We start from the raw sequence: 57,671 nt of genomic DNA, 5'->3' as shown, positions 1-57,671 counted from the left end.
AGTTCGACGAAAACTTCTTCCAGTCCGATGCACGGGTCCTCGGCATTGTCAGCCTGAACGACCTGGTCATGAACGCTGTGGCCGATTCGCGGGTGCCGCCGTTGCTGAAGGATACTTTCGAGGTCGCATGTGAGGCGGTACAAATCGGTGCCGGAGCTGCGAGTAGAGAGCTGATCCGCATCAAAACGAAGATCGAAGAATTACCCGCGCCATTCGCGGATGCTTACTCAGGGCTCCGCAAGTCTCTACAGCAGGAGATCGATGCGTTAGCTCCAATATCCAACGCGTGTAGCCCATCAGATATTGCGCGGGCGGTAGCAACCACGCGCAATCTTATCGGCGAAGTGGACCGTCTGTCCGCCGCTCCTTTGGCGCCTTTGACAAGTATTGTGGACGGGACCCTGAGACGCACCGAGCAAGACCTGTGGGCGGGGATATCCGGGTCAATCGAGGGCCCACTGCAGCAAATCGCCGGCAGCATTCGGCTTGACACCATCTCGGACCTGTTGCTGCCGATCGGCAGGGCGATGGCAGCCGTGGACCGGCTGGAAAAGCTCGTGGCCATTCAGCCGGATATTGCCGCTATCTTTGACAGGGCAACGGCGGCGGCGTTCGCATCAACTCCGCCGCCTACACTACAGGGGTTCCGGAAACTCTGGGTCGCTCAAGCGGCTCTCGAGTTGAATGTCCTGCGCAGTCAACAATCGCCGGAAATCGTTGCCGAGATCGTCCTACTTGATGGTGTTCTTGCCACCTTCAGCAATACCGACCCTCCCGACGTCTTGGTGCGGCTCTATGCTAGCGCCGTGGCCGTCATCTCTGCGCCCCAGGCGGCGTGGATCGATATCCTGGCAACGCAGCTGCTGGGGCAACCCTTCAAGGACGAGTTGTTGTTTTGGTGGGGCCGAACTTTCCTGCCAAAATGTACCGAGCTCGTAGACGGCGCCAAAGCGCTGCGTCTAGCACTGGTAGCAAAAGAATTCGACCCCAGCGCTTGTAAGAACGTTGACCTTTGCGTTGCCGGAAAGAACCCGCCGGGCGGCGGAACGGATGGTCTCTGCCTATTGTTGTGGCGGCTTTGTCAAGATCTGCCGACATTATCGCAGCAGTCGACCGAACTCGCCAAGGCTTATGCGGCGCTTGCCGTAGCCACTGTTGGGCTCGTAGACGTGGAGGATGTTGCGCGGTCCAAATGCAGCAACCCAGCGGATTTGGATCAAATCAGGCGTGACCTCACGCGCGGCTTGCATCGTCTGGTTGCTGCACGAGATGAATTCGTCGCGAGATTGTTGACATGGGCAGAGGCCCTGGGCGGTGCGGCTTTCGACCGTCTTGCTCAAGACGCGGTGGAGCGCGTAGGTGCTGCTGCTGCTAAGGCACTTGGCATTCTGGCGCCGAACGCGGGAGATCTGCTAGGCCTCGTTGACCAGCTAAAGCCATTGGTGGGTGAGGCGACCGCGAAGGAGATCCAGCAAAAAATCGATGCCACGGTCGACCGCTGGCGTGCTCAGGTCAGCGCGTTCACAGGTGTTGCGAACAGGGACGATCTGCGAAACGCGGCAGACCAACTCAAGACTGCGATTGCAGGTCTTGCCGCCCAGGCGGTGTTGGATGCGGAAAACGCGCTGACGGTAGCCATGCTTCGTTCATCACTTCCCGCGGTTGCAGCCGGCGAGGATGTGATTACGCGGGTGCTCGCGGCACTCGACAGCGGATACCCGATCCTACTGGCAAGCCGGGATGCGCTGAGGACCACGGTCGATGACTTGCAGCAGCAGCTTGAAAATACCCTGGGAATAAAGCTCACCGGCGGACGGCTGAGAGATGCCGTCAATGTGGATGTCGACCCGGCGTTGCGAACCGTCTGTACGGGCGGCGACGTCGAGACGGAAGGACTGAAGCAGGAAGCTGCGACAGTTCACTGTCTGAAGCAACTCGGAGCGGGCGCAAGCCGGCTGGATACTGTGCTGAACCTGTTGCGAGTTTGGAGCGAGAAGGATCCTGCATTTGTCCGTCTCATCTCCGGACTGTCTTCCCGCGCCAAGCAGGTTCTTTCGTTGCCACCCCAGTTGCAGATCGTCGACGTGGACGAACTGCGCCAGAATCTGCATGAGCTGCTGGACGACGTTATTCCAACCAAGCGTCATCTCGCCTACAGTTGGGACCTGCCCCTGAACGTGGGCAGGAGTATCCCCATTGGGGCCGGTGGGTTTGCAAAGTTCATTCTTCCGGACAAGTTGACGCTCTCCGCAGCAACCGACATCGACCTTCGGCAACTCGATAAGGCGCCTACTTTTGATGTCTCAGGGCGTTTGGGTAGCTTCGCCATCGATATCATTTCCGGAGCCGTGAAACTTCATTTCAAGCCGTTTGAGTTCCATAGTGGCAGCGGTCGTAGTTCGCATTTCTCGGCGGACCTTGACCACGTAGAAATCGGGGCGATGCTGGCGTTTCTCACCATTCTTGCTGCCTATTTTCAGGCGCAGAGCGGGGAAACGCCCACCGATGACGGTGGCGTGGCGCTTTTGAACGGCCCTTATGTGATTCCGCGCGCTGAGGGGCCCGGTATCAAGGCCGGTTACCGATTGGCGCTCGGTGCCGCCCAAATCGGAACGCTCTCCATCCTTGGCATGAACTTCGACGCACATTGCGAGATGCCGTTCGACGGTGCCAAGGGTGCAGTGAGGATCAGCCTTGCGTCGCCGGAGGCGCCATTTCTGATTACGTGTGCGCCGTATGGCGGCCGTGGCCACTTTCTGTTGGAGAGCGGCCCTAGCGATAAGGGCGTGAGATTCGATATCGGTTTCCAATGGGGGGGCGCAGCGGCCATCTCGTTTGGACCGCTTCAAGGCCAAGCCTTCATAATGATCGGCTTCCGAATGGCGAACCAGCCAACCGGATTTGAATTCAGCGGGTTCTTCATCGCTGCTTTCGAAGGCCATGTTGCCTGCTTCGGCGTAGCCGGCAGCTTCGTCGTTTCCCTGCGTTATGTAAGCAACCGTATGAAAGGCGAAGCGACCCTCAGCTTCGAGTTTTCGTGTGGTCCCACAAAGATCGAGTATCGCGTGAGCGTCGGCCACAATGCCGGTGGGAGCATAGGTGACCAAGCCTGGCTTGACGCGGCACCGGGGGAACCGCGCGTCATGTTCGCCGGGGGCCATGTGCCCTCAGCTGTTGCCGCGTCGTGCGTCCCCGCGTTGCTGGAAGACTGGCACGGCTACAGGAAACGTTACGATTTTAGCATTCGCGCAGCGGGTAGGAGACAACGCCGATGACGGGACCGGTTCTTCGGCTGATAGCTAATGGACTGGAAACGTCGCGCAGGGCCCGGGCGGTGCTGCTACTCTTTCCGGATAAGAATTCGTCGCAGGATTGGGGCTTTTACGACTGGCCGGAGAAGGCTCATGAACTGATCAAAAATCTTCTCCGTCACGGCGATAACGAGAGAGGCGACTCGAAGTGCGCGACAGTCAGCCTCGAATGGAAGAACGGTTCCAAAATAACAGGACATCTGCGCGATCCCTTCGAGTATCCCGTGCCTGTGAACAAGGTCAACGACTTCTGGCACCGCGCACTGGGAGGTTCGACAAAGGCAGCGGAGGACATGCTCAACGCCTGGGCTTACCGAGGCGTAAGTGGGGCCGTGCGGCCGCGCCGTGCGGCCCTGCCGCTTCCGATTGCCGAGGCAGGACTGCTATTGCCGCTCGAACGCGCCCGCACCGCTTTGGGGGGAATAGCTCCGGAAAACAGCCTACTGCGCACGCGGAATGCCATGCGGCCGTCCGCTAGTTCGCTGAGCGCAATAGGACGGCCTTGGCTCGGACAGCCAGATGCCTTAGTTCGATTCGCTTCCGCCGACCCAACCGTTCTTGACGACGGTCCACGGCAGATTCTGTTTGGTCCCCCTGACGTTGGCGAATGGCTTCACGATCGGGAAATGGGTTTGGATCTGAAAAATCATCCCTATTCCGCCGATTTGCGGCCAGATGACATTGCGCGCAGCGCACTTGGCCATGACGGCGAGGATCTGCTTTGGTTATTTGATCGCATGCATGCGTTTCACTACGCGGCGTTGAACGGAATCAGGCGTGCGGCTGATACGCCGGCGCGGGCAGACGACAAGGACTCGCCGGCGGCAGATCGGCGATTGCAGCAATTGTGGTCCTCACCCGGGCTGATGCGGCTGTTCGGCTTTGCGCGGGATGTCTATATCGATTTGGAACAACCTTTCGGAGATGGCCTCGGTCGCTTTACTCAGATCGACTTCCCGGACCACCGCGAAAGTGAAAAATATCGTATCCAGAAAACGGCCTTTGACCTCAACAAGTCGAGTGGCCTGTTCTACCCGCCGTCAAAGGCTGCCTACAAACATGGGAACGACCCATTATTCCGATATGGCGTTCGCCGATTGGGAGGAAAGAAAGACGATGGCAGCTTCCGCTATTCAATGATCTCAATCGAGCCGGTCGCCTCCGCTGACGAGGACATACAGGCCAGTGCCAATGGCAGAAAAGCCCGAGCCACGACTGGACCTCTTGCGCTGGTCCGTTGCAATCCTGAATCCGAAAATCATGTGCGCGATGAGGATACGGAATATGCCGAGGACCTTTCGGCTCCCGCTCCGGACCGGCTCGATATCGGCATCGACACCGAGGACGGCGGGATTCACTGGCACAGCGCCTCACCCCGCACCATCCGGCACGGCGATCCCAAACAAAGGGGCAAAGCTGATGAGAGTTGGCCACAGAAGGTCATCGACGCGTTGACGCCGAACTGGTTGCCAGCGTGGGAGCGGGATTCGCATGGCCTCGTCTCTGCGACGTTTCGTCAGAAGAATGAAAGCGCAGGTCTTCAGTCTGTCGAGTGTTTCGACCCGCGAGTGGCAACATATAGCGGCGAGGCAATCGGTGCACGATCGAACTCGATTGACGTGGCGGGCAGGATGCCGCGTTGGGGTGCACGACCAGTAGTCTTGGACTCGGATCAGGATCTGATCATCGACCAACATATCGGAGTATCCACGGAGCCGCGTGCGGCCCTCGCGTTGCGCCGACTCGGCTGGCGTTATCATTTTGGGATTAGACGAGCTTATCTGGGTGGTGCCGGACCAACGCTCGAACGTGCTCGAATTGTCTATGAAGAGGACCCTGAAGCCCCGTACCCGCCAGCCGCCACGGGTGGTGGAGGCTTTCGTTACCTGCGCCACGACGCGATAGCAAAACCGATTGTTATGCTGGCACCGGACGTGCCTCGCCCGCCTGCCGCGCATGCACAGTTGCAGACTGGTTCGCAGATGGTGTTGATCAGCCGTAAGTCTTCCGCAGGCGGCGCTGCGATCAGCCGCACCACGCGCATACTAGTCGCGCCGTCGGTCGAGCCCGAATTCGCTGCAATGCATGAAGTATTCGACGAACTAGCGGAACCATCGGCTGCTGACGGTGAAGTCCTTGTTGCTATGCCGGACCCGGATAGAAAACAGAGGATGCAGCCGCTGGCGATCCATGCACCTCGACAGGGGCTGCCTAACGCCTGGTTGAACTATGAGGATCCGCCGCCCGGACACGATGTACGCGGGCAGCACCGCTTTCGACTCGGTGCGGGCGAGAAGCGGCCGACGCCCTATTATCCTGACCCGGCTGCCTGCTACATGGTGCTGCGGCTGTTGCATCCGGAGCGTCCGGATACATGGTTGAGCCCGCCCTTGGTGGTTAGGATTCGGGGCGATGCTGCCGGCGAGAAGAGTTTCCGCTGGCCCGATCTGCTGCCGGTTCGCGTCGATTTGCGCGCCGCGAATGGAGCGAAAGACGAAGGTCTCCAGCTTTCCGGAGGAAAAATCATCAGCGAGGGCGGACTGTTGTTTAGACGCGTGACCGTTTCACTGCGGCCTGGGGAAAGCGCGGTCTTGAAGACCTGGCTGGCTCCCAGCGCGGACGATTTGCTCGCCTGGTTCGACGTGGTTGAGCGATCGGCGCAACTCTGCGAGTCGGAAGGACAGGCTTGCGAATGCCCGCCTGGCCTCGCATGTGCAACCGGTCGTCAATCACTACTTGGCGATACCAGCGGGCCGCTGGGCAGTGATGAAGATGAACATCGGCGGCTGGCGACCCTTTACCACCAGCGCTTGCTCGAAGAACCCAATTACCTGTTTGCAGACGTCGCCGACATCAACATCGTTCATGTTACTGACGTGCCATGGGCCGCGGCGAAGTTTATCAGCACGCCCATTGTTGCGCGGCCACTCACGCTCGAGAAGGATGCGTTGACGGCTTACCTCGCGACGGCAGGTTCCGCAGCTGATTGGGGAGCATCCAAGGCGGAAGACGGAGCAACAGCCGTGATTCTCGGTGGGACCATCGAGTTCGACCAAGCGACCACATCGGGACTGGTTGTCGAAGCCTCGATGGTGCGACCCGGCGACCAGGTGCTTGAACCTGCGCCGCTGGCGGTACCGCCACAATTCGTGCCGAACGAGGTCAAGAAAATAGATGCGCCCAATGGCGTGCTGAACTTTGGCCATAAGGTGTGGAGCGAAGTCCTTCGCATTCAAAGTATTCCGCTTCCCGCAGACGGTCGCTCCGGGCCTCGCCGATACCAGCTCGAAGAGTTGCTGTTGGGCCGGATTGCAGATATGCAGCAAGCGGCCATCCAGTATGGTGCTCCGTTGCAGCACGGTCAGGCTCGGCAAGCGACCTTCCGCGTTGTGCCGGTGGCGCGCCACACCTCCATGATTTCAAGAAAGCCGATTCCGATTCCTGAGCAGTTTCTGAACGAGGCGTCGGCTCCGGTCTGGATCCCCGCCACGATCCGACCGGCGGCACCCGATGTAAAGGAGCTGGTTCCTGTTTTCCATTGGGACGACTCTTCCACAGTACATCAAGCTGCGGGCAGGTTCTCACGGACGCGTAAAACCGGATTGCGTTTGGTCCTGCGACGCCCATGGTTCAGCACTGGGGAGGGCGAGCGCGTCGGCGTTGTTTTTTGGCCGCCCCCAGTCCTCAATTTGCCATTGATAAAGAATCAGCCGCCTTTCAATGAAATCGAGGTGCCGCAAGCCGCCGCCCTCAGCCTTTTGACGGAAGAGGACCTCGATCCATTCGGCCGTTTCGTTTCGGTGTGGGGCAGCGATCCAATAAAGCGCGAACCGCAGCAAACGATTGACCGCCATCGCTTCCTATCGTGGAACGATCTGAGGCTTCCAGAGGAGGCGATGATGCATCCGCGGGTGCTCATGCCAATTCCTGGGGCTATCCCGGGGCAGAACAAGGAAATATTCGTTGAGGTTTCGGTCGTGAGTTTTCCGCTCACTTTCATCGACCATGAGCGGGATGCCTATGTCGATATCGATCTTACTCCGGTGAAAGGAGTGGCGGAAGCCGTTGTGAGGTTAGGTGTCGTTCGCATGCAACTTAACGCGCGTCAGGATACCCCACCATCACAACGCATCGATCGTTCAGGAATTCGCTGCTCGCCACCAATTCCAGTTCAGTCACAGCTTCTCCCTGAGCGCAAATTGTCAGTGAGTGTAACGGAGGTCAACAGCAAGCAAGGAGCCGATGGCGATCAGATGTCCGTTTCGGTGGTGCTTTCCGGTCCAGCGTCTCCAATTGTCGCGGAGGTGCCCGACACGAGGGTTTGCATCGAGCTCTCGGAACGTATCTCCGGTGAAGAGATTGCTGTCAGGACTGTTGGCGGCGGCCAAGCCCGAGCGGAAGGCAGCGGAAATTCCAATGACTTGTATCTCAAATACGATGGCGGAGAAGCAAATTGGGTTGCGAACTTCCTTCTGCCAGGCAAACTTGGAACACGAAACTTGGTCGCCTCGGCGCGCGAGGAAGCTCTCATGGAATTCGCCAATGAAGATGAGAAATCAGTCGATCTCCCGCGTTACTTCGGCAAGATTGAATTAAATAATCCGAAAATCGGCCAGAGGTTGACGGCTTTGGATACCGAATTGGCCGAGCGCTCATGAGGCGGTCTCACAAAGTTAACTGGAAAAGCAGAAGGCTTTGGTGAAGAAGGTGAATCGAATGCCGTTGTACCAATATGCTTGTGCCTTCGTGGCTGCTTGTGTCCTATAATCCTCGTAGTGATGTTGCTTCTCCCGGCAACGCCAGTTCGCGTTGGATTGACATCTCCCAGATTCTCGTCGTGAGAAATCCAGTCTGCCCTCCAAACCCGTGAGTCGATGACCGCACTCTTCCGCCAGCAGCGCCATCAAAGCAAGCGCCGCGGCGATATCCACTTAAGGCACAAGCGCAACCCGCATCGGTGCGCACGCCGCTCGACCGAACGTCCAAAGCGGCAGCTCAAGCCCACGCGATGCAGCATTGCCCGAGACCTTATGAACGACCGTCGACATGGACAATGCACCCGGCTCACGGATTGCCACAAATAGAAACCGGAGCGCTCTTTGGTCCTGTAGGCGTTCCGTCGCCGGATTATACGACGAGCTACGACTACATAGTGCGATCGGGAGCAGCCCTCGATATCGCGTCAATCGGAAACCGGCAAGCAGCCTGCAGTGACCAATTTCTCCTTGGAAGTGGCCATTAGGCCGGACCAGTATCGGGAACAGGCTCAAAAGGCTCGAAAGCCTATTTTAGGAGGACTTCTTTTCAGAGAGCAGACCACTTTCCGATCGCTAACAGATCGGACCGGGAATGAGGATCAACATCGCTTTTGCTATAAGTTTTCCGCGGCACACCCCCGCCTGGAGCTTGTTCATCGAGGAAACGTTTAGACGCGGTTGGCTCATAAAAGACTTGAACAGATCTTTTTGTCAGAGCCCAATTGTGCTATATACTTCCAGAACGTTTCTGTTGCCTCATCGGAGGACTTCATGCCGAAACGCCAGCCTAGCACTCTGACGATTGCAGTTGTCGCCGCGTTTCTTACATCACCCGCGCTTGCGGGGCTTACATGTAATTATAATGGCAAAGATTCGACGGCTATCGTCAAGAATGAAAAGAAATTTCAGAAGACATGCACGTTTGAGTGTGAATTCAATACAGAAACTGCAAGTACTCATATTAATAGAGGCAGTTCAGGACTTAACCCCGGTGAAAGCCATTCCCAGAAGGGAATATCAAGCGCAAATATAACGGGCTTAAAAGCGAAGAGTAACGACTGTGATCCATGACGTCAGGTCCCCTCAGGGCGCGGGGCTGGAATGCTTTATTGGGACAACTGCTCTGCTCATTTCTGAAATCGGCGCCTAGGTGACCGGACCCTAGCAGGATCGGCTGGCGCCGGGAGGCAGCGAGATATGGTCAATTGACAGCGCCTATCTGGCGGGCGCGATTGAAGCCGCACGACGCGTCGTCGCCGAAACGCTGCAGAGGTGAGGGTTCTCGCGGGTTAACACAGGAAGAACGGTTCAGCGGGGGCAGAAGCCGTTTATTCACTGTCGATACTCCTTGGAACGGGAAGGTTTCGCCTACGCATTGTATAGGGCGGATCAAATTCGCCCGACCATCGGAATGTCTCCTGTGGGTCAGGCAGCGACGATCTTCTACCGTTCTGGAGCGTCCGATTTTCAGATCCTAAGCCGACCTTCGACACGCTCATGTCTCCTATCGGCCACGCGACTTCCGTTAGTAGATTGGTTGAGGCAAGGTCCGCCGCTGTCCAATGATTCAGCTTGCCCAAGCCAGACTCAGAATTGACCGGGGGTACTGGATCGCACCTGCTATACTGCCACGAGTACGGGCATGAAGTGCAGGCAACCTCCACCGTTCAAGTACGGGAAGCGCGGAAGAATGAGATTTCTGCGCGCTTCTTCGCGATCTGATCAGACTTCGGGTCGTTGACGTAGAGGGCGCTACTGGATACCGCCGGGATTACCTGGATCGCCAGACCGTTGCACGCCATCACTCATGCTCGCCTCCCCATGACGAACCGACACAGCAGATCGCGCTGACCTTGCCTTCAGCAATACCCTGCTTGGCCACGCCGCAGTCCTCTCAGATGCTCATATGCAAATTCCAGCGATGGCTGGTCACGCCGACTCTCCCCCGATCGTTGGCGGTTGCGACGGCAGACGCGGGCCTACCTCCACTGTCGATGCGCCCTGTAGCGCCTGCAGTTGGGCCAGCTTGCTGCCGAAGGTGCGGATCGAGTCGATCAGCTCGCTGCGGCGGCGCAGCTCGCTCTCGTTGACCGCGTTGCCGTCCTGCTGCAATTTATAATCGAAGCCCCAGGCGCGGCGCTCTCCTTCCTGGGCGGTCATCATCGAGCGGGCGTCGGCCTCGAAGATCGCCATCAGCTTGTGTGCCAGCGCGATGCGCTTGGTCAGGGACAGCGTCTCGGCCTTCTCGACGATGACGCCGTTCTCGTCCAGGACGTCCCGGTTGGAGACGAGCCGCATCGGCTCGCCGCGCAGCATGCGGAAGGCGTCCTGGCGCAGCTCGTAGATGTCGCTCCACTGCCCCTGGTGCTGCAGGATCAGGGTCGCACGGTCGCATGCGACATGCACCACTCTCGCGTTTTCGGTCCCAGTGCGAGGATCGTCCTCGGTCTTCTCGCGTCGTACGACAGTCAACGCTTGGTTGACGATTGGATTTTTGATCCATCCATTGCGCTTGGCGGCATTGTCGATGGCCTTGCGGGAAACATTGTATTTCAGGGACAGCGAAGAGACGGAAGAGCCCGCAGACCATTCCTCGCCGAGCTTCTGCCATTGCTCCACTGCGAGTTTAGCCTTTGCCATTGGGTGTACCTCTCAACCTTTGCGATCGACCTTCCCAGGTCGCAGGTGCGCATATCTACTGCGACGTGCGACTGGAGCGGAAGCGGCAGATTCGGCCATGACGCGCATGAATCAGCCAACGCTGCGGGAAATGGGCGAGGCGGTAGAGCATATGATCGCCTGATCTTGAGGCAGCGGTTGTCCGTTCATGCCTTCGCCGATACCTTCGATCTTCTTCGCCACCGCGCCGGCGTCCTTTGCTCCGAGCCCATTCGCCGGACGATAGAAGAGTCTGAAGTAGATTTTTTTCTCTGCATCCCCGATTTTTTCCCTCCGATGCGGTCCCCGCTCCCCGCGTGGTTGATCCTTAATCCGACCCCCCATCCCCTTTGGCAACTTGAATATTGCTTGAGTGAGAGCATCCAAGTGGCGAGTGGGCATTCTCAGCGGAATTGACGGTTCTAAGCACCCTCTATCACTTCAATGATCTCCTCTCGGATCGTAAGCTGACCGGGACACAAATACGTTTGTGCACTCGCTCCTGACTCGATACGAACCTTCGCTTCAATGCCGCATCTGGATGGCGGCTGGCACGCTGGCTGAGCCAGATGCTGCCGATGACGAGAATGCCGCCGGCGATCTGAAGCACGGTCAGCGTCTGGTTCAGAAACAGCCAACCCAGCAGCACGGCGGTCACCGGGCTGAGCAACAACAGCGGTGAAGCCACCGACGGGTCCAGGCGCGTGACGCCCCGCAGCCAGAGAAGATAGGTCAGGGCCATGCCGATCAGGCCGAGCCACGTCAGCGCGAGCAGGTTGGCCATGGTCGGGACAGGAATGGCCGGCTCGAACATGAGAACGACCGGAACCAGAAGCAGGCCACCGGCGGTCAGTTGCCATGCCGTGAATGTCAGCAGGGGGACCGGCGGCTGCCACTTGCGGCTCAGCACCATCCCGCACGCCATGGAAGCGGCTCCGGCCAGTCCCGCCATGACGCCGATCGGGTCGAGGGCGGCACGCGGGGTCAACACCAGCAGCGCGACACCTCCGGCTCCGACCAGAGCGGCAACGATCGAGACCAGGCGGATCGGGCTGGCGAGCACGAAGTAGGCCAGGAACACCACGAGCAGCGGCTGTACGGCCCCGACCGTGGCGGCGACGCCGCCAGGAAGCCGGTAGGCCGCGATGAACAGCATGCTCAGGAAGACCGAGAAGTTCAGGGCGCCGAGCGCGAAGATCCGTGCCCACCAGATCCCGGTCGGCAGTTGCCGCACCAGCAGAAGCAGCAGCAGCCCGGCCGGCAGGGCGCGCAGCATCGCGACCGTCAGCGGCGAGTAGTTCGGCAGGAACTCGGTCGTGACGATGTAGGTGCTGCCCCAGATCGCGGGCGCGAAGGCCGTCAGCAGCAGGTCGGACGCGTGCGGTCTCATGCGAGCACCAGGACCTCGGCCAGCGGGCGGCGGGGCTTCTGCGGCCAGTTTCCGGGGGCGGCGCGGCCGACCGCGACCAGCATGACAGGCACCTCGTTCGGCCGGAGGCCGAATTCGCGCATCAGGCCTTCGGCATCGAACCCGACCATCGGCCCCGAAGCGAGGCCGAGGGCCTCGGCGGCATGGATCAGCGTCGCGGCTCCAAGCGAGGCCGATCGCACGGCCTCGTCGCGGGCCGTCCGGGGATCGGCATACTGCGCGCGGGCGCCTTCCTGCCAGCCTGCGGCCATGTCCGCCGGCATGTACCCGGCCTTCACGAAAGGCAGCAGCCGGGCCGGGATGCTTGCGTGGTCCGGCAGCACCCCGCAGACAATGAAGGTGACGGCGGCGTCCGCCACCTTGGCCTGGCCGTAGGCGAGATCGCGCAGGCGTGTCTTGGCCTCGGGGGTCCGCACGGCGACGAAGCGCCAGTTCTGGAGGTTGTAGGCGGTCGGCGCCCGGGTCGCGAGGCGGGTCAGTTGCTCGATCTCGGCGTCCGTCAGCGCATGGCCGGCGTCGAACCGGTTGGCTGACACGCGCCGCTCGATGAGGGCAATGGCAGGGTTGATCATCATTCCATCTCCGAAGGGAAGGGCGTTCGGAGATGATGATAGAAACTTGGCTGGTGGTTGATAATCCGGTATGCCGGAAAGATATTGTTCACCAGCAGATGATAATCCGATGGACCGCTTCACCGCCTTGCAGGTCTTCCGCCACGTGGCCGAGCTGAATGGGTTCGCCGAGGCCGGACGGCGGCTCGGCCTGTCGCCGGCGGCGGTCAGCAAGAACATCGCCGAGCTGGAGGCGCATGTGGGCGCCCGGCTTATCAACCGGACAACGCGGCGCATGGCGCTCACCGAGGAGGGCCGGATCTACCTGGAGCACATCGTGCGCGGGTTGGACGCATTCTCGGAGGCCGACGAGGCCCTGTCCCCGCTCAGGACGGGGCCGAGCGGCACACTGCGGGTCAGCGCACCGATGACCGTCACCCTGACACGGCTCTCCGCGGCGATCCCCCGCTTCCTGTCGCGCCATCCGGCGATCAGCCTCGATCTCCATCTCGACGACCGGCGGGTCGACCTCATCCGGGAAGGCTTCGACCTTGCCATCCGCGGCAGCGACAGCCTGGAGGATTCCAGCCTGATTGCCCGGAAGCTCGCTGTCATGCCGCACGTGCTCTGCGCGGCGCCGGCTTATTTCGAGGCACACGGCAGGCCGAAGACGCCATCCGATCTGAGATCGCACGCGTACGTCCGTTTCAGCCTCTCGGGGCATGCGGACGTGTGGGAGTTCAAGAAGAATGGGCGCATCGAGCGGATTCCGGTGAACGCCCGGTACTCGGTGACGTCGAGCCTCGCGGTGCGCGATGCGCTGCGCGAAGGCTTCGGTCTCAGCCTGATCCCGAAGCCCTATGTCGAGGACGACCTGAGGGAAGGGCGCCTCCAATGCGCCTTAGAGGACTGGAGCACAGTAGTGACCACACTTTACGCGATCTATCCGTCGCGGCAGCACCTCGCTCCGAAGATCCAGACGTTCCTCGCCTTCCTCGCAGAGGAGTTCAGCCGTCCATGAGGGCGATCACGCCGTCTTGGATACCGGCTTCCATGGTCCGCCGCGAGCGAGAAATGCCGACCAACCGGCCGGAGGAAATCCCGCAGAACCGTCATCGCCACCCCAGCCCGGGAGCAACATGCTTTAGGATTGCCTCGATGACATGGGTGTTGTACTCGACGCCGAGCTGGTTCGGCACGGTCAGAAGCAGCGTGTCGGCCTCTGCAATCGCCTCGTCGGCCTTGAGTTCCTCCACGAGCCTGTCCGGCTCCGCGGCATAGGAACGGCCAAAAATTGCGCGCATGTTGTCGATGATGCCGATCTGATCGCTGTCCTTGCCTTGCCCGAAATAGGCGCGATCGCGGTCGTCCACGAGGGCGAAGATTGAGCGCGAGGCCGAAACGCGCGGCTCGTGGGAATGCCCCGCTTCCTTCCAGGCTTCCCTGTAACGCCGGATCTGCTTGGCCTGCTGGACGTGGAACGGCTCGCCCGTCTCGTCCTCCTTCAGGGTCGAGCTCTGGAGGTTCATGCCCTGCTGCGCGGCCCATACTGCAGTCGCATTGGAGGCGGACCCCCACCAGATGCGCTCGCGTAGGCCCTCCGAATGTGGCTCGAGGCGCAGCAGGCCAGGCGGATTGGGAAACATCGGGCGCGGGTTCGGCTGGGCAAAGCCCTCACCCTTGAGAACGCGGAGGAAGACCTCAGTGTGCTGGCGGGCCATGTCGGCGTCGCTCTGACCCTCCTCTGGCGCGTAGCCGAAATAGCGCCAGCCATCGATCACCTGCTCAGGCGAGCCGCGGCTGATGCCGAGCTGGAGGCGCCCACCGCTGATCAGATCGGCCGCGCCCGCATCCTCGGCCATGTAGAGAGGATTCTCGTAGCGCATGTCGATGACGGCGGTACCGATCTCGATGCGGCTCGTCTTCGCGCCGACCGCTGCCAGTAGCGGGAAGGGCGAGGCGAGCTGGCGCGCGAAGTGATGGACGCGGAAGTAAGCGCCGTCCGCGCCCAGTTCCTCGGCCGCTACGGCAAGGTCGATGGATTGGAGAAGGGCATCACGGGCTGACCGCGTCTGTGACTGCGGTGAGGGTGACCAGTGCCCGAACGAGAGAAAGCCAATCTTCTTCATGAGGCGGTCCTGTGCAAATGCCTTCAGCCGATTCGACACGATAGTAGACAGGCTGGCCGCTCGTGCCGAGCTTACCTATGAGCCGCTGCCACGGCAGAGTAGTCCTGCCGTATGTCTGCCTACCCAGGTCATACCGAACGCTCTTAAAGGACAAGGGGCTTCTCAGTCTGACCCGATCCAGGCTTTCCACACCTAACTTGGATCTTCAATTCGGCGAGATCGATCATTGCCTAGGAGATCGATGGGCGCCGCGCGTTGACCCGTGCTAGGGTCATTGTTACATTAAAGTCATGATCACGTTCGCCCACACTCTGCGACTTCGCCTCCCGGTCGTTCCGACGGCCGGGTCATTCGTCGTTTTCGCGAAGTAATCCGGGCGACGCTCCTCTCGCGCGTTCGCCCGAACGCAGAGAGTTGAGCCATGAAAGCCGACTTCTACTGTGCCGTGATGTTCCCGTATCCATCCGCGGCGGGTCTGCATCTGGGGCACTACTACAACTACGCCATCATCGATTCCTACTGCCGCTGGCTGAGATACCGCGGCATGACCGTCTTCCAGCCCTTCGGCTACGATGCCTTCGGACTGCCGGCCGAGAACTATGCCCGCAAGGTCGGTCGCGACCCGGCCGACGTGACCTACGAGAACATAGCGCAGTTCCGGCGGCAGATGGCCCGCATGAACACCTGCTACGAGGAGCGCCTGGTCACCTGTGACCCTTCCTACATGAAATGGACGCAGTGGATCTTCACGCGCCTGCACGAGCGCGGGCTGGCCTACAAGGCTTGGGGCGAGGTGAACTGGTGCCCATCCTGCGAGACGGTGCTGGCGAACGAGCAGGTGATCGGTGGCCATTGCGAACGCTGCACCAGCGCGGTCACCCATCGGAACATGAATCAGTGGTACTTCCGGGTCACGGACTACCGCGACCGCCTGATCGCGGGACTGGACAGGATCGACATGCCGGATTCCACCAAGCGGATGCAGCGGGCCTGGCTGGCCAACCTGAGGGACTGGTGCGTGTCGCGGCAGAGGACATGGGGGTGCCCGATCCCGATCGAGGGCGAGACGGATACCCTGGACGGGTTCGTGGACTCCTCGTTCTACTACCTGCGCTACCTGACCGACAGCGACACCGAGTTCCTGCCCGAGGGGTGCTACCAGCCCGTCGACCTGTATGTCGGCGGGGCCGAGCACGCCTGCATGCACCTGATCTACACCCGGTTCATCCATATGGTCCTGTTCGACTTAGGAGTCGTCCCGCAGGAGGAGCCGTTCAGGAAGGTGATCCACCAGGGCGTCATCAGGAAAGATGGGGCGAAGATGTCGAAGTCGAAGGGGAACGCCGTCAGTCCCGACGACTACGATCCCGACGAACTGCGGCTGTACCTGATGTTCATCGGCCCCTACTTCGAGGGTGGGGAGTGGTCCGACGAGCACATCATCGGGCAACGCAGGTTCCTGTCGCGGATGCGGCGCTGGCTGGAGAACCGGGGCACCGACCGGATCGACCTGTCGCCCTTCGAGGATCAGGTGGACCGTGACGTGCAGGCCTTCAAGTTCAACAAGATCGTGAGCGGGTTCATGGAGTTCTACAACCGTCACAAGAGTCTGAGACTGGATGACGAAACGGCCCGGCGGATCGAGGAGGTGCTGCGTGTCTTCGCACCGGGATTTCGGGCTGGTCACTCAGACGCATAGGGGGTGAAGCTCGTCATAAGTCAGGCAGCAGTCGCCCGATCCTTGTCATCATACGGACGAGGTGGCCGTAACTTCAGATGAGGTGTGTGCGAAATGAGCGGTGGCTAAGGGAGAGAAGCCCAGAAAGTCGAAAATTCTGTCCGTGACCTCATCCTGAGCTTCACTCCGGCAACGGCCCTGAAGAGGAGACGGAAAACGTAGTCATTGAAGGTCAGTTTGTCGCAGATAGTGTTGATAAAGTCCAAAATGTAGTCGGGGCGATTAATAACTTGCGTCATCCCAATAGGCCGGGCTCATCATCCGGTTTGTCATGCGAGCCAAGAAAGGCGCTTGCTGCCATTTTCAAAACTATCAACACCTCTCGGACCTAGTCCATCGGTCAGTTAAAGACCCTTAAGTCGACCTTCCCTGAACTGCGGGAGTTTCGCAGTTTGACCCAATCCGGACTTTTCTCGCCCACGCCCTAACTTGCCTACGGGCGTTCAGGTTTTGGTTTTCGGCGTGTTTAGGACCGCTGTTGATCGGAGCGTGGCGGAGGTGGTGAGGGCTTGCAAAGGAAGGCTGGGCCCATGCCTTCGGACGGCGGGTATTCTATTCTTTGGTGTCGGGAAAATAACTTTGATCAGAAGAGATGCCGGTACACCACGAATCCAGAACGCTCCGCCACCTTGTCGTAGAGCTTCATAGCCGTGAGATTGGTTTCGTGTGTTTGCCAATAGACGCGTGCTGCACCCGCTATCCGGGCCTGCTCGTAAACTCCATTTATGAGAGCTTTGCCCACCCCTTTTCCGCGCGAGGCGTCGTTGGTGAAAAGATCCTGCAAATAGCAGCTTGGCTCAATCGATGTTGTGCTCCGGTGGAACAGATAGTGCGCGATGCCGAGGAGGTGTCCTTGACCTTCAGCCACTAGGGCGTGGACTGGCTCATAGGCATCAAAAAAGCGCGCCCAGGTCATTTGGGTGATCTCCGCGGCGAGAGCCGCTGCGCCCGAGCGACCGTAAAACGCGTTGTAGCCCTCCCACAGGGGGAGCCATTGGTCAAAGTCCTGACGCGTGACAGGGCGAATCGTGAGTGAGTTGCTCATTCTTGGACCTTGCAATGGTGAAGACCACGATAGATAGGATGGGCAGCATGCGCAGGTAACCCGCTTGCATTCCTAAACCGTCGCGTGCGTGGGCCGCAATGGGTCGCCTATGTCGGAGCGTCCGATGTCTCTTCTGGGTCACAGGAAACGATTCGTGGAGGAGGCCGAGAATTGTGGCTCTTGGCACATCCACGAAGTACCTCTGACGATGCGCCCAGTGCCACGGCGATTAGCCGAGTAACTCGGCCTGCAAGTCCAACGCTCTGTCGCTGCTCCAACCGCGTAGAGCTGATCGAACAGGTATCCCATGATCTGGTCTCCGTAATCTTTAGCGGCTCTGGCTTTCGCTGACCTCGATGGCGAGCAGCGGGATGACAGCAATCGGGGTTGTCAACGCGTTATGCCCGTCGCGTCCGTCTGCTCGGGACAATCGCCTAGAAGCGAGAGAAGCCCGCCAGTGGTCGAATGATCACTGCGCGCCCATCATCCAGGAATTGCGCCAGACCTGTCACCACCTGCTCGTTTGGAGCGCCATACACTTCGAGCCTCTCGACGGTGCAATGCTCGGAGACGGCTTTGATATAGGGATCCGAGAGGTCCCAGTGGCGTAACACGTCTGCAGAGTTCCTGTAGAGCTGGAGGCTGACCGCGCGCATACTCAATTCATCGATGTAAGCCTGCACCATCAACTGCGGGCCGTGTTTCTCGACAAACTCGATCGCCTTTCGCACAGCATCGCTGAACGGCTCCAACCTGCCGTCGGTGATCTTCATCTGGTTGCGAAGCAGTATCGGCTCCATCATGGTATTCCTTATATTTTCAAGTTCTCAGCCTCTCCGTCAGCGGCTTCGCCTGTCGTCAAAATTCAGGGTGAGCGCGGCGATGGCTGCGATCATTCCCGCAATCAGGACGATTCCAGCGGCCGCCGCCCAGCCGTAGGTTTGAATTGCACCACCAACAGCAATAGGGCCAATCACCTGACCGAGATTGCTGCCCTGCATCACCAAGCCGATGACCAGTGGGGCGAGCGCCGGGGACAATGCCAGGAGCGGCGCTGACGAGATGAGGGTTGCCGGGATCAGCCCGCCAATGCCGGAGAACAGGATGCACAGCAGGAACGTTGGTGTATCGGCAAAGATCGGCAGGAAAATCCCGGGACTGACAAGGCCCAGGATCAGGCACGCACCGGCAATCAATGCAGAACGCCTGGCGCCACGGGCCAGAAGAGTGCTAGCCGCTAGATTGCCGATGACGTTCGCAGCGCTGGCCAGAGCACTGAGAAGCCCGGCCGTGCCATGGTCGATTCCCATCCGTTGCATCAGCAACACGGGGAGGAAGCTGAAAAGGGCAAAGAACATCATGCTGTAGAGCGCAAAGCAGGCCGCCAAAAGCACGGGCCCCATGCTCGTCAGCACGCGCATGGAATCAGCCGCAAGGCTCCTCCAGGAAATCGATTGGCGCACCGGGTAAGCTGGAATGAGCGCCACTCCGGCGGTGATGGCTGCGGCCGCTAGTCCTGCATTGCACCACCAGAGCATGCGCCAGTCGCTGAACAGAGGTCCGGCGAGCATGGCGAGCGCCATGCCGGTCGGCATGAAGCAGCTCCAGAGTGCAAAGGCAAGATCACGCTGCCCGGACCGCACCACCCGGTGGAGGATGGCGGGGCCGGCAACGGTGACCAGAAGAAAGCCGAAGCCTTCGAGAACACGGGATGCCAGAAGCACGGAGTAGCCTGGCGCCGCCGCGCCCATCACCGTGCCCAGGGCGATGGCTCCGAGGCCGACCATCAGCATCCGGCGATCTCCGGTGGCAGTCACGAACGCCCCAGCGGGGATACTGCCCACGAGCCCGAGAACGGCGAAGATCCCCGTGAGCCAGCCGGCTGCCGCGAGATCGAGCCCCAGATCGAACTGAAGCATCGGCGCGGCAATCGCCGCCTTGCCAACCTGCAGCGCGGTCACAACGCCGGATCCGACCACGACAGCGATGGTGGCCCAGCGGGTCTCAATGCCAGGATTTCCGTAAGCTGCCGCTGTCATCACGCGGCCTTTGTCAGTCGGGCGGCCGAAAGGGCTTGAGCAAGCTCAGCGACATGGCGACCCTGGAAGCGGGCGCCGTCCAGCTCGTTGGCGCTAGGCTGACGATCGCCACCCTTGCCATCATCCGCCAGCGTCGACGCGCCGTAGGGCGACCCGCCGGTGATCTCGTCCATCCGGCCCTGGCCCTTGAAGGTATAGGGCAGCCCGACAACGATCATGCCCAGGTGATACAGGACCGTATGAACTGAAAGGATGGTGCTTTCCTGGCCGCCATGCTGACTGCCCGTCGAGGTGAAGACGCTGCCAATCTTGCCCACCAGCTTGTCCTCGAACCACAGGCCGCCGCACTGGTCGAAGAAGTTCTTCATCTGGGAAGCCATGTTGCCGAAACGGGTGGGCGTTCCGACGATGATCGCATCGTAATCCGCCAACTCGGCGACTGTCGCGATCTCCGCCGGCTGATCACGCTTGTACCCGGCTTTCTCGGCAACATGCTCCGGGACGAGCTCCGGAACCCGCTTGATCACGGCCACGGCACCGGCCCCCCGGACCCCTTCAGCCACGGCTTGGGCCATCGTCTCGATGTGGCCATAGGATGAGTAGTACAGCACCAGAACCTTCGTCATCACCGTTCCTCTAGCAAATCGATCAGGCTAGGACCGGCAGAATATCATTCGAGCATATCGGCGGAAGTGCTATAAGATCGATAGATTCGATCGACGGAATAGATCATGTTGAGCGGGCTGACCCTAGACCAGATGCGGACCTTTGTGACCGTTGCGGAGAGCGGCAGCTTTCGCTCGGGAGCTGCCCGGCTGTCGCGTGTCCAGTCGGCCGTCAGCCATGCGATTGCCAACCTTGAGGCCGAACTGGGCGTTGCCCTGTTCGACCGGTCCGGACACCGGCCGACCCTCACACCGGAAGGACAGGCACTTCTGGCGAATGCCCGCGACATTCTTCTCAGGGTGGATGCGATGCGGGCCCGTGCCCGCAGTATCGGCGAGGGCGTGGAACTCGAACTTTCGCTGACAGTCGACACGCTGTTTCCCATTGCAGCGGTCGGAACTGCGCTGAGCGAGATGCGGATTGCGTATCCGGCGGTTTCCATCCGGCTGGCCGTCGAACCACTGGGTGGCCCCATTGCGGCGCTGGTCGAGAAACGGAGCGCGCTGGCCATTCTGGTGGGCGAGGACTTCCGCGATCCGCGAATTTCACTCGAGGCGATCACCTCGATTGAGCAGGTGGCTGTCGTCTCATCCAAGCATCCGCTGGCGCTGCGTCCGCATGGCGCGGTGATCGGCTTGCCCGATCTCGCCGACCACCTTCAAATCGTCCTTTCTGATCCAACGCCCCTATCCGAAGGACGCAGTTTCGGCGTTCTGTCGCCACAGACCTGCCGCGTCGGCAGTCAGGACACCAAGCATGCGATGATCTTGGCGGGCCTCGGTTGGGGCCGCCTGCCGCTCTGGCAGGTGGAACGCGATATTCATGAGAACCGTTTGGTGCGCCTTGAGACCAATGCGCTTGGTCGAAAGGGACAGCTGACCACGGAAGTCTATTTTGCCCATCGTCTGGATGAGCCACTCGGGCCGGCCGCCCAAGCCTTCCGCAGGGCATTGCTGCAGGCGCTGTCGCAGTGATTTGCAACGCGCGCATCGGATGTGTTTACGCCGGCTGATGCTCCCCGTCGGGGTTTGCAAAGGCGCCAGCCTCTCGAAGGTAAGCGGCAAGTCCATCCACGAACCGCCGGACCTTTAAGGGAATGTATCGGTTCGACGGGTAAACTGCATGAACCTGATGAGGCGCATAAGACCAGCCCGGGAGCACGTATTCGAGCCGCTGTTCCGCTAGCAGGGGGGCAAACACCTTCTTGTGCATGAGCCCAACTCCCAGGCCGGCGACAAGAGCTTCGCGCATCAGGAGTGCATTGTCGGTGCGGAAGGTCGAGCGAACGGGAACTTCCACACGCTCACCCATCGGCCCAATGAGTGGGAGGATCGCGCCAGCGACTTGCTGGGAATGGACGATATACTCGTGCTCCGTCAGATCCGACGGATGTCGTGGTTTGCCTTTGCGCGCCAAGTAGTCCGGCGATGCCGCGAGGCAGCGTTCCACGATGCCGAGCCGCCGTACGACCAAGCGCTCATCAGAGATCGTGCCAAGCCGGATCGCCACATCAACCCGCTCCGCAACAACATCGACGAAGTTGTCGCTCAACGAGATGTCAAGCACCAAGGCCGGATAGGTCTGCTTGAACTCCATGAAGAAGTTCGCCAGCACGGTGCTTCCGAGGCCGATAGGAGCACTGACGGCGAGCTGCCCCGACATGGCCTGATTGAGATCGCCGACCGTGCGATCGGCCTCGTTGAGGCGCTCAAGAATATCTCGGGCATGCTCGAGATAGTTTGCACCCGCATCGGTAAGGGTGACGTGCCGGTTCGTCCGATTGAAGAGGCGCACGCCCAGGTAAGCCTCCAATCCGCGGATCTGCTGACTGATCGATGGCTGACTAAGGCCAACATCATGAGCCGCGGCTGAGAAGCTTCCGAGCTCACAGATCCGGACGAAGCTTGTCAATGTCGCAAGGCGGTCCATGCATTCCTCTGCTATACCGATCAATAAGTGTAGCCTATCGCTACTATAAGAATGGGTCGCCTACCAGAGGCATAGATTATGGGAGAGAGTCCGGAGCCATCGCAGACAATTGCCTGCCACGAATGATCTGAGGCACTCCATGACTCTCTCACGCCGCTCGATGATTGCCGCATCTGGTCTCATCGGCACCTCCGCCGCTCTTGGCGTACCCGGTTCAACACCTGCACAGGCGTCACCAAGGGCACCCCGGGGATATGGCCTTCCGACCCGCAAAATTGGCTCCATCGATGTCACTCCGCTGCTTGACGGTTATATCGATGTACCTGCGGATGGGGTCATCGGAGCTGATCTGGCCGAAGCAAGAGCACTGGCTGCGGCTGTGTTCCAGGCTCCAGGATCACGCCGGATCCCAGTCAATGCCTACCTTCTCCGGCTTGGCGGTCGGCTAGTTCTTGTCGATACAGGCGCTGCGAGCGGAATGGGCGCAACCCTCGGCCGTCTTCCGATGGGCTTGGAGGCAGCGGGCGTGAGCCCGAAGCAAGTCGATGTCGTGCTGATCAGCCACATGCATCCGGACCACATCAACGGTGCTCTGACACCCGAGGGCGACGCGGTGTTCCCGAATGCCGAACTCTTTGTCCCGGATGCCGACTTTGCTTTCTGGCATGACGACGCCAATCTGAGCCGGGCTCCGAAGGAAATGAAGCCGTTCTTCCTGGGGGCCCGGAAGGCTGCTGAGGCGTATGCGCCCCGGCTGAGGCGGTTTTCGGGCGAGAGCGAAATCCTCGGCCCGATCCGTTCGGTACCTCTGCCGGGGCACACGCCCGGACATGCAGGCTTCATCATTGAGTCTGACGGTGAGGGTCTGTTCATCTGGGCCGATGTTGTCCATATCGCCGCGTACCAGTTCGCGCGGCCGGAATGGGGCCTTGCCTTCGACATCGATCCGCACATGGCTGCTGCGACTCGCAGGCGGGCGCTTGAGCGCGCGTCTGGGGACGGGATGCTGGTTGCTGGGATGCACCTGCCGTTTCCGGGCTTCGGCCATGTGGCTCGGGAGGGAAAAGGTTACCGATTTGTTCCAGCGGAATGGGACTACGCCATTTGAGCCATGATCCGGCTCCCGCCCAGATATCGCAGCACTATCACCTCACTAAGGATAGGTCGCCAGCTGAAGGCTGGACCAATGACTTCGGCATAGTGCTTGATCTGGGAGCCGGCAGGTCGAGATCCTCTGTACTTGCCGCGTTCTCCCATGCACGGCAGCAGTCAAAGCACGATGCCGTATACAGTTGCCGATCAGTTCTCAGGGCGCGCCTTTTAAACGGGTAACCTGCCGAGTGCCCGGAAACGGCACAAAGCTGAAGTTGTCCGGGTGTCGGTTCAAGTAGGCAACACCAGACATTCCAAGTGAGGGAGCTTGGAGGTGCTATCGCCACATGCCACGCATCTTCGCGCCGACATCAACGCGAATGCCTTTTGTCGCGGCAGGTGACGTTGCCGGATCTGGCACAGTCACGAGCCACGACACCCGCTCGAACAGCTTCAGGAGGCTGCTCGGGATGAAGCGGGTGCGGGCAGCGTAAACATGACGGTCGCCCGTGGCGGATTGCTGATGTGTGAAGAACCGCTGCGGCACGATTAGATGCAGGTGGTCCTTGGCCCGGGTCATGGCGACGTACAGCAGCCGGCGCTCCTCCTCGATCTCCGCCGTGGTGCCGGTGCCGAGATCCGATGGGATGCAGCCATCGACCACGTTCAGCACGAACACCGATTTCCACTCCTGGCCCTTGGCGGAATGGATGGTGGAGAGGATCAGATAGTCCTCATCGCGCAGAGGCACGCCGGCCTGATCGCTCGTTGCATCCGGCGGATCGAGCGTCAGCTCGGTGAGGAAGCGCTCGCGCGAGGGATAGCCGGCTGCGATCTGCTCCAACTGGATCAGGTCGGCTTTCCTGGTCACAGCATCCTCATGCATCCGATCGAGGTGCGGCTCGTACCAAGTCCGCGCCTGCTCGAGCTCAGCCGGCCATCCTGCCGAAGCCGTGCGAAGCAGCGCGATCATGTCGACGAACGCGTGCCACTCGTCCCCGGCCCGCGGTGGGGCAGGGGCTTCCAGCAGCGCTCCGATCGGATCGGCGGCGTCATGCATGCGATCGAGCACCCGCTGGGCCGAGGTCGGGCCGACGCCGGGCAGAAGCTGCATCAGCCGGAAGCCGGCGACCCGATCGCGCGGGTTCTGGACAAACCGCAGCAACGCCAGCAAATCCTTGACGTGAGCGGCATCGAGGAACTTGAGGCCCCCGAACTTCACGAAGGGAATATTGCGGCGGGTCAGCTCCACCTCCAGCGGCCCAGAGTGATGCGAGGTCCGAAACAGCACCGCCTGCTGCTTGAGACTCATGCCGTTCTCGCGGTTCGCCAACACCTGCTCGACCACGTAGCGGGCTTGATCTGCCTCGTCGCGCACGGCCACCAGCTGCGGCCGCTCGGCGGAGGTGCGGTCGGTCCAGAGGTTCTTGGTGAAGCGCTCGGAGGCAAGTTCGATCACTGCATTGGCGGCGGCCAGGATCGGCTGGCTCGAGCGGTAGTTGCGGTCGAGGGTGACGATCTCGGCCGGCGGACTGAACTGTGTGGGAAAGTCCAGGATGTTGCGGATGGTTGCGGCGCGGAAGGAATAGATCGACTGAGCATCATCCCCGACCACGGTGAGGCCCTGACCGCCCGGCTTGAGGGCGAGCAGGATCGAAGACTGAAGCCTGTTGGTGTCCTGATACTCGTCGACCAGGACATGGTCGAAGCGCCCACCGAGTTCAGCCGCAAGCGAGGGCTCGGCTGCCATCTGGGCCCAGTAGAGCAGGAGATCGTCATAATCGAGCACATTTTGGCGCTGCTTGGCCTCAACATAGGCGGCAAACAACTGCCGCAGCTCGGCGGCCCAGCCGGCGCACCATGGGTAGGAGGCCCGCAGCACCTCCTTGAGCGCCATCTCGGCATTCACGCAGCGGGAATAGATCGCCAGACAGGTTGCCTTGGCGGGAAAACGGCTCTCCGTCGCGGAGAAGCCGAGTTCGTGGCGGACGAGGTTCATCAGGTCGGCCGAGTCCTCGCGGTCATGGATCGAAAAGGCCGGATCCAGACCGATCTCGGGAGCGTAGTCGCGCAAGAGCCTTGCGCCGATGCCGTGGAACGTGCCGGCCCAGGTGAGGGCGTCGGTCATCACACTTGCGCTCTGACCCATGACCTGTCCGGCGATCCGCTCGACCCGACGGGCCATCTCGGAGGCGGCCCGGCGGGAGAAAGTCAAGAGGAGGATGCGGCGCGGATCGGCGCCGTTGACGATCAGATGCGCCACGCGGTGGGCGAGGGTGTTGGTCTTGCCTGATCCCGCCCCGGCAATGACCAGCAGCGGCACAGCCGAATTTGAGCCATTGGCCAGGACGCCATGCTCCACTGCCTGACGCTGCCGGGGATTGAGTTGATCAAGGTAAGCAGCGTTAACAGGCACGGTCGAATCATTCCCTTTGGTCCACTATAGATCCCGTTTCCCGTTTTGTTCGCAACGACACAGCTCGTCGCGCCGGAAATTCGACCGTAATCATCGGGTCGCACTCGGCGGACTTTCAGCATCGTCTGCAGCATCGCCGGCGATGTCGGTGGGGCGGATCACCAGGTTTGCTCCGCTCCGTTATTGGCTGGGCGTGTCCGGATGATCACCGATCCAATAACTCTCTCTTTACTCCCATGAGAGACAGTCCCCGACGGCAGCAGCCTTCTGTGTCTGCCTCAACAGATTTGCAAGCACTCATGCGTAACCCATTCAAGCCTAATGATTTTCTTCCGGCCGCGATTCAGCATGAAGGTCGGGATTCGGCAAAGATATCGGAGCTTCGAAAGACGGAGAGCACGCAAGTCGGGAGCAGCATGCAGTTTGCTTGGCAGGCGCCATGGTCGTCGGTGGGAGAGGCCGAGCCCGGTTGGTGGCAGGCCTTCGCACTATCCAAGGATGTAAGGGCAACACGGACACCTGACCGCTTCATCAAGAAGCAAGCCGAAACGAACGTCGTAGCTCTGATTGCCGATGAGGGGCTGGAGGTCGCTCGCGCTGCCCGTGAGGAAATTCAGACGGCGCAGGAGACGATCCATGACCGTCTGGAGAGGCTTCGCGCCGCCATAGAGGCAAGATCGACTGACGCCCGAGCTCCCGGAACGGAATTGGACCCGGATCCTGCGAAGCCGCGGCTGTCAGAGGAGCAGCTTGTGGAAAAGGCGGTTCATGCTCCGGTCGTCGTTGAAGACAAGGCCGAAGTGACGGTCAATCACGGCCCTATCGTTAATGAATCGCCCTCGGAGGTAAGCCTGGACATGGACAGCGGTCCAGTCGCCGATGAGGCCGCCGAACAATTGATTGATGAGGCAGGTCCCGCCATTGCCACGGAGCTGCTCCTGCCTGTTCCCAGGCCGCCAGCGACACTGGCCTTCTCGGGTTTCGCCTTCCAATCGAGCCTCTACCAGGTCGTTGTCGTACCTGGACCTTTCCTGATCGATCACTCACCGACGGAGATGGTGGCCTTGAATCTGGGGATTGCTGTCGAGGAGGAGCCGTACGAGGCGAATGAGATCAACCAGCCCACGGAGCCTGAGGAGGAAGTTGCTTTCCCCACGTCAGAATCTGAGGAGGCGGCTGCGTCGGATGTCGTAGAATCCGATCCGGGCGAGGCGGTGGCCCACGATGCGACTGAGGATGTCGATATGGGATACCTAGCCCTGTTCGGTGGCGAGTTCGTACCCGCACAAACGGTGCGAGAGGCGACCGCCGTTGCTCAGGGTCAGATAACGCCCGCTGAACCGCCTGCCACCATTCTGGAAGACGTTATTCCGGCAGCATCCGGCCAGGTGGCGCAGGTGATTGCGTTCCCGCTTCACGAGCGGACACTTCAGACGCGCGATATGAGCGCTGGATATGAGCTCCCGTCCATCGAGTTGCTCGCTCAGCCGCCGCAGCGGGAGGGAGAGGTTCTCACCGAGGATATCCTTGAGGAGAGGGCCGGACGGGTGGAAAAGGTCATTCGTGACTTCGGAGTGAAGGGCGAGGTCATCCACGTTCATCCCGGACCTGTGATCACGCTGTACGAACTTGAGCCAGCACCAGGTGTCAAATCCTCGCGTGTCATCGCGCTTTCCGAGGATATCGCGCGGTCGATGAGCGCTGTCTCAGCCCGCGTAGCAGTGATCCCGGGGCGCAATGCCATCGGCATTGAGCTCCCGAATGCAACCCGTGAGACGGTGTACCTGCGCGAGATGCTGGAGGCGGCGGACTTCCAGGCATCGGTCCAGAGGCTTCCGATCTGCCTCGGCAAGACCATCGGCGGCGAGCCGGTGATCGCCGATCTCGCGCGCATGCCGCACCTGCTGGTGGCCGGCACCACCGGCTCGGGCAAGTCGGTGGCGATCAACACCATGATCCTGTCCTTGCTGTACCGCTTTACGCCGGAGCAGTGCCGCCTGATCATGGTCGATCCCAAGATGTTGGAGCTGTCCGTCTATGACGGCATTCCGCATCTCCTCACGCCCGTGGTCACCGATCCCAAGAAGGCGATCATCGCGTTGCGCTGGGCGGTGCGCGAGATGGAGGACCGCTACCGCAAGATGTCGAAGCTGGGGGTTCGCAACATCGACGGCTTCAACGCCCGCGTGGTCGAGGCGAAAGCCCGCGGCGAGGCGATTACGCGGACCGTCGAAACCGGGTTCGATAAGGAAACCGGAAAGGCGGTCTACGAGGAGGTCACCCTTGATCTCACGCCCTTGCCTTACATCGTGGTGATCGTCGACGAGATGGCCGACCTGATGATGGTGGCCGGCAAGGAGATCGAGGGCGCGATCCAGCGCCTGGCCCAGATGGCGCGCGCCGCCGGCATCCACGTCATCCTGGCGACGCAGCGCCCGTCGGTCGACGTGATCACCGGCACGATCAAGGCGAACTTCCCGACCCGGATCTCGTTCCAGGTCACGTCGAAGATCGACAGCCGCACGATCTTAGGGGAAATGGGCGCCGAGCAGCTCTTGGGTCAGGGCGACATGCTGTACATGGCCGGCGGCGGGCGGATCACCCGCGTGCACGGGCCGTTCTGCTCCGACGAGGAGGTGGAGAAGGTGGTCAACCACCTCAAGCGCCAGGGCGAGCCAGTCTATCTCGATGCCGTTACAGCCGACGATGAGGCACCGGAGGAACTGGAGGTCCCCGAATTGTCCATCGATGAGGACGATGCCGCTCTCGCGTCGGCCGATGCCTACGAGCAGGCCGTCAGCATCGTCCTGCGGCACAGGAAGGCCTCAACGTCCTACATCCAGCGCCGGTTGCAGATTGGCTACAACCGGGCAGCTTCCATCATGGAGCGGATGGAGAAGGAAGGGATCGTGGGCCCAGCCAACCATGCCGGCAAGCGAGAGATCCTGCGCGGGGAGTTCGAGGACTAGATACCTGCATCGGAGGCGTCTCAAGAGATCCAGGGAAACGCTGGATCTCATGTCTTCCCATCAGGGCGATTCATTGTGGCGGCTGTGACAGTGCGCCGGCTGATGCCACATGGAGGTGAGGATCGTGGCCTGTCGGATCGTGCCGAAGGCATTCATCTACCTCGCACGAGGCAACCATGAGCTCTTGCTCCTCGCCCATCCCATCCATCCGGAGGCCAGCCTTCAGGTTCCTGCCGGAACCATCCTTCCTGGAGAGGTTCCGCGGGACGCCGCCAGACGGGAGTTGGTCGAGGAAACCGGGCTTCACGAGTTCGAGATCGCGAGCTTGGTGGGCGAGCGGATTTACGACATGCGCCCGTTCGGCAAAAATGAGTTTCACCATCGCTACTTCTTCCATGCCGTCCTGACGGGCGAGGCTCCGGAGCGATGGCGTCACGAGGAACTTCATGCCGGGGCCGAGCCAATTCCTCTTGAGCTATTCTGGTGGGATCTCCGCGGCGGTCCGCCCGATTTGATCGCCGGCCACAGCGAGATGATCGGCGCTCTCACCCTTACCTGAAATCCCGGGTTGCAATCTTGATTGCTGGGACACTCTCTCGATCATGCTCATAGATATCTGGGGGAGTCGTCGGTTCCATCGCACCGCCTCTCAACCTGTCCCGGGTACCAATCCTAGTCTCGTCCCCACGTCCGCTTCGCAGGCGCAGTTCGCCGTCGCGTTCGGCCACCGATCGGAGAAGATCGGACAAGTCGATGAAATGCTCGGCGATCAGATGAGTGACGCTGCCCTCGCGCTGGAGCCGACCCCGACACCCGACCAGACGCGGCTACCTGCGCGAACAGGCGCTGCCACAACCCGCGTCGTAACCACCGGTTGTAGCGGTTGTAGGCGGTCGCGGCCGGACCATACTTTGGGGGCGTCGCGCTGGCGGCGGCCGGTCTTGAGCATATGCAGGATGCCGCTGATCAAGCGCCGATCGTCCACCCGAGGCTTGCCCGGGCGGCCATGCAGCAGGTGTGGCTCCAGGCAGGCCCAGGCTTTGTCGGATAACCAAAACAGGCGCGCCATGGCGCTCCTCCTGATCAGACAAACCCAATCAGGAGGACAAAACCTAAATTGCGCCAACACTTTGTATAGTTCCCTACCTGGTGCCGCTTTCTCTCGACAGGGCTGCCAGCTCCTTTCCGAACACTGAGATAAGGGCGCTAGAGAACTCGCTGTCAGACCTACTAGATAATCCAATCCGCTGAGCTTCGGTGAGCTTCTGCCAGCAGGGCAGGGGTGTCCGCAGTATGAAGCGCTTGTAGAAGCGATACCAACCCTTCTGAAGCATTGGAGCCTGCGCTTCTGCCGTCAGCTTTAGCAACCCTGTATTGAGAACGCGTTGCAAAGGCTTGATTGGCCATTCACTCGACCAAATCGCGTATAAGGAGTGAGCAGGAATGCTTGGCGTTCTGTCTAGGGCAGCCACGGGCTCCTTGCACAGTTCAGGAATTAGCAGCTTGGGACGCTCAAGCCACTGCGGACCGATTGTATCGATGGTTCGCCACCAGGGTGCACCCTCTTGGACAAACCGTCTCTTCTGTAGATTTTGCTTGTGCTTGGACGCCCAAGCCTTGAAGCGCGGCCAATCCTCAAGCCAAACAAGTCGCCCGTCCTTATCAAACGGCACAACAACCTGAAACTCTCCTGGATAAGCCTGAATGCCATCGACATCTTCCCGACCGACGTATGACCGGAGAAGCTCAGGCTCGATGGCCTCTGCAGTTCGAGGATCCACGATGAAGGTCCGGCCGCATCCTAGGGCGGGCCCGACCCGAACTACGCAGCCAGCAGACGCCAGATCGCCATGTCTCTCCAGCAATTTCTCGTATAGATGTTGAGAAGCTACTCTGGAGTTTGGAGTAGCAGTCTTAGCGAACTTCTTCGGCTTCGATCTTGAAAGGCGGACAATGGCTGCATAGGCACCCACCTTCCGAACGAAAGCGCCGGAAGGGCGCTCGTCAACCACCTCTACCTCCCATCCACGTTCCGCCAAACGGCCCCGAAAGACGTCGCCGTATTGGGCATACATCCATCTGTCGCTTACAAGTGCGGATACGATGCCCGTCTGTCCGGCCCAATCAAGCATCCGGTCCAGGAAGGCCACGGACAAATCCCCTCGGGTGACTTCTGCGGGAAGGCATTCGCGATACTCAGTTGCAAGCAGAGCTGGCACCCGAGACCATCGTACGTATGGGGGGTTAGCCGCAACATGGCTGGCCGTCCCCACGGGACGCAAGAGAAAATCCCCTGTCTGAATCCAATTCTCAGCCACCGCGGCGGCAATCGTTGACTTAACACCTCCCCCTCGAAGAACCTCGATTGCCTTGGCGCGTGCGATTCTTGCCGTTGGGGAATGCAGTTCGAATCCCTGGATACGTCCTATGAGGTTTTTTTGGGATAAAGAAATTCCGTATTTCTCGAAACTTTTGAGCAGCCGCTTCGTCGCTTCGACGAGGATGGCTCCTTCCCCAACGCAAGGCTCTAAGAGGCAGGCTGCAGTCAGATTATGGCTGCCGGTCCAACCTATCAGATCGAGGAGCAAGCTTGAGGTGGCCTCAGAGGTGTAAACGGAGCACCGTGCATGAAGTTCGTCGATGGCCCGATGCAACGTCATTAACCTATGCCAACTTTCCTACTCGCGCGAGGGTTGCCAAGGCTGCTATCATATAGCTCAGGTTCCTTCCAGGTACTCTAGGGTACAATTTTTTGAGAATTCTTGAGGCCCAACTTGGCTAAGTTCAAGGTCGATACGAAGCTCTTCCGCGAGCTTGGCGAGCTGCTTGTTGGCCGCGACAGCACCGCGCTCGTCGAACTGATCAAGAATTCTTATGACGCAGACGCGACACGGGTCAGGATTCACGGCACCGACTTGGATAGTCTATCCGGCTCGATCATCGTCGAGGACGATGGGATAGGAATGGACGCAGCCGACTTTGAGCGCGGGTTCCTCACTATTGCCGGACGCACCAAGATCGGAGGGAATAAACGCTCAAGGCTGTATCAGAGGCGCTTTACAGGAGAAAAAGGCGTCGGTCGTCTCGCAGCTCACAAGCTTGCTCGCACGCTAGAAGTCCACTCGCGAAAGTTTTCCGATGAAAAGCGTGATCCTTTGTTGGGATTGCCTAGCAAGATCGGCGTTTCGGCAAAGATCGATTGGGATCGCGTGGAAGCGCTGGAGGATTTGGATAAGGTGGCTACGAGCGATGCGGTCGTAGTCAAGGACTTAAAGGCTTCTGGACAGGCCGGAACGAAATTGAGCCTGATCGAGCTCAGAAAACCTTGGACCGGTCGGGATCTAGGCCAATTCTACGATGAGGTTGCAACACTTACTCCGCCGGAGGTGTTGTCTAGCCCTCTCCCCGAGAGGGTGACCCCAAAACCCCTGCTCTTTGATCGCCCTAAAGTAAGAGATAACCAGCGTGGCGATCCAGGTTTTTCGATAAAATTTTCTGGCAGCTTTACTGATGTGGAGCAGTTCGTGCCCTCTGTCGCTGAATCAGCGGCATGGATCATTGAGATCGAGTGTCGGGGTAAAGATAGGGAAATCGAAATCGCGGTTGAACCGACAGGTCTATTCAAGACAGAGTTTGCGAATGCAGAGGGGTTTCGTACTGTTGGGCGGATCCCAGACTTCGATCCTTTTGAGCGCAGAATTGAGCCTATCGATTTTACTGCGCGGATCTTCGAGAAAGAACAGGTTGCCTGGACGCGGGCTTTCAGGGGCGTCCGAGTGTATCTGGAAGGATTTCGGGTATTGCCGTATGGCGACGGGGAGGACGATTGGTTGGGTCTTGCCCAGGACTATCGGTCTCGTGGACGGGGTGAAATGCAGCGCCTACGGCGATTTTCTGATTGGGAAAAGCCGGATTTTATTGATGATAGAGAAGGCCTCGTAATCAAAGGAAACGGCCACTATTTTGGGGCCGTGTTCTTAACGCGAGACGGTGCAGACTGCCTAAAAATTCTAGCTAACCGGGAGGGTTTCCTGCCTTCTCCCACGTGGGACTTTGTTTCGGACTCAATACGACATGCTATCGGTATTCAGGTAAGAACACGTCAGGCGGCGACCTCGCAGGCGAAGATCGCACGAACGTTTGATAGAGCCAAACGACAGGATGTTGCAGCACGTTCGAGCGAATATAACTCGCCTACTGTATTCCGTAGCCATGAACTTCATAGACGTGCATCCGACGCCGTACGTGAGGCCAAAAGCCTAGTTGCTGCCGGCAGATCAAAGGAGGCCAATGACCGTCTTACTGAAAGTCTTAGTGTAATTGAATTGGCAGTCACGGAAGCGATGTCGCTTTCTTCTGAGGGCGCATCTGAAACCGTGATGTATCGTGTTCTCGCGTCGCTAGGACTTGAGCAAGCTGCATTCGTACACGAAATCTTAGGGTTGGGGTCGACGGCAGACACAATAGCACGTGGCTTAGATGCAGCTGCAAAGACTAAAACTATCCCCAGTACCGAACGTGAGAAGTTACGATCTCTTGCTGCGGAGGCACGAAGCCTCCGAGAGCGTCTCAAGAGAAATGGAGTCTATTTAGCGGACATGACCGGCGTGGAAGGCCGTCGTCGCCGCTCGCGTATCTTGCTGAGAGATCGCTTCAATCCCGTCGTAGAGTTTTTCAGATCGGCTGCAGCAAGTCGCAAAATCGAAATAATCAATGAGATCCCGGAGGACTTAACGTCGCCTCCTGTATTTCCAGCTGAGATCTCAGCCTTGTTTTCGAACCTTGTTAGCAATGCTGTCAAATTTGCTGGATCTCCTGGCAAAGTCAGAGCGTCGGGCCGGAATGATAAAGCAGAAGTGATCATCCGTATCGAGAACACTGGTACTTCTGTCGACCTAAATTCCGCTGACCGTTGGTTTGAACCGTTTCGATCCACCACACATGAGGTCGATCACGTGCTTGGACGGGGGATGGGTCTGGGCCTTACAGTTTCGCGCAGTCTAATGGACGAGTATGGGGGAGAGATCGCTTTCGTAATGCCATCCAACGGTTATGCGACGGCGGTAGAGCTAAAATGGCCAAGGAAGTGAATGAACTAATGAAAGTCTGGGTCATTGATGACAAATGGACAAGGGATGATGCACAGAAGATCATGCCAGACGACACGGAGTTCGTAGTCTCCAATGTTAACGATGATCCTAAGATCATTTCTGGGAACTCCGAGAAAGCTTGGGATCTGATACTTGTCGATCAAAACTTCCAGAAAGATCCGGAGCTCTTAAGCGTTTTTGACGGAAGCGGGTTCGTCGCCCAGCTGCATGCGGTTGCACGGAAGAAGAACTTAAAGCTTCCGCCTATCGTAATTATTACTCAGGAACCTGATTTATTTGCCAACGAAGTGCCGGCAGTTGGCCCGAATCGCCCTCTGAATGGCGGGTTCATTGGACGTGAACCTCAACTTGCTCCTGTGCTTGACGTCGAGTGGTTGCTGGCCAAACCTGAGGCTGACCGAGATCAGGAGGAGGTGACGAAGGGCCAGGTTTACGATCTCATCTCCTCATTCAAGGCTGCATCAGGCATCGTTGGAGACAATGGCATTAGTTTCAATGAGACGATCGAGTTCTTGAGACTACCAAGTGGTGAACAATGGAATGAACGAGCGATCTCCGATGTGAGAAGGGCTCTACCCCCTATTTCGCATAATCCTGACCGCCCCGATAATCCGAATCGAGGTCCCGTATCGCTGATACGGTGGCTGCTTCATTCAGCCTTGCCATATCCCGGGCTCTTCGTATCTGATTTCTATGTGAGTGCCCGTCTAGGCATAGACAGGGAAAGTCTCGATAAAATTGTCTCAAATCCTCAGACTGAATGGGCAAGACAGCTTGCGCAAGCAGCCTACAGTGGTCCCGGTCAGAAGCTTTTCAGCCGGCGCTGGTGGACAGCCGGGTTGGACTTGGCTGCGCTTACAGTGTTTGAGTTGGATAGACGCGACATCCAGAAGTCTCTGTCAGACTTGGCAGGCTGCACAGTAAGTTTAATTGAAGTTGCTGATCCTGTTGTCGTTTGGAATGAGCAGCTCGTCGAAAGCGAGATAGTTGAGGCTTCCGCCGCAGTTCCTGTGACTCCTCCTGGCTGGCCTGCCGAATGCATAAAGCCCTGGATGCTAATATCGGAGGTCAAGAAGCATCCCTGGTTAGGCTTGATGGTCGATCAAGCTGATGCCGCAGAGTTAGGTATTCAGCTATGAAAGCAGGCATAAAATTTCAGCCTGCTGGACTTTGCTCGTCCTTGCAAGCCATAGCGCGAACTAGTTCTCAGCAGATTGACCAAAAGGGCAGAAAAGAGCTGGAGGATGCTGCATCCCGATTTTTGACTGTAGCATCGATTCCTAATCGTACGCACTTTTTATGGAAATGCGCGCCTTTCGCGACTAGGGCATCTACTGCATACAAGGCTGGAGAAAATACAAAGAGAGTATTTGCAAAATTTTGGTTTGACTGGAGCTGTGAACGGAGTGCGCAAGATCCTGATTGGTGGATTGTCTACAACGGGAGTGTGAATGTAGAGTTCCGTCTTGAGAACACGCCTGATGAAATCTGGAGCAAGTATCATATCGACGTATGTGAAGGCGGCCTTCACGTTGACTATGATGGAAATGGCAATCCCTCTGAAGAGCTAGGAGATAACCCCGCTGAGAAAGGGGTTCGGCACTGCTTCTCTCATATTCATGTTGGTAAGAATATTCCAAGGATTCCTATTCTTTTATCTACGCCGCCAGACGTGCTTGAAATGGCCCTGGTTGAATTGTGGCCGATCGACTGGAAAGATACAGTGCAGAAGACCCGTAGCTCTGAAAGCATGAAGCAACATCATATGCGACAGAGGCGTAGAATCTTCTCAGTGTCACGTTCTTTCAATGCGCTTTTAAGTAGGCCATATCCGCTTCTTGCGTTGCATGAACGTCTGCCCGAACCCATTGTTCTGAGCTGATGATGCTTGCTGCAAGCCTATTCACCGGCATTGGTGGCTTCGAGCTCGGCTTGTCTGAAGAGGGCATCACAACCGTTGTCGCGACAGAGGTGGACTTGGCTGCTCAGGATGTGCTGGCAGATCGGTTTCCCAACCTATCGATAGTCGCTGATGTTGAGGATCTAACAGCTAGCCAGATTTCGAGTGCCAGTTTGTTGACTGGCGGGTTTCCCTGCCAGGATGTGTCTATAGTTGGCGGTCAGCGAGGTTTAGGTGGCGAAAAAAGCGGGCTGGTACGTCACGTTTTTCGTCTTGCCGAAGCCTCACGCCCTGACTGGATTTTATTGGAGAATGTACAATCCATCCGATATGTACATGGTGGACGTGTGCTGGCTTACCTCATGCATGAGGCTGAGCGCCTCGGATATTCATGGGCGTATCGGACGCTGGATTCTCGGTATTTCAATCTCCCCCAGCGGCGACGCAGATTCTACTTTGTCGCCTCACGGGTGGCGGATCCTGGAACGATCCTATTCTCGGGCGGCGAAGCTGCGCCGCTTGTGGAACAGCCTAGTCTTGACAGGCCTATAGGTTTTTATTGGACGGAAGGCCGAGCTGGTCACGGGCTCACCGTTGATGCGATCCCGACCTTGAAGGCTGGCTCTACAATCGGCATCCCTTCACCTCCAGCAGTGCTGTTTCCAGATGGCTCGGTAAAGGTGCCCACGATCGAGACAGCGGAGCGCCTCCAGGGCTTTCCTAAAGGTTGGACGGAAGCTGCGCCGGCTCGAGATAGATGGAGGCTTGTCGGTAATGCCGTTTCCCCCCCAGTCCTTCGGTGGATCGGGGAGCGCTTCAAGACGCCGATTGCGTATGCTTCCCCAAAACATGAACTTCCAACAAGCAAGCCTTGGCCTCTTGCGGCCTGGGGTGACGGCAAGGGGAAACGATATCTAATAGAAGCTGGGGAGGCTCCCGATTTACCTCAGATCGGACGTCTTTCTGAACACCCCGACTTCACATGGCAGCCCATCTCCAAGCGAGCGCTTAGGGGTTTCACTACGAGGGCTCGAGATAGTCGCTTGCATTATCCTGATCATTTCCTGGACCGGCTTGAGCAGTTCCTACCCGATGCGGTCTAGCCTATACCTATCTTGCGGGATCTCGTAACAAGAGAGACGAGGCATCATATATGGGCGATGGACATTGCCGACCAGGATCCACCTCCCAGTACCGAACGCTCCGCGCTCATGGCGCGCGTTCGTGGGAAGAACACGAAACCTGAACTTGTCGTGAGGAGCTTGGCTCATCGGCTCGGCTATCGCTTTCGCCTCCACCGTCGTGAGCTGCCAGGCTCCCCAGACCTAGTCTTTCCCCGATCACATAAGGCGATATTCGTGCACGGCTGCTTCTGGCATCGTCATGAGGGCTGCTCCCATACAACTACTCCCAAGACTCGTGCAGCATATTGGAATGCAAAATTCAAACGAAACGTCGAGCGAGATGAGAAGGCAGTGAATGCCTTAAGGGCTATAGGTTGGTCGGTGCTGATCATTTGGGAGTGCGAAACAAAGGATCTCGACACCCTCGCAGACAAACTCAAAAGTTTCCTCGATATATCTCATTAGGCGTGAGAACCGGCTTTCGGGCTCCTGCGACTACAGTATTACATTCCCGATGAGACCTCAGACATCGCCTCCCGCTAAGGCCCTTTCCATAGTTTGGTCACGTCTGTAAACGCTGGCTCGATCTCTTCGTCAATGAGGTGCCAATCACAACAGCTGCGGTGGTCAGGACCTCCTAGCCGGCGCCTACTTGGAAGGTCAGATATCCATCAGGCCCAGACAAGGTGGCCCGATCCAAATGTTGATTGAACAGCCGACAAGACGGCTCACCCAAGTGGAGGCAGGCCATGCAGGCGCCTCCGGTGTCACCGCATCCAGGATCCAAAGCACATCTGTGCTCCCCATCGACAAGCTCCTTGAGGAGGCGATGAAGCTCTCCCTCGAATACAGCCTGAAGCCCTCCCAGAACGAAGTCGCCTCGAGCCGCGGCATAAACGAAGAACCCGAGATGGCTCGGCACAAGGTATTCCGAAAGCGAGCTTCGTTCCGTCCCGGTGTACACTGCAGCGATCCGGATGAAGCGATGGCAGTAGCTGTGAACCAATGTGGTTACGATCTGGCGTACGTCCCCAGTCGGATCCTCTGCCATTGCCTGTAGAATGGCCAGCCGCGCCTCAACTTCCGTGGCTGCTGTACGGCCTGTCGCGCCGATATGGCACAACCATTTCAGGACCCTGACTGCGTCCAAGCGTACGAACAGGGCTTCCGTCTCCATGGTTTCTCCGTAGACGACGTAGTCGCCTCGGTCATCCTGGAAGGGGACTAGGATGCTTTCTTGGGGGTTTGTAGACGAACCACGGGTGAATCCGAACATTCCTGTCAGTACCGGAAACCGATCTGCGAGATCGACGCCGCTCAAGCCGGCAAATCTGAGCCACTTCGGATAATCGACCTTGTATACGTCCCGAGTTGGCTCGGACGCGGCCTCCTGCAAGGACTTGAGAGTAGCTCGGGACTTCATGAGACCCAGCGCAATTGCACGGGCCTCCTTCTCGCAGTCTTCACGCATCTGCTCGGGAATGCTCGCGGTCTCTCGTTGAGTAACTCCGGACTCGGCCAGATCCGCTATGAACTTCCCGATCAGTGCCTCCGGTACGCCTTTATCCCTTAGCAGAGCGCGCATAGCATCTACGCTCGGCGCTCCTTTGTCGGGAGCTTGGGACTGCATGCCATTGATGACCCAATCGAGAGCCCCGGGCGCTCCGCCAGCATGTTCAAGTCGCTCCTGCTGTGCTCGGTCAGCAGCATTCACAATCACGACGGAGCGCGGGGTAAATACCGAAGCTGCGCGATGCACCTGCGCGGTGGTCTGCCGAGAACACCTTGGACACTTGGCACCGGCGAACCCTTTGCGGGTGACCGCCTGGCACGATGGACAGCGCTGGATAATCTGCGATGCGGACATGGTGCCGGGATACTCAAGCGTCACTTCGTTATGACTTTTGCACGTGAATATTGGTGGCTCCGAAACGTCACCGCAATTCGTGCAGAAGCAAACGAAGTGAACTTGCTGCCGGCCGCCCTCTGCGCCGCATTGGCAACGAGAGGTCGTGTTGCGATGAACCCGGTGGCATTTGTGGCAGCGCCAGATCTTCGGAAACGGCGAGACCTCGATTCCGTCATCTCTGTTTAGCGAACGAACCGTGAGCTTCCGTCGGCCACTGCGGACATTCTGACTGAAGTCATGATCCTTCCCGGCGTTCGCCCAAGGCGATGCTGCAGCTAACACCTCGCCCATCAGAGCATCCGTATCGACGCCATGCTCCAGCTTCGTGTTTCTCCACTTGGTTACCTTCCAAATGCCTCCGTTGATGTCCACCGTTTGCTCTGGAAGGTGCCCAAAGGAGATTTGCGAGGCGCTCCGGCGAACTTCCGCAGCGGGCTTGCTTCCTTCATTCTTGCTCATGCGTCACGCTTCAGGTGGACCGTCACCTGCTCTTCTACATCTCGGAGAGAATTCATAGGCTTGGGAGACCAAACTGCACCGAACCAGTCGATCGGACGCATGCTGGGAGATCCTAGTCGACCGAAGTACCGGTCCAACGCGTCGGAAATGTCCTCGATGTGCTCGCTCTCGGAGGCGGGATCAAACTCAAGATACCTGATGAGGGCGTCTATCTCCGCTTGCACCTCGACCTCTCCGACCTCAAGGCTGTGCTGGACAGCTTTGACGGTCGTAAAGCGACCCTCGAATGTCGGAGCATGCACGTGGAGCAGCCGTGCCATTTCGAGCCCTGGGATTGTCCGTTCGAGCACCCGACGACTGCGGCTCGTGATCGGAATCGGCTCGACGAATCGGTCTCCCTGCTCGACGAACTTCGGGAATGACCTGAAGACCCCCGCGTCCCGCTCGCGGCCCATCTTATGCACGACGAGCACAAGAGCCGGCCACTTGCGGCCGACACGTGCCGTAGCCTGGATGAATTCTGCGGTGGTCAAGGGCAGCCCCAGGACGATCATCACGTTGAGGCGGTCCACGTCGACACCGTGAGACATCATGGAAGACGCCGTTATGAGGTGAATCCGCTCCTCGAAGGGCTTCCCCTCGTCCAGCTTTTCGAGCGAGTCCAACGTTCGGGCCACCTCGTCGAACTGGGTCCGGCCGGTAAGTGAGACCGAATTGACTGGACCTTCGACTCCCACGAGCTGGGTCGTGGACGATCGGGACACGGCATCCAGGTCACGAAGCGTGCTACCGTAGACCGTCGTGGTGCCGTATTGGCTCAACAGAAAGTCGGCATATCCTGGATCGATGCCGATTTCCTCGCACAGCGACCCTGGATTAGCGGTCAGTCGCCGGATTGCGATCTGAAGCTCAGCCACGAGGCGATCGACCGCGAACTCGATGGTCGCGCCTCTCGGCGCCAGCGCCACGAAGCGACGCATCGCATGCGAGCTCGGCGTCGACCAGAACCCCTCTTGCGGCGAGGGACCAGGCTGCGGAAAGACCCGTGCCGCGCGCCGATACAGAACCCTGCACTGCTTCTCGTATCCGCTGAGGGTCGCAGAGGATGCGAGGATCTTGGCCCGTTTCCCGGTAAGCTCCTCTTGAAGACCGTCCAGAACGGCCTCGTAATGACCGTCGACGGCGCCCAAGCTGTCACGCAACAGGTGCAGCTCGTCTTGCAACCGGAAGCTCGGGGGGAAGTATTCTCCCGGGAATGGAAGGCTTTTGGGCTCGCCCGTGCACTCGGGTACAAGGCACCCTGCTCGTGCGGAAGAATTGGGATTGTAGGTGAACCCGTGGTTCGGGCAAGAGCACAGACCGCGCGGCGCACCGACGAGACCGCGCATTGCCTGCTGCATTCCAATGGATGCCGCCTTGTCGAGAGTGCCGACGACGATCGTGGGCAGGAACCGGAAGACTTCCTCGTCGACGATATGGAACGGGAGTCCGCGTTCGGGCCACCCGCAACTGTCGTTGGAGCACCGATGCTGAAGGGTCCAAGATGCCGTGTCGAAGCGAACTTTGATCCTCTCGCTGCCGCAGAACGGGCACGACTTCAACATTCGGAATCTGTTCCCGAGCGTGGGATCGTCGGGGTCATACTTCGAGTTTCGATCCTGCTCTGGCCTCCTGATTCTGTTCGGCGTGGCACCGTCACCGACGAGGAATCCGATAGAGAACGGATATCCTACGATGTTCTCTCGGCGCCTAACGAGTTCGGCAGCAGCCATCGCGTCTGCAAAACGCTGCATCTGCTGAAGAGAGAGCAAACGTAGCGGGAAACGGCTCCACGCAGTGATCCCTGCTGCTTTGCCGCGGAGGCGGTCGTAGAACGCAGCCGTGATCAAAAGCCCCAGATAGGTCTCGGTCTTGCCGCCTCCCGTCGCGAACCAAACGATATCGGCAATGTTTGCCTCTTCAGAAGGATTGGCGATGCACCCGATATTCGCAAGTAGAAAGCCAAACTGAAACGGACGCCATCGGTTGTATCCTCGACGCGAGCCGATGATCGACATCGCTTCGCTCATCATCCGGAAAGCATGGTTTAAATGAGGGTCTTCCCGGAGACAGCGCACGCCTGATCGGATTCGTTCCTGCTCTTCCCAGAACTGATCCGCTCCCCTTTTGGCCGCATGCTGCATTTCAGGTGTCCACTGTTCGGAGCGACCTCTGGCCTCCAGTCGCTCCTGTGACCAAGCGCCTGTTCCCCAATCGCGGTGGGCATCCGCAAGTGCCTGTGCAGGCGCGACCGGATCTTGCGCGAGACTCGCAAAGGACATGTCTGGGGGGCCTCCAGGCGCCCCCCAATAGTTGGGCCTCATCTTTTGGACAGTTGGGGCGTCTTCCGTGCAAAGGGCACCGCCTTCCAGAACTACTCCACAGTTGATTCCATAGGCGGCCACAGTGCGGTCGTAACGGAACGCATCCTCAAGGGCCTCAAGTGAGAAAGGGTCTCCACTGAAGCCATGCAGTCTCAGACAAGCCTCGTAGAAGCGTGGATCGACGTCGCCAGTGTCATCGGGATCAGAGCTGTTGACCAACGTGACGGACAGAATCGGCTTGCCTTCGACCGTATGTTCAGTCGTAACCCGCAGCTCGCAATGCAATCCGATTTCGTTGGTCAGGCCTTGAAGGGCCTCGTCGAACCTGTCCTTGGCAAGTTGGACCAGGCTCTTCTTGCCGTCGATTTGAAAGGTTTCCCGAAAACTCACCGGCTCAATCTTGCGCCAGGTCTTGTCACGTCCTTTCTGCCAAAGGCAGAATTCGGCCTCCAGATCCAGGTTCCAGGGAGGCGGTCCCGAAGGCTGGAAGCGGAAGCCGATTTCGCAGGGCTCCAGTCTGTCCAATCTGTTGTCGCGTCCTGAGACCGCCGCGATTCGGGACGGCGCCAGCCGGCCCAGCCAAAAGCGATCCGACGGCTTGCTTTGCGATGTGTTGCTGGCGTCCCGACAGGCCTTGCCGAGCACCTCGGCCATGAGCCATTCCACAAAACGTTGACCAGCGGCGTATCGGCCATCTGACGACAGCGGCAGAAAATCTCGGGTCATGATCTCAATCTTTAAAGGTGGTTAGAATGCGACGGCGGGCCGGATGTCTCAGGCGCTCAAGCGCGCGAGCTTCCAGTTGCCTAATCCGCTCGCGCGTTAATCCGAACTCTGAGCCGATTTCTTCGAGGGTGTGGTTGCGGACGACTCCGATTCCGAAGCGCAATCTTAGAACCCTCTCTTGGCGAGGGGTCAGCGTCCGTAGAAGAGAGGCTATGGTCTCCTGCAAATCGGCAAGTATCGTGATCTGTTCTGGTGATGGAAGATCCAAGTCCGGGATGAGATCGCCGATGGTCGAGGAGCCCGTCTCGGAGGCGGGCGCGTCCAAGGATATGAAGCGGGTTATCTCAAGGTCGCTGACGTAGGCGGTCTGCTCTAATGTCCAATCCAGTGCGGAAGCAAGCTGGTCCAACGTCGGCTCGCGCCCGTTCTCCGCAATCAGCAGGCGCTTGGTTCGACGCAACTTCCTGATTTCGGTCAACCGATGAATGGGGATACGGATCGTGCTTTGGGTATTGTCCAAGTTGCGTTGGATGGATTGGTGGATCCACCAAAGCGCATACGTCGAGAAGCGGTATCCAAGCGCGGGGTCGAATCGTTCCACCGCCTGAAACAATCCGAACAATCCCTCCTGAAAGACATCCTCGAAGTCGACCGAGTAGTGACCGTAGTCCTTCGCCGCCCACGCGACCAATCGGAGATTGTGGAGAATCAGCTTTTCTCGAGCCTTGCGCCCTTGGCGGATCAGAACCTCGCGATGAGGAGATGCAGAGCCTTGTTCTGCTTGGTTTCCTTCGAGCTGCCGACCTGCCGCGTACGTGCGCGCGAGGGAGCGTTCGTCTTCGGGCGTTACCGGTGGGAACTTTAGCAGGTCCTTTTGACCGGTCGTGCCACCGAGAGCGGCGTCGTCCGCCGGGATCTGAGGATCGTCGATCTCCACTCCGGCGGATTTCAGCTCCAGAACGACAAGGTCGATCTGCTCAGGCGATAGCTGCCGTTTCGAAGCAATCCGCGCGAGATCGGCGGGCGTCAGCTCCCCCGTCCGCTCTTTGTCGCCTAGGAGACTCTCGACGACCAGCTCGACAATGTCGTCGTCTGCCTCCTCGGCCTCCATACCCCCTGTTTCCATTCTCGACTCTTGTTGGCCGCTGGGCGTCAATAGCTTAAGCTTACGGTGAAACTCGGCCTTGTCCTTATTCTGAAGCTTGAGATACGCCTGAGTCTATTCCCTTGTTCAGCAAACTTTAGGCTGACGAGGAAACTGGCTATTCGTTTGATCTATTGAGGACTATTTACCTATGAACAACATGTCGGGTCTGCGTCGACGCCTCTTCCATAAAGGGCAGATATTGCGCCTGCCTGAGCACCTCGTTGGGCCTAGTTTGGCCACGCTTGCTTCAAGCTTCGTCGGACCCGATGCAGAAATACCACCGGAGGTCTCAATCGACTTCGGCAAGCTGACCTTTATCGAACCTGTCGGTGTGACGTTCATAAGCAACTTGTGCCATTGGCTTGCCCACCAGGGATGCAAGGTCACGTTCCTCAACACGGATGTTCGGTCGGAAGCATTGATCTACCTGGATGATTCGCAGTTCTTCGAGCAGCACACTCGGAAGAAACTGAGTCCTTCCTCGGCTCCGCGCAGCACCACTAGGCCACTGCAACGTGTACTTCAAAGCTCAAGCCACGCATGGCTCACATCGAATTTGATACCCTGGCTCGCCTCTCGTCTTTCGGTTTCCGAAGACGATTTGTATCAACTGCGCATTTGTCTGTCAGAAATCTTCAACAATATCAAAGATCATACGGCGCACGACGTTGGCAGCATATTCGTGCAACATTTTCCGAACTCTAATACTGTTTCCATTGCTGTCGCAGACTTCGGCGTCGGCATTCCGGAGACGGTCCGAAGAATACGTCCGGAATTGTCGGACAACGCTGCGCTTGTACAAGCAGCGCAAGAAGGCTTTACGTCGCGCAGCACCCATCAGAATAGGGGAGCTGGGCTAGACTACCTTATGAGGGCGGTTGTGTTGGCCAACGGCGGGTTCGTTACGATCTACTCAAGAAGGGGTGCAGTGAAGTTCTCGCGCGGCGCATCCGGGCTGCAGGCCGAGCCGATCCCCGGTGGGGGCTTCTGCCCTGGAACCACGATAGAGGTTCATATTCGTACCGATGCTATCAGGTCAGATGACGAATGAGGCGCCAGCCTACTCGATGCTTGGAGGAGCTGCCTCCTGGGCATGATCTCCGCGGAATCAGCTCCCAGCCGCTGCGCACGAAGGAGCACACCCCTTTTTCCGGACTTTAGAGCTCGCGTGCGAGCTGCTCATCCCCTGTGCACACCGTGTCTAATCCGGGTACCTTGAGGACAGATATTTTGGAAAGTTCTCAGTGGAGGGCAGACAGCCGAATGCGTCCAAGGATAGCCAACAACGGTTAGCTTAACCCGAGGCAAATGTGGGGTAGATTATGGGCCTTTAACCTGGTGGGAGGCGAATTTACTAGTATTTTCATCAGCTTAGTCGGATAAGATGGCGGAGGGAGCGGGACACTCCGACAAGTGTCCGCTAAGTCACTGAGTTCAATGAAATCAATGGGTTGACAAATCCGACCTGTGTGGAGAAACAGTGGGTAGAACCTGTATGGAAGCCTCGCCGAGGCTGCTATCGAGGACACTCGCAATGTATCTTGTAAAGCGTCATCAGAAATGGTGGGCGATGCACGATGTCCCACCCAGGCTCCGGCCAATCATGGGGTTGAAGCGCCTCGCCAAGAGCCTTGAAACGGAGGACGAGAGGGTAGCTAAAAGGAGGGCGCAACTCCTCTGGGTTCATGACTGGTCGAAGCGGGTTGAGGAAGCCAAAAGAGGAGCACCGCACATCGAGGAAGCTGAGACGGCCTTCCTCCGCCGCCTCCTTACCCAAGCCGATACAGAGGAGGAGAAGCAACTCCTCATGGACAGCATCCGCGATGAGACCCAAGAGCGTATTGACAGAGCCTTATCCCGCGCGGGCTACAAGGACGAGCGAGAAGTGCCGGAGGACGAGGAGGTTCCCGGTGTGGCCGAGGCTGAACGCTTCTTCAAGCTGGCCACAGGGGTACTGACCCCAACCCTCGAACACTTGGACGAGTGGCTTGCGGGTCTACCTAACGAAGCCAAGACCAAGGACCAGAAGCGGTCTACGGTGGTCAAGTTCGGAGAGGCCTTTCCTTACCTTCAGGACGTAAACCGTAAGGCCGTTCAAAGATGGTTTCAGAGGCGGGCCGATGAGGAGGGTCTGACGACCAAGACCCTCAATCGGTACCTCTCCGAACTGCGGAGTTACTGGGCTTTTCTCCGGTCCTTGGAACTTGTCCCAGAGGAGGGAAGTCCCTTCGAGAAGCTGGCCTATAATGGGAAAAAGTCAGGAGAGAGAAAGCCATTCAGCCCCGAGGATGTCGTGAAGCTCTTACGTGCTGCCGAGGAGAAGAACGACAAGAGCCTTGCCGACCTCATCACTCTAGCCATGTGGACCGGGGCGAGGATTGAAAGCCTCTGCAAGCTCAGGATCGGGGATCTGAAAGGGGATCACCTCCGCATCGAGGATGATAAGACCCCCGCAGGAAACCGGGACGTTCCCATTCATTCTAGGCTCAAGCCAATCCTCAAACGCCTTGTGAAGGAAAGCCAAGACGGGTTTATTCTGTCTGGTCTCTCAGTTAACAAGTATGGGGATCGGAGTGATGCCATAGGGAAGAGGTTCGGCAGGCTGAAGGCCGATCTGGGTTTCAGCGAAGCCCACGTCTTCCACTCGATCAGAAAGACGGTCACGACCCTCCTTGAGAACGCTGGCGTCTCCGAGAACGTTGCAGCGGACATTGTGGGGCATGAGAAGCCCCGCATTACCTATGGCCTGTATTCGGGAGGAGCTAGCTTGGAAACCAAGAGAAAAGCTCTTGAGAAGCTGGCCTATCCCGGGCTTTAGTGCGTGGAAAGCGGTCTATGGGGCAGACAGGTGATGAATAAGTGGGTTGGTTCGTTGATTGCACTGGCAACTGTTCTGGTGATTAGACCGGATACAGCGAGCGCGTTTGAACAGTATCTCTGCATTGGAGAGAAGGCGACTGGGTTCAACTGGAATGGAAGTGCGTGGGTCCAAGCCACCTTCAAAGTCGATAATGACAAGTTCCTTATCCAAGAAACAGAGCCGACTGAGCTTTTAGGCAAGACATTCAATGTTGAAGTGAAAAGGTTTGGTAGTGATCGGGTGCTTCACCAATGCGAACGTGGTGAATACAGCGGGAAGAAATCAAATCGCATTATCTGTGGCGGCTTGGGATACGGCATGCTCATTGACGCGAAGTCGCTGCGCTATCAGGAGTTCTATGGGATCGGCTACATTGACGGCAAGGACGAGCCAGGTAACACCCCCTCGCTCACACTTGGCACCTGCACTCGCCTGAAATGAGGTGTCGAAATCAAGTGTGTGAAAACGAGCCCCGCAGGCGGCTACCTATCGCTTCAGATAGTGTAGTAGCGGGGCTCTCCCAAATCGCCGTCTACGCCTGACACGTCACAGCTTCACGGGCCTGTTCAAAGGAGGGGAGAGGGCGATACTTCGACAACCGTGGCCCCTCCTTGTCGTTCTCGACAACAGTTAGTTTTGCAGCCTTCCCAAGAGTGGCCTTCATTGCGACCTCCGATGCCCCTTCATGGGTCATCGTGATAACGATGTTAGGTGAGACACCCTCGTTCAACAGAACCCGAGCGGCAGTGAGTAGGGGCGTCGAGGAAGAGTTGCATAGGCGATTGTTCCCGAGGCGGGCGGAGTAGCGTCCTCGACCCTCGGGTGAAATAACAATCTTTAGAGCCATAGGGGTTACAGTGACTGAACGAGATCGGCGGTAGGCAGACCGAACCTTGCAGCAATCGCATCAAGGCGCTGCTTGGCGGCGGCATGAGAGGCTGGGGTTGCAGTCGGGCTCGTCATCAACTTGTGGAGTGATCTGGCCCTAGTGCGCTCCCGAGGTGGCAAGGTGCTAACAGACGCCACAGAGCTGGCTGGCTCACAGGAGCTAACAGGCGGAAGGGGGCTAACAGCCTCTTGGGAGTTATGGGGCTTTGCTCTTTTCCGGCGCATGTAATCACGCATGTAGTCGCGCCTGCGCTCCCGCCTTATGGCAGGGTCCTTGTATGGCATGTGTTCTTTTTCTCGATGATAGATTGGAAAGAAAAACCCCGGAGACTTCTCCCCGAGGGTCTGTGTGATGACTGTGCTGTAGGTGCAGCGATTATGCTGCCCGATAACTTGCAAACACGGTGAGGCTAGTTCCGCTTTATAGCGGACGTGGGTTGGCTAGTGGGTCTCGCGACGGGTCGTGACTGGCTTCACAATCAAGTTGTCCCGGCGGAGATTGAGGGGATTTCGGTCCTTCTGGACGACACGGAGGTGGCTTCCAGTGACACCGGCGATAATGCGAGGAGCGCGGAGGGTGTTGGCGCGATAGTCGGGGATGCGAACAGCCCGACAGTTCCAAGCCCAGTTGGGCGAGTAGCCAGCGGCAACGATGCGTTCCCAGTCTTCAGGGAACAGCTTCGCGAACTTATCGGTGTTTGCGAGTTGGACGAGAACGACTTCTCTGCCGTCAGCGTCGATGGACCTGACAGGGGCGCGGAGTGGCTTGAGCGGCATGGAATAATCTACTGGTGATTGGGTTGAACTGATAAGGAGACGGACGGGCTCCAACATTCGTGATGCTGAAAATCGAAAGAGGCCGTGCCAGTAAGACACAGCCCCTCAATCCATCATCACGTTGACGACCATCAAACCCTCGCCCAGGTCTTCTCAACGTCATCGCAGATACAGTCTCAGGCGGTCGATCCGTGTGCCCGAAGATGCCCGCTCGGTTGAGAAGACTATGTTTGAGGGTTATCAGCCAGAAGGCCGAGGAAGACACCTCGTTAACGAGACGCGATGTCTTCCTAGACACTCGGACTTAAAGTGTGAATGAGATGGAGCCCCTTCTTCTGGTCTCCCCTAATAAGGGAACTCTCTCAAAGTGATCTAACAAGGAGAGGGAGTAGAAGTGAGATAACTTGGTTGAGCAGTCTCAAGTTACTCTAAGGAAACTCTAAGTTCCCCCTGTAGTCCCCCGTAACCACCTCACTGCCCCTGTATCAGTGAGTGTCCTCTTCTGGAGGTCCAACCTAAACACCTTCTCCTGAGATAGGGCGGTAAATCATTAATCTTCTTCACTGGAGGTGGAACATGATCAGTATTCCCCCTGAAGGTGAGGGTTAATCAGTATTGGACTGAAGACCGGTCTACAGAGGTTGTTAGCTCCCTGTTAGCTCCCCATCCTCGCTAAGAGCCTCGCCACGGAGGTTGGATGCCACTTGGCCCCGCGATCAGTCGTGATACCCCGGTCATTCAGCGCCTTAGCGATCCCAGCTAAGGATGACGTCCCGGCTCCCTGAAGGTCCCTGACAATGGGTGCTAGAAGGTCGGCCTTAGCATCTGCCCGAGCCTGTCGAGAGGCCACACCCTTGGACCTGTCCGCGGTCGAGGGCCGATAGCCTCGGAACCCACCCAAGGTTCTCCCTCTGGCCTTTGCCGCGGCGAGGGCGGCCTTCGTCCTTTGGCTAATCCTTTCAGCTTCATCTTCAGCTACAAGGGCCATGATGCCCACCGTAAGGCGGTTAGCATCGGGCATGTCCACAGCCACGAAGTCCACTCCTGCGTCTCTCAGAGACAGTAGAAAGGCAGCATTTCGGGCTAGACGATCCAGCTTCGCGATAACCAAGGTCGCCTTGTAGAGCCGACAAGCCTCAAGTGCCTTCATAAGCTCAGGGCGGTCTGCCTTCTTACCGCTCTCAATCTCGGTGAACTCAGCAATAGGAGGCCAACCCCTGCCGTTGAGGAAGACCCGTATAGCCTCCCTCTGTGCCTCAAGGCCGAGACCGGACTGACCCTGCTTGTCTGTCGAAACCCGATAGTAAGCGACAGCTTTCATGATCTTTACGTATCTCTCAACGAACGTTGAGACAAACGTAAAGGATCGGCAGAGATTTAGTCAAGACCCTGCTCAACAAGTCCACCCCAAGGGGGGATTTCCGGCTTCTCCTTAGCGGAGAAGGGGTCTGAGATTTTCCAGCTAGAAAGTCCCGACTTTAGGCGGCAGTATCTGATGCTGAGCCCGCTTTCGCCCGTTCAAGGTTGTACATTCCACGGAGCATGGAAACGATTGCAATGCCAGCTAGGTCGAACAGCGCCTTAGCTTCGATCATGTCTAGCGTAGCGTCAGGGTGAGCCAACGGGTTCCTGTCCAGGTCCTTGATTTCTCGTAGGGTTCGGAGAACCTTGCGACTTGGAGAAAGAGGCCCCTCTGGGTCCACCTTTGCTTCCAATGCTCTTATGGCGTCTCCCATCATGAGACGTTCCGGGCGGGGACCGCAGAAAGCCTCATAATAAAGGATCAGGATCGCCTCGACCGACCTAGCAGCGTGGAAACCGGCTGCGGTCGGCATCCCAAATGCCAGGCACTTCCCGGCCTCGTTAAAGTCGTGTCTCGCTACTCCTTGGAAGCGGGGCTCGTCCCAGAGTCCGGCACAAACGGTAGCATTAAGGATCAGGGTAGGGGTGTGATACCCCATTCTTTGCGGAACATAGAACGTAGCAGAGTTCTGAAACTCTGCCGCCATTACGTGCTGAAACGCCTCGACTTTCCTTTTCAGGGTCAAGAACTCCCAATCTGCAATGAAGTTGGTGTTCCAATCCTTTCCCCAATCGAGCTGGTCCGTGTCTGAGACGTAGTAGTGGCGGCGAAGCAAAGCTCGGAGCGGTGTGAATAGCTCTCTTGCTGAATGGGCAGCGGTCTCTAAGCGAATAGGGTCCCCATTCAGGAGTTTTTCCAAGCGAGTGTCTAAGTCAGCAAGGGGACTGTATGCATCCGCGAGCGAGCTTTGCTGCTGTTTTCCTAGCGCCCCAAATGCATTGAGCGACGCTCCAAGATCGACGAAAAAGCTCAGGTTAATGTGTTGCACACCTGCCCCCACATTCGAGATTTATGCCATTTCTAAACCACAGCAGGCGGCTCAGCACGCGGGTTCGATGGAGAGGAGCCACAACCCACAACAAATCACATAGCGCAATGGACCCTATGTGTGGGAAGACTGTAGGTAAAACCTGTAGGGAGCCCCGAAGCTCTCGGGCGAAGATCGCCAGTTATTTCAAGGGGTTAAACTAGCCTGATGAGCAATGGCGGAGGGAGCGGGATTCGAACCCGCGATACGGTTTCCCGTATACACACTTTCCAGGCGTGCGCCTTCAACCACTCGGCCACCCCTCCAACAGAGCCCCTTGGGCTCCAGGAACCTTCGCAGCGCCGTTCGACACGGGCCGGTCGGTTCTCCGCATGCGTCTGCGGAGCGCCCGTGTATCGCTAAATCACGGCAAAAGGCAAGACCGAACTTGAGTCAATTTAGCCTGAATCGCCTTTGCCATTGCGACAAAACGCTCTAGATATTCCCCCTCTGTTCATAGAGGTATCTTCCCTTGAAGTTCCTAGCGCGTAGCCTTGGCCTCCTGCTGATCGCAGCCGGATTTATCGGATTGGTGATCGACGGGACGCGATCCATCGTCAACAATGCTGTATCGTTCGCATCCATCGGAAAGGTGATCGGCATCCTTTCCCCGGGTGGAATGGCGTCGCTCGAGGGAAGCATCGCGCAGCGCGGCTATCCCTGGTTGTGGGATCCGATCGCCACTTACGTCCTGCAGATGCCTGCCTCGGTATCGGCCTTCCTGGTCGGAGCCCTGCTGATGTGGCTGGGCCAGAAGCCGCTGGAGCCGATCGGGTACCTCGCGGGCCGCTGAGTTTTCACGGGAAGGTGACGTCCCGGGGCCCTCCCGCAGGCGCGTAGCCGTGCCTACATGAGCGAGGTCACGCGAGGGACCTTCATGTTCAGCTTCCGCAAACGACTTGACCTGCCGAACGCCGCCGAGGCTCTGCCCGGCCGCGCCAGCCCGATCCCAACGGCCGAACGGCATTTCATCAACGACCGTCCGCTTCAGCCGCCCTATCCCGACGGCATGGAAAAGGCCCTGTTCGGCCTCGGCTGCTTCTGGGGCGCGGAGCGCAAGTTCTGGCAGCTGGGTGACGGCATCTGGATCACCGCCGCGGGCTATGCCGCCGGCACGACGCCCAACCCGACCTATGAGGAAGTGTGCACGGGTCTCACCGGCCACAACGAGGTCGTGCTGGTGGTCTACGATCCGAAGGCGATGTCCTACGAGGCCCTGCTGAAGACCTTCTGGGAGAACCACGATCCGACCCAGGGCATGCGCCAGGGCAACGATGTGGGCACCCAGTATCGCTCCGGGATCTACGTGTTCAACGAGGATCAGAGGAAGGCCGCAGAGGCGTCCAAGGCGGCGTACGGCCAAGCCCTTGCCGGCAAGGGCTACGGGCCGGTCACCACGGAAATCCTCGACGCGGGACCGTTCTACTTCGCCGAGGATTACCACCAGCAATACCTGGCCAAGAACCCGAACGGGTATTGCGGCCTCGGCGGCACCGGCGTGTCCTGCCAGATCGGCGTCGGCGTGGCGGCCGAATAGGACGCCATCTTATCCGAGAGCGTCAGGCGGCCTGCATCCGGAAGGATGTAGGCCGCTTCTCTGGATCGCGTCTCAAGGCGCCTCGAGAACGGTGCGGCACTCGTTCGGGAGTTGCGCCATGGTCAGCGGCGGGCGGGGCTTGCCGGGCTTCGGACGCAGCATCTGGGGCGTGAACCAGGCATTGAGTTCCGCCCCGCAGCCGTCGCCGCCCGGAGGCGGATCCTGATCGGAGCAGCCTGCTTCGCCGGCCGGGCAGGCGAGGCGGATATGGAAATGGTAGTTGTGGCCCCACATGGGCCTTACCTTGGTCAGCCAGTTCCGGTCCGCTCCCGCTTCCCGGCACAGCGCCTTCTTGATGGCCGGGTTCACGAAGATCCGGGCGACGCCTCTTTCCTGAGCGGCGGCGCGGATGACGGCCGTGTGCTGCGGCGTCCATCGGGCCGGATCCACATCGAGCCAGTCGTCGCGCACCACGTTCGTGGCCGACATCTCCTCCCGCTCGCCCCGCGAAAGGCGGCGGTTGGGCATGGGAGTGAGCCAGATATCCGCATCCAGGCCGATCTGGTGCGAGGCATGGCCCGTGATCATCGGTCCGCCGCGCGGCTGCGAAATGTCGCCGACGAGAAGACCCGGCCATCCGTTGATGCCCGGCAGGCGGGTGGCGAACCGCTGCAGGAAGCCGATCATCTGCGGATGACCCCAGTTGCGGTTGCGGGAGAGCCGCATGACCTGCCAGTTCTCGCCGTCGATCGGGATCGCCGCCGCCCCGGCCACGCAGCCTCGGGCATAGCTGCCGATGGATCGCGAGCGCAGATCGGCCGGCGTGGCGCGCCGCCCGAACAGCTCCTTCGCGGCGAGCCTGGGATCGCCGGGATTAGCGAGCGGCGGCAGCGGCTTCGGGTCGAGGGTGCCCCTGTCCTGCGCGGCGGCGGTGCCACCGATGAGAAGAGCGAGCGTGAAGGCGAGAGAGCGAATCGGGGTCATGCGGCAAGGCTAGCCTGCAAGCTTCGACTCCGGAACGTGCCGCATGCGGCCATCTTGTCGCTCTCAAGAAGAAGGGCCGGATCCTAGACCCGGCCCCTTCAATTCGTCAGTGCCGGGGCTGCGGGCGTCCCTCGTAAGGGCTTCGCTGGCTGATGTGTCCCGGTCCGAAGGTGCGCTTGTCATGACCGTTGCCGGCGCGGCGCATGGCCGGCTGGTAGCGCGGCGTCGGCCGTTTGTTCAAGCGCTTCGGCTTCCGGCCTCCCGCCAGGGATGGCAGGAACAGGGCGGCGATGCCCGCGGCGACGCCGGCCAGCACGGCCGCCGTCACGAGCGGGTGGAGCTGAGCTTCGAGGAGCAGGCTCGTCTTGCGCGGTTCTCCCGGCAGGGACGAATACATGTCGCCGTCCTCGCGGGCCTGATAGAGGTTGTCGCGCATTCCGGGCCGTTCGGGATGGTCCGTCGTCTGCGAACCATAGCCCGTCCATTCCATCGCCTTGTCGACGAGGTGAGGCGCGACCTTGCCCATGGCGCCGATGATCCAGCCGCCGAAGCCGATCGTGATCTCGCGGCGGTTGTGTTCGGCCGCATACGCGATGGCCTTGGCGACGAGATGAGGATCATAGGCCGGCGGCGGAACGGCATTGTCCCGGTCGAGGTAATTGCGGGCATGTTCGACGTAAGGCGTATCGATGGACGACGGCTTGATCAGGGTGACAGCGACCGGCGCGCCCTGGTTCGCCAGTTCCATGCGCAGCCCGTCCGTGAAGGCTTTGACCGCATGCTTGGAGGCCGAGTACTGGGTCTGGAGGATCATCGTCCGCTCGGACAGGACGCTGCCAACGTTGATGATGGCGCCGCCGCGATGGCGCAGATGCTCCGCCGCGATCATCGAGCCGTTGACGACGCCCCAGTAGTTCACGTCGAAGAGCTGGCGCTGGTCCTCCATCGGGATCTCAGTGAGGGTACCGTACAGCGCCACCGCGGCATCGTTCACCCAGGTATCGAAGCCGCCGAAAGTCTCGATGGCGGTGCGCGCCACCCGTTCCAGATCTTCGCGCTTGCTGACGTCCGCCGCAACCGCAATGGCGCGCGTCGTCCCATGGCTGAGCTCGTCGGCAATCTTGCGCAGGGCGTCCTCGTTGCGGGCAACCAGGACGAGACCCTTGGCGCCGCGTTCGGCGAACAGGTGGGCCGTCGCTAGTCCGATACCGCTGGATGCCCCGGTGATGACGACGACCTGGTCTCCAACCGGCTTCTGGCGAACCGCCATGGCATTCTCCTTCACGTCCTCAGGTTTCGTAAACGTGGGTCAACGTGAGGTCGGGAAGGGGGTTCCTACGGCAGCGCTTGGCGCGAAGGAACGGCCAAGAAGGTTGAAATCCTTAGGGTTCCGGCCCAAAGCCGGAACCTGCTTTTCAACCCGAGCGTTGCCCTAGCGCATCGTGCGGAAAAGTGGCCCCGGTTTTTCGCGCCCGGCGATGCGCCAGTTTAAGGAAGAAGCATCGGATGGATCCCAAAAGTGGGTCCACTTTTGCGTCCGATGCCTTGGATCTCACTCATGAAGGGAGCGAAGTGATGCAGACGACGGCACAAAGCAGCGACGTTCGCGAAACCCACAGCCTGATTGCCAGCGACAAGGTCGAAGGAACGCCGGTGCGCCGCTCGGACGGCGAGAAGATCGGGACGATCGAGCGCGTGATGATCGAGAAGCGATCCGGCAAGGTTGCCTATGCGGTCATGAGCTTCGGCGGCTTCATGGGGCTCGGCGAGGAATACTACACGCTTCCCTGGACTGTTCTGAAGTACAACACCGAGCTCGACGCCTATGAGCTGAACCTGTCAGAGGACCAGCTGCGCGGAGCGCCCCGCCGCAGCGCGGAAGGACATGACGCTTCTTACGATCGGGAATGGGAAGAGCACGTTCATCGCTACTACAACGCCACGCCCTATTGGGGGGCAAGTGATCCGATGAGCACGGGCCGGTAACCCGGAGCGCCACCCTGGAGAAATAAAATCGCCCGGCTTTCACCGGGCGATTTTTTTGCGCAGGCGCCGGCGACAGGAAGGAACCTATCCCGGCGCTTGCGGCATGCTCGTCTTAGCGCTTCCGCGACTTCGAGGGGCTCTTGCGAGCGCTCGAGGAACGGGAGCCGGAAGACCGCTTGGCAACCGTGCCCGACTTCTTCGTGGAAGAGGTCCGGCTCGAAGCGGCAGCAGCGCGCTTCGGGGTCGACTTCGACGCGCTGCGCGCCTTCGAGGCCGACTTCACCGCACCGCGGCTGGAGCTGCGGGAGGCAGACTTCCGGGCCGCCGGACGAGCCGAAGTCGAACGAGAAGAGGACTTCTTAGCGGCCGACTTGGCCGAAGTCTTCTTAGCGGTCGTCTTCTTGGCAGCAGTCTTCTTGGCGGTGGTCTTCTTCGCTGCCGACTTGGCCGACGAACGGGCCGAGGTCTTCTTGGCAGCAGACTTCGCGGTGGTTTTCTTAGCAGTGGTCTTCTTAGCGGTGGTCTTCTTCGCGCCGGACTTGGCGGAAGATTTCGTCGCCGACCGGGAGGTCGACTTCGCTGCCGACTTCTTGGCAGCGGTCTTCTTCGCTCCAGCCTTCTTGGCTGTGCTGGTCGAGCTGCGGCGAGCGCTGCTCTTCTTAGCGGTCTTCTTGGTGCTGGTCGCACCGGTGTCTCCCGTGAACAGCATTGTCAGCGGGTTAGACTTGGTGTCTGTCGGCATTGCCGCCTCCTTCAAGGGCCTTCGCGTGCAACCGTCACGCTTGCAAGGCAACGTCGTTATACCAAGGGGGTTCCGATTATCGAAAAGTGTAGACAGTAGAATGCTCACTTTTTCTGTGGATATTTATCTCGGCATGTCTCTCTGCACTTGCAGATCTAAGACTCAATATCGGTTTCAAGATGAGACAGTTAGAGCCGCTTCCTCAGGCACATCGACATCGTTGGATGTGCCGGCGTGCAGCATGAGGTAGTATAAATTGTTATTTACTCCCAGGTACTTAACCCAATGATAAAGATGATGGTATCGCCCTTCAGAGTATTCGGATGTCTTAACGCATATTAAACATCGCAGGACGAATCCTCTTCACTTGGAGAGGGTCTAAGGCGGCTTTTGCTCATCCCGGGATCCTCTCACGCGTGGAACAAAAAATTTTCGAGGATCGACTCGAAAAGCCGCAAGAGGAGCGCTGAGCGCGTCGAGAATCACGCGCGATGATCGATCCGACGGCCTGTTGCCGTGAGAGGCTGATCGTGGCTCGCTTCAGGTTTGCACCTCATGTGCGTGTTGGTCGCTCGAACGAATGCCGATGGAGGCTTCACGCGGTGGCGGCGGCAGGTTAAGCGAGGAGACCCTCACATCGGTTGGACCGCCGTGCCCCATCGCAGCATTCTCGCCGTCGTCCTCTGGATGAGCGGCGCGCTCCTCTCCTTCTCCGCAACGGCCGTCGCGGTGCGCGCACTCGCGCCCACTTTCTCGATCTTCGAGATGCTGGCCGTTCGCAACGCCGCCGGTGTCCTGATCCTGCTCGTGCTCGCATTGCTCCGGCCAGAGCTGCGGCCCGGCTTGAAGCCGCGCCGCTTCCCGCTGCACCTTGCGCGCAACGTCCTTCATTTCCTCGGCACCGACGGATGGGCGTTCGGCCTCACGCTCCTCCCGCTCGCAACCGTCTTCGCGCTCGAATTCACCACGCCGGCCTGGGTCGCGCTGCTCGCGATCCCGCTGCTCAAGGAGCACATGACCAGAGGGCGCCTCGTTGCCATCGTGCTCGGGTTCATCGGCATTCTCGTGATCCTGCGTCCGGGGCTGGAAACCTTGCAGCCGGCCAGTTTCCTGATGCTTGGCGTCGCTTTCAGCTTTGCCCTCGTGGCGATCATGACCAAGCGTTTGACGATGACGGAGAGCACCTTCTCGATCCTGTTCTTCATGAACCTGTTGCAGCTTCCCATGAACCTCGTAGGCGTGAGCCGGGCCTTCTGGCTCGAGGTCCAGCCGTCCCATACGCTCGCTCTCGTCGGCATCTGCGTCGGCGGTCTTCTCGCGCATTACTGCCTGACCAACGCCTACCGTCGCGGCGATGCGACCATGGTCGTGCCGCTGGACTTCATGCGCATTCCGCTGATCGCCTTCGTCGGCTGGCAGCTCTATGGTGAGCCGCTCGACCCCTATGTCTTCCTCGGCAGCGGCATCATCATCATCGGCCTTCTCTACTCCCTGCAGCGCGAGGCGAAATCCGCATGACCTGGTCGCCGCAACAGGATGCCGCCCTCAAGGCCGTCGCCGACTGGCTTCGCCGCGGCGACCGTCCGGTGTTCCGCCTCTTCGGCTATGCCGGCACGGGCAAGACGACGCTTGCCAAGCACATCGCCAAGAACGTGGACGGCGAGGTGGCCTTCGGCGCCTATACCGGCAAGGCCGCACTGGTGCTGCGCACCAAGGGCTGCACGGATGCCTCGACGATCCATTCGATGATCTACCGGTCGCGGGAGTCGGACGAGAACGGTCCGCAATTCGTGCTCAACCGCCAGAGCCCGGCCTCCAAGGCCGACCTCATCATCATCGACGAATGCTCCATGGTGGACGAGGAACTGGGGCGTGATCTGCTCTCCTTCGGGCAGCCCGTTCTCGTGCTCGGCGATCCGGCGCAATTGCCGCCCGTCAAGGGCGGCGGCTTCTTCACCGAGGGCGAGCCCGACGTGATGCTCACGGAAGTGCACCGGCAGGCGAAGGACAATCCCATCATTCATCTGTCGATGACCGTT

The 57,671-nt window shown here is 59.0% G+C and carries 40 protein-coding genes, 1 tRNA gene and 2 pseudogenes (2 of these 43 only partly in view); 23 read left to right on the top strand and 20 right to left on the bottom strand.

Annotation, left to right across the window (positions count from 1 at the left end; genetic code table 11):
* From VB672_RS11490 to VB672_RS11480, 3 genes are all read left to right on the top strand, one after another.
* Window positions 1–3,275, top strand: the 3' portion of a protein-coding gene (locus VB672_RS11490) for a hypothetical protein (RefSeq protein ID WP_329784325.1). The gene continues 3,136 nt to the left of window position 1, outside the view; 3,275 of the gene's 6,411 nt are visible here — the last part of the coding sequence; the start codon falls outside the window, past its left edge; it ends in the stop codon at window positions 3,273–3,275.
* Between the two features lie 59 nt (window positions 3,276–3,334).
* Window positions 3,335–7,969, top strand: a complete 4,635-nt coding sequence (locus VB672_RS11485) for a hypothetical protein (protein WP_329784324.1) — start codon at window positions 3,335–3,337, stop codon at window positions 7,967–7,969.
* Between the two features lie 870 nt (window positions 7,970–8,839).
* Entirely contained in the window at window positions 8,840–9,139 is a 300-nt protein-coding gene (locus VB672_RS11480; RefSeq protein ID WP_329784323.1) for a hypothetical protein, read from the top strand.
* Window positions 9,140–9,997: 858 nt separating this feature from the next.
* Here the strand turns inward: VB672_RS11480 and VB672_RS11475 are convergent.
* From VB672_RS11475 to VB672_RS11465, 3 genes are all read right to left on the bottom strand, one after another.
* Window positions 9,998–10,708, bottom strand: a complete 711-nt coding sequence (locus tag VB672_RS11475) for a hypothetical protein (RefSeq protein ID WP_329784322.1) — start codon at window positions 10,706–10,708, stop codon at window positions 9,998–10,000.
* Between the two features lie 454 nt (window positions 10,709–11,162).
* On the bottom strand, window positions 11,163–12,116 hold the full coding sequence (locus VB672_RS11470; RefSeq protein WP_329784321.1) for a DMT family transporter: 954 nt from the start codon (window positions 12,114–12,116) through the stop codon (window positions 11,163–11,165).
* Complete coding sequence (locus tag VB672_RS11465) at window positions 12,113–12,727, bottom strand: nitroreductase family protein (RefSeq protein ID WP_442932004.1); 615 nt, start codon at window positions 12,725–12,727, stop codon at window positions 12,113–12,115. The genes VB672_RS11470 and VB672_RS11465 overlap by 4 nt, the downstream gene beginning before the upstream one ends.
* Window positions 12,728–12,836: 109 nt before the next feature.
* Between VB672_RS11465 and VB672_RS11460 the strand changes: the two genes are divergently transcribed.
* Window positions 12,837–13,727, top strand: coding sequence for a LysR family transcriptional regulator (locus tag VB672_RS11460; protein ID WP_329784319.1), 891 nt, complete (start codon window positions 12,837–12,839; stop codon window positions 13,725–13,727).
* 91 nt (window positions 13,728–13,818) lie between these two features.
* On the opposite strand, the gene VB672_RS11455 is transcribed toward VB672_RS11460, so the two are convergent.
* Window positions 13,819–14,835 (bottom strand): LLM class flavin-dependent oxidoreductase, encoded by a 1,017-nt coding sequence (locus tag VB672_RS11455; RefSeq protein WP_329784318.1) that lies wholly within the window; start codon window positions 14,833–14,835, stop codon window positions 13,819–13,821.
* Window positions 14,836–15,256: 421 nt separating this feature from the next.
* Here VB672_RS11455 and VB672_RS11450 point away from each other — a divergent pair, with 421 nt between their 5' ends.
* Window positions 15,257–16,534: a class I tRNA ligase family protein gene (locus VB672_RS11450; protein WP_329784317.1), complete on the top strand. Its 1,278-nt coding sequence runs from the start codon at window positions 15,257–15,259 to the stop codon at window positions 16,532–16,534.
* A 622-nt stretch (window positions 16,535–17,156) separates the two neighbouring features.
* Here VB672_RS11450 and VB672_RS11445 read toward each other — a convergent pair.
* The 4 genes from VB672_RS11445 to wrbA form a co-directional block, all read right to left on the bottom strand.
* Window positions 17,157–17,618 (bottom strand): GNAT family N-acetyltransferase, encoded by a 462-nt coding sequence (locus tag VB672_RS11445; protein ID WP_329784316.1) that lies wholly within the window; start codon window positions 17,616–17,618, stop codon window positions 17,157–17,159.
* Window positions 17,619–18,052: 434 nt separating this feature from the next.
* Complete coding sequence (locus VB672_RS11440; protein WP_329784315.1) at window positions 18,053–18,421, bottom strand: hypothetical protein; 369 nt, start codon at window positions 18,419–18,421, stop codon at window positions 18,053–18,055.
* A 36-nt stretch (window positions 18,422–18,457) separates the two neighbouring features.
* Window positions 18,458–19,657: an MFS transporter gene (locus tag VB672_RS11435; protein WP_329784314.1), complete on the bottom strand. Its 1,200-nt coding sequence runs from the start codon at window positions 19,655–19,657 to the stop codon at window positions 18,458–18,460.
* The gene (gene wrbA / locus VB672_RS11430; RefSeq protein ID WP_329784313.1) at window positions 19,657–20,283 is read right to left on the bottom strand and encodes an NAD(P)H:quinone oxidoreductase; all 627 of its coding nucleotides are present in this window, start codon (window positions 20,281–20,283) and stop codon (window positions 19,657–19,659) included. Before wrbA ends, VB672_RS11435 begins: the two co-directional genes overlap by 1 nt.
* 105 nt (window positions 20,284–20,388) lie before the next feature.
* On the opposite strand from wrbA, the gene VB672_RS11425 reads away from it, so the two are divergent.
* A complete protein-coding gene (locus tag VB672_RS11425) occupies window positions 20,389–21,297 on the top strand; it encodes a LysR family transcriptional regulator (protein WP_329784312.1) in 909 nt (302 codons plus the stop codon).
* Window positions 21,298–21,322: 25 nt separating this feature from the next.
* Here the strand turns inward: VB672_RS11425 and VB672_RS11420 are convergent, their stop codons facing one another.
* Complete coding sequence (locus VB672_RS11420) at window positions 21,323–22,252, bottom strand: LysR family transcriptional regulator (protein WP_329784311.1); 930 nt, start codon at window positions 22,250–22,252, stop codon at window positions 21,323–21,325.
* Window positions 22,253–22,391: 139 nt separating this feature from the next.
* On the opposite strand from VB672_RS11420, the gene VB672_RS11415 reads away from it, so the two are divergent.
* Entirely contained in the window at window positions 22,392–23,360 is a 969-nt protein-coding gene (locus VB672_RS11415) for an MBL fold metallo-hydrolase (RefSeq protein WP_329784310.1), read from the top strand.
* Between the two features lie 321 nt (window positions 23,361–23,681).
* On the opposite strand, the gene VB672_RS11410 is transcribed toward VB672_RS11415, so the two are convergent.
* Window positions 23,682–25,760: an ATP-dependent helicase gene (locus tag VB672_RS11410; protein WP_329784309.1), complete on the bottom strand. Its 2,079-nt coding sequence runs from the start codon at window positions 25,758–25,760 to the stop codon at window positions 23,682–23,684.
* Window positions 25,761–27,214: 1,454 nt separating this feature from the next.
* Between VB672_RS11410 and VB672_RS22610 the strand changes: the two are divergent.
* Window positions 27,215–28,729 (top strand): annotated as a pseudogene (locus VB672_RS22610) (DNA translocase FtsK); the annotation flags it as partial.
* A gap of 124 nt (window positions 28,730–28,853) precedes the next feature.
* Window positions 28,854–29,288 (top strand): NUDIX hydrolase, encoded by a 435-nt coding sequence (locus VB672_RS11400; RefSeq protein WP_329784307.1) that lies wholly within the window; start codon window positions 28,854–28,856, stop codon window positions 29,286–29,288.
* Window positions 29,289–29,539: 251 nt separating this feature from the next.
* Here VB672_RS11400 and VB672_RS11395 read toward each other — a convergent pair.
* Together VB672_RS11395 and VB672_RS11390 are read right to left on the bottom strand one after the other, a co-directional pair.
* Window positions 29,540–29,798 (bottom strand): annotated as a pseudogene (locus VB672_RS11395) (transposase); the annotation flags it as partial.
* A 73-nt stretch (window positions 29,799–29,871) separates the two neighbouring features.
* Window positions 29,872–31,389 carry an Eco57I restriction-modification methylase domain-containing protein gene (locus VB672_RS11390; RefSeq protein ID WP_442931993.1) on the bottom strand — a complete coding sequence of 506 codons (1,518 nt, stop codon included), beginning with the start codon at window positions 31,387–31,389 and terminating at the stop codon, window positions 29,872–29,874.
* A gap of 114 nt (window positions 31,390–31,503) precedes the next feature.
* Between VB672_RS11390 and VB672_RS11385 the strand changes: the two genes are divergently transcribed.
* The 5 genes from VB672_RS11385 to VB672_RS11365 are packed head-to-tail and all read left to right on the top strand — an operon-like array spanning window position 31,504 to window position 37,329.
* Window positions 31,504–33,819, top strand: coding sequence for a sensor histidine kinase (locus tag VB672_RS11385; RefSeq protein WP_329784305.1), 2,316 nt, complete (start codon window positions 31,504–31,506; stop codon window positions 33,817–33,819).
* Complete coding sequence (locus VB672_RS11380; protein WP_329784304.1) at window positions 33,804–34,979, top strand: hypothetical protein; 1,176 nt, start codon at window positions 33,804–33,806, stop codon at window positions 34,977–34,979. Before VB672_RS11385 ends, VB672_RS11380 begins: the two co-directional genes overlap by 16 nt.
* The gene (locus tag VB672_RS11375; protein WP_329784303.1) at window positions 34,976–35,722 is read left to right on the top strand and encodes a hypothetical protein; all 747 of its coding nucleotides are present in this window, start codon (window positions 34,976–34,978) and stop codon (window positions 35,720–35,722) included. Before VB672_RS11380 ends, VB672_RS11375 begins: the two co-directional genes overlap by 4 nt.
* Before the next feature lie 2 nt (window positions 35,723–35,724).
* Entirely contained in the window at window positions 35,725–36,843 is a 1,119-nt protein-coding gene (locus VB672_RS11370) for a DNA cytosine methyltransferase (protein ID WP_329784302.1), read from the top strand.
* Window positions 36,844–36,900: 57 nt separating this feature from the next.
* A complete protein-coding gene (locus VB672_RS11365; protein ID WP_329784301.1) occupies window positions 36,901–37,329 on the top strand; it encodes a very short patch repair endonuclease in 429 nt (142 codons plus the stop codon).
* Between the two features lie 172 nt (window positions 37,330–37,501).
* On the opposite strand, the gene VB672_RS11360 is transcribed toward VB672_RS11365, so the two are convergent.
* From VB672_RS11360 to VB672_RS11350, 3 genes are read right to left on the bottom strand one after another with little or no spacing between them, the layout of a single operon-like run.
* Complete coding sequence (locus VB672_RS11360) at window positions 37,502–39,232, bottom strand: hypothetical protein (RefSeq protein WP_329784300.1); 1,731 nt, start codon at window positions 39,230–39,232, stop codon at window positions 37,502–37,504.
* Window positions 39,229–42,321, bottom strand: a complete 3,093-nt coding sequence (locus tag VB672_RS11355; protein WP_329784299.1) for a helicase C-terminal domain-containing protein — start codon at window positions 42,319–42,321, stop codon at window positions 39,229–39,231. Before VB672_RS11355 ends, VB672_RS11360 begins: the two co-directional genes overlap by 4 nt.
* Window positions 42,322–42,325: 4 nt before the next feature.
* Window positions 42,326–43,447 (bottom strand): sigma-70 family RNA polymerase sigma factor, encoded by a 1,122-nt coding sequence (locus tag VB672_RS11350; RefSeq protein ID WP_329784298.1) that lies wholly within the window; start codon window positions 43,445–43,447, stop codon window positions 42,326–42,328.
* Window positions 43,448–43,616: 169 nt separating this feature from the next.
* Between VB672_RS11350 and VB672_RS11345 the strand changes: the two genes are divergently transcribed.
* The 3 genes from VB672_RS11345 (at window position 43,617) to VB672_RS11335 (ending at window position 46,769) form a co-directional block, all read left to right on the top strand.
* Window positions 43,617–44,519 carry an ATP-binding protein gene (locus VB672_RS11345; protein WP_329784297.1) on the top strand — a complete coding sequence of 301 codons (903 nt, stop codon included), beginning with the start codon at window positions 43,617–43,619 and terminating at the stop codon, window positions 44,517–44,519.
* 483 nt (window positions 44,520–45,002) lie between these two features.
* Window positions 45,003–46,286, top strand: coding sequence for a tyrosine-type recombinase/integrase (locus VB672_RS11340; RefSeq protein ID WP_329784296.1), 1,284 nt, complete (start codon window positions 45,003–45,005; stop codon window positions 46,284–46,286).
* Between the two features lie 33 nt (window positions 46,287–46,319).
* Entirely contained in the window at window positions 46,320–46,769 is a 450-nt protein-coding gene (locus tag VB672_RS11335; protein WP_329784295.1) for a hypothetical protein, read from the top strand.
* Window positions 46,770–48,648: 1,879 nt separating this feature from the next.
* On the opposite strand, the gene VB672_RS11330 is transcribed toward VB672_RS11335, so the two are convergent.
* From VB672_RS11330 to VB672_RS11320, 3 genes are all read right to left on the bottom strand, one after another.
* Window positions 48,649–49,314, bottom strand: coding sequence for a recombinase family protein (locus tag VB672_RS11330; RefSeq protein WP_329784294.1), 666 nt, complete (start codon window positions 49,312–49,314; stop codon window positions 48,649–48,651).
* A gap of 157 nt (window positions 49,315–49,471) precedes the next feature.
* Complete coding sequence (locus VB672_RS11325) at window positions 49,472–50,344, bottom strand: hypothetical protein (RefSeq protein ID WP_329784293.1); 873 nt, start codon at window positions 50,342–50,344, stop codon at window positions 49,472–49,474.
* Window positions 50,345–50,559: 215 nt separating this feature from the next.
* Window positions 50,560–50,649 (bottom strand) — tRNA-Ser (locus tag VB672_RS11320).
* A gap of 206 nt (window positions 50,650–50,855) precedes the next feature.
* On the opposite strand from VB672_RS11320, the gene VB672_RS11315 reads away from it, so the two are divergent.
* Together VB672_RS11315 and msrA are read left to right on the top strand one after the other, a co-directional pair.
* Window positions 50,856–51,176, top strand: a complete 321-nt coding sequence (locus VB672_RS11315; RefSeq protein WP_329784292.1) for a PetM family of cytochrome b6f complex subunit 7 — start codon at window positions 50,856–50,858, stop codon at window positions 51,174–51,176.
* Window positions 51,177–51,260: 84 nt separating this feature from the next.
* Entirely contained in the window at window positions 51,261–51,920 is a 660-nt protein-coding gene (gene msrA, locus VB672_RS11310; protein ID WP_329784291.1) for a peptide-methionine (S)-S-oxide reductase MsrA, read from the top strand.
* Between the two features lie 72 nt (window positions 51,921–51,992).
* On the opposite strand, the gene mepA is transcribed toward msrA, so the two are convergent.
* Both mepA and VB672_RS11300 read right to left on the bottom strand, forming a co-directional pair.
* On the bottom strand, window positions 51,993–52,904 hold the full coding sequence (mepA, locus tag VB672_RS11305; protein WP_329784290.1) for a penicillin-insensitive murein endopeptidase: 912 nt from the start codon (window positions 52,902–52,904) through the stop codon (window positions 51,993–51,995).
* Between the two features lie 106 nt (window positions 52,905–53,010).
* Complete coding sequence (locus tag VB672_RS11300) at window positions 53,011–54,174, bottom strand: SDR family oxidoreductase (RefSeq protein WP_329784289.1); 1,164 nt, start codon at window positions 54,172–54,174, stop codon at window positions 53,011–53,013.
* 305 nt (window positions 54,175–54,479) lie between these two features.
* Here VB672_RS11300 and VB672_RS11295 point away from each other — a divergent pair, with 305 nt between their 5' ends.
* From VB672_RS11295 to VB672_RS11280, 4 genes are all read left to right on the top strand, one after another.
* Entirely contained in the window at window positions 54,480–54,890 is a 411-nt protein-coding gene (locus VB672_RS11295; protein WP_329784288.1) for a PRC-barrel domain-containing protein, read from the top strand.
* Window positions 54,891–55,066: 176 nt separating this feature from the next.
* The gene (locus VB672_RS11290; RefSeq protein WP_329784287.1) at window positions 55,067–55,882 is read left to right on the top strand and encodes a hypothetical protein; all 816 of its coding nucleotides are present in this window, start codon (window positions 55,067–55,069) and stop codon (window positions 55,880–55,882) included.
* Between the two features lie 401 nt (window positions 55,883–56,283).
* Window positions 56,284–57,150: a DMT family transporter gene (locus tag VB672_RS11285; protein ID WP_329784286.1), complete on the top strand. Its 867-nt coding sequence runs from the start codon at window positions 56,284–56,286 to the stop codon at window positions 57,148–57,150.
* Window positions 57,147–57,671: the 5' end (the start) of an ATP-dependent DNA helicase gene (locus VB672_RS11280; RefSeq protein WP_329784285.1), read on the top strand. Its footprint extends 567 nt past the window's final position; only the first 525 of its 1,092 coding nucleotides appear in the window; the start codon lies at window positions 57,147–57,149; its stop codon lies off the right edge, out of view. The genes VB672_RS11285 and VB672_RS11280 overlap by 4 nt, the downstream gene beginning before the upstream one ends.

It is taken from the genome of Microvirga sp. CF3016 (assembly GCF_036314085.1).
Taxonomy (GTDB): domain Bacteria; phylum Pseudomonadota; class Alphaproteobacteria; order Rhizobiales; family Beijerinckiaceae; genus Microvirga.
This window is presented reverse-complemented; position numbering and strand designations above follow the sequence as displayed.

Bases quoted from the DNA above. Each gene is read 5' to 3' on its own strand.
- VB672_RS11480 (WP_329784323.1), top strand. From the start codon at position 8,840: ATGCCGAAACGCCAGCCTAGCACTCTGACGATTGCAGTTGTCGCCGCG.
- VB672_RS11475 (WP_329784322.1), bottom strand. From the start codon at position 10,708: ATGGCAAAGGCTAAACTCGCAGTGGAGCAATGGCAGAAGCTCGGCGAG.
- VB672_RS11470 (WP_329784321.1), bottom strand. From the start codon at position 12,116: ATGAGACCGCACGCGTCCGACCTGCTGCTGACGGCCTTCGCGCCCGCG.
- VB672_RS11465 (WP_442932004.1), bottom strand. From the start codon at position 12,727: ATGATCAACCCTGCCATTGCCCTCATCGAGCGGCGCGTGTCAGCCAAC.
- VB672_RS11460 (WP_329784319.1), top strand. From the start codon at position 12,837: ATGGACCGCTTCACCGCCTTGCAGGTCTTCCGCCACGTGGCCGAGCTG.
- VB672_RS11455 (WP_329784318.1), bottom strand. From the start codon at position 14,835: ATGAAGAAGATTGGCTTTCTCTCGTTCGGGCACTGGTCACCCTCACCG.
- VB672_RS11450 (WP_329784317.1), top strand. From the start codon at position 15,257: ATGAAAGCCGACTTCTACTGTGCCGTGATGTTCCCGTATCCATCCGCG.
- VB672_RS11445 (WP_329784316.1), bottom strand. From the start codon at position 17,618: ATGAGCAACTCACTCACGATTCGCCCTGTCACGCGTCAGGACTTTGAC.
- VB672_RS11440 (WP_329784315.1), bottom strand. From the start codon at position 18,421: ATGATGGAGCCGATACTGCTTCGCAACCAGATGAAGATCACCGACGGC.
- VB672_RS11435 (WP_329784314.1), bottom strand. From the start codon at position 19,657: ATGACAGCGGCAGCTTACGGAAATCCTGGCATTGAGACCCGCTGGGCC.
- wrbA (WP_329784313.1), bottom strand. From the start codon at position 20,283: ATGACGAAGGTTCTGGTGCTGTACTACTCATCCTATGGCCACATCGAG.
- VB672_RS11425 (WP_329784312.1), top strand. From the start codon at position 20,389: ATGTTGAGCGGGCTGACCCTAGACCAGATGCGGACCTTTGTGACCGTT.
- VB672_RS11420 (WP_329784311.1), bottom strand. From the start codon at position 22,252: ATGGACCGCCTTGCGACATTGACAAGCTTCGTCCGGATCTGTGAGCTC.
- VB672_RS11415 (WP_329784310.1), top strand. From the start codon at position 22,392: ATGACTCTCTCACGCCGCTCGATGATTGCCGCATCTGGTCTCATCGGC.
- VB672_RS11390 (WP_442931993.1), bottom strand. From the start codon at position 31,389: ATGACGTTGCATCGGGCCATCGACGAACTTCATGCACGGTGCTCCGTT.
- VB672_RS11380 (WP_329784304.1), top strand. From the start codon at position 33,804: ATGGCCAAGGAAGTGAATGAACTAATGAAAGTCTGGGTCATTGATGAC.
- VB672_RS11375 (WP_329784303.1), top strand. From the start codon at position 34,976: ATGAAAGCAGGCATAAAATTTCAGCCTGCTGGACTTTGCTCGTCCTTG.
- VB672_RS11370 (WP_329784302.1), top strand. From the start codon at position 35,725: ATGCTTGCTGCAAGCCTATTCACCGGCATTGGTGGCTTCGAGCTCGGC.
- VB672_RS11365 (WP_329784301.1), top strand. From the start codon at position 36,901: ATGGACATTGCCGACCAGGATCCACCTCCCAGTACCGAACGCTCCGCG.
- VB672_RS11360 (WP_329784300.1), bottom strand. From the start codon at position 39,232: ATGAGCAAGAATGAAGGAAGCAAGCCCGCTGCGGAAGTTCGCCGGAGC.
- VB672_RS11355 (WP_329784299.1), bottom strand. From the start codon at position 42,321: ATGACCCGAGATTTTCTGCCGCTGTCGTCAGATGGCCGATACGCCGCT.
- VB672_RS11350 (WP_329784298.1), bottom strand. From the start codon at position 43,447: ATGGAAACAGGGGGTATGGAGGCCGAGGAGGCAGACGACGACATTGTC.
- VB672_RS11345 (WP_329784297.1), top strand. From the start codon at position 43,617: ATGAACAACATGTCGGGTCTGCGTCGACGCCTCTTCCATAAAGGGCAG.
- VB672_RS11340 (WP_329784296.1), top strand. From the start codon at position 45,003: ATGTATCTTGTAAAGCGTCATCAGAAATGGTGGGCGATGCACGATGTC.
- VB672_RS11335 (WP_329784295.1), top strand. From the start codon at position 46,320: ATGAATAAGTGGGTTGGTTCGTTGATTGCACTGGCAACTGTTCTGGTG.
- VB672_RS11330 (WP_329784294.1), bottom strand. From the start codon at position 49,314: ATGAAAGCTGTCGCTTACTATCGGGTTTCGACAGACAAGCAGGGTCAG.
- msrA (WP_329784291.1), top strand. From the start codon at position 51,261: ATGTTCAGCTTCCGCAAACGACTTGACCTGCCGAACGCCGCCGAGGCT.
- mepA (WP_329784290.1), bottom strand. From the start codon at position 52,904: ATGACCCCGATTCGCTCTCTCGCCTTCACGCTCGCTCTTCTCATCGGT.
- VB672_RS11300 (WP_329784289.1), bottom strand. From the start codon at position 54,174: ATGGCGGTTCGCCAGAAGCCGGTTGGAGACCAGGTCGTCGTCATCACC.
- VB672_RS11295 (WP_329784288.1), top strand. From the start codon at position 54,480: ATGCAGACGACGGCACAAAGCAGCGACGTTCGCGAAACCCACAGCCTG.